Genomic DNA, 56549 nt, shown 5'->3' on the forward strand with positions numbered 1-56549 from the left:
AACTTCTGATCTGCAGAAGTCCTGATAAAGCCGCCGCCATCTTCGGATGGCGGCGGTTTTTTTATGCCCTACGCAGAAAGGCCGGTAATGGCGGCGAACCCTGCCACCGCCGCCCTCCGGCCCAGCCGCCGCATGGCGGCCGCCGTCATGCCACCCAGCGCATAGACGCGCAGCCCCTCCCGGGCTGCCAGGCCTGCCAGCCGGGTAAAACCCATGACGCCCAGCAACGCACCCCCGGGATGACTGGCTGTGGCAAAGACCGGCGAGATCAGCACCACTCCCGCCCCCGCCCTTGCCGCCTGGCGAACAGCGCCAGCATCATGGGCCGCAGCGGTCACCAGCCCCATCCCGCCCATCCCGTATCGCCGCGCTGCCCGCACCAGTCCCTGCGGCAAATGCAGGCCGTCAGCGCCCAGCCGGCGCGCCAGCCGCACATCACCCGCGACCAGTAACAGCAGGCCACGCTGCCGGCAGAGCCGCGCCACTTGCAGCCCCAGCAGCAGCCGGCGGGCCGGAGGAAGCTCGTAATGGCGGAACAGCACGCCATCACCTGCCTTCAAACGCCGGATCGCGGGCAACGGATCCGCCAGCCGGATGGCATCGGTAACCAGCAGCCTCGGCGGCAGGCCGCAGGGCTTTCGTCCGCGCCTGCGGATTGGTAGCGTGCGGCCGGTTCCCGTTTTCGTTCCTTGCATCAATGCAGCCTGCCATGACCCAGCCGTCACCGGAAGCATCCGACAGCCTCCAGAGCCGCCTCGCAGGCGTGCGTGGACGCATCGCCGAAGCTGCCGCTGAGGCCAGCCGCAAGCCAGAAGCCGTGACCCTGATTGCCGTGGCCAAAACCTTCCCCGCGGAAGCCGTGGCCGAGGCGCTCGCTGCCAGCCAGCGCCATTTTGGCGAGAATCGTGTGCAGGAGGGCATGGCCAAATATACCGACCTGCGGAAGACCTATCCCGATCTGGTGCTGCATCTGATCGGCCCGCTGCAGACCAACAAGGTGAAGCAGGCGGTCGCGCATTTCGATGTCATCCATACTTTGGACCGCCAGAGCCTGGCCGAGGAACTGGCCAAGGAATTCGGGAAGAGCGGCCGCCACCTGCCCTGCTTCGTGCAGGTCAATACCGGTGAGGAACCGCAGAAGGCCGGCTGCACGCCACGCGATGCCGATGCCTTCATCGCCGCCTGTCGTGCGCTCGATCTTCCCGTCGTCGGCCTGATGTGCATTCCGCCGGCCGAAGAAGAGCCTGCGCCGCATTTCGCCCTGCTGAACAAGATCGCGAAGCGAAATGGCCTGGATCAGCTCAGCATGGGCATGAGCGGTGATTTTGAAACGGCAGTGATGCTCGGGGCGACCCATGTGCGGGTCGGCAGCGCCATCTTTGGCGGGCGAACCTACGCCACGCCCGCCGCCTAGTTTCCCGCTACCAGCTTCGGCAGTTCGGCCAGCAGGCCTTCGCGGGCGCGATAGCTGGGATAGGTCTCCATCCGGCCTTCATCCTTGATCAAACGCGCAAAGATCACGGTGCGCCCCTCTTTCATGCCCCAGCCGACGAACCAGCCGAACAGCCGGTCGGAATCCAGCCCCCTGCCATCCGCCTTGAGTTGGGAATCCGCACCCGTCTTGCCGCGGATTGCCCAGCCATCGCTGGTCGGGAAAGCCGGCATGCTGGCAATCGCCTTCTCCTGCGCTGCCTTCGATACCGGGAGACTGCGATCCAGCAGTCGGCGCAGGAAGGCGACTTCCTCGCGCGGGGATATCTGCAGCGAGGAAGCCAGCCAGGCGTGCGTCAGACCATTGTTGCGGCCGGGATCGCCGGTGAGGTCGCGGTTACCATAATCCAGGCTGTCCACATATTGCTGGAACCGCTGCATCCCCATCTGTCGGGCCAGTTGCTGGGAGTACCAGACGACAGATTGCTCCAGCCAGGAGGCAGGATCGGTTGGCTTTTTCACGGCCTCTCGTGAAGCGTTGTATTCTTCACGATACGGCCAGACCGGCGCATGAACATCCTGCAGGATGCCGGCATCGAATCCCATCACCGCCAAAGGTATCTTGAAGGTGGAGGCCGGACTGTTCCGCGTGACGCAGTCGCCGGTTTCGTACAGCGTCCGTCCGTCGGCGGCATCAATGACGAGGGTGCAGGTCACCGCAGCCAGTGCATGGCCAGCCATGAGCAGCAGGCCGCCGGCGGCCGCCAGACTTTTCAGCATCATGGAATCCCGATATGCGGAATCAGTTCTTCTTGGTAGTGCCGCCCGAGGCAAGGGTGACGCTGTCGCCAGTGATCACGAAGGTGACCGAGCCATCGCTGGTCTTGTAGGTCCACTGCTCCAGCGGCCCGAGCTTCTGCAGTTCGCTCGGCTTGCCCAGCACCTTCTCCAGCTCCGCCTTGGTCTTGACCGGCTCGGCCTTGCGCAACGCTTCTTCGGTGGTGGGCGGGCCGCAGGCGATCAGGGCCAGCGGCAATGCAAGTGTAAAAACAAACCGGGCCAGACGAGCCATTGATCCTGCTCCATGTTGCGGGGGCATGATCAGTTAAGCGGCTCGTCCGGCCCGGGTAAAGGCGGGAATCGAAGACTTAAGACTTGACTTAGAACTGCAGCGGGGTCGCCTGACGCACGCCGGGGATCGCCTGCACCTTCGCGGCCACATCGGCCGGGATGGCGCTGTCGACCTCAACGAGGCAGATCGCATCCTCGCCGCGCGACGCACGGCCCAGATGGAAAGTGGCGATGTTGATGCCGGCATCGCCCAGCACCGTGCCCAGACGGCCAATGAAGCCCGGCTTGTCGGCGTTGGTGACATAGAGCATGTGCGGGCCCAGCTCGGCGTCGATATCGATGCCCTTGATCTCGACCACGCGCGGGTTCTTGTTCGCAAACAGCGTGCCCGACAGATGACGCACCTTGTCGGCATGGATGGTAACGCGCATCAGGGTCTGGTAGTCGCCCTCGCGATCATGCTTGACCTCGGAGACCTCGATATTGCGCTCCTTGGCCACCAGCGGCGCATTGACCATGTTGACGCTGCTGAGCTGGCGGCGCAGCAGGCCTTCCAGCACGATGGCGGTCAACGGACGGGTGTTCAGCGTCGCGGCATGGCCTTCGTACTCGATCACGACCTTGGTCAGATTGGCTTCAGCCAGCTGACCGACGAAGCTGCCCAGCTGGGCGGCCAGGGTCATGTAGGGCTTCAGCTTCGGCGCATCCTCGGCCGAGACCGACGGCATGTTCAGCGCGTTGGTGACAGCGCCGTTCAGCAGATAGTCGGCGATCTGCTCGGCCACCTGGAGGGCGACGTTTTCCTGGGCTTCGTTGGTCGAAGCGCCCAGATGCGGGGTCGCGACAAAGCGTTCATGACCGAACAGCACATTTTCCTTGGCCGGTTCGGTGACAAACACGTCGAAGGCGGCACCGGCCACCTGGCCGCTATCCAAAGCGTCTTTCAGAGCCGCCTCGTCCACGAGACCGCCGCGGGCGCAATTGACGATGCGCACACCCTTCTTGGCCTTGGCCAGCGCCTTGGCGTCGAGGATGTTCTTGGTCTGCTCGGTCAGCGGGGTGTGCAGGCTGATGAAATCGGCGCGGGCCAGCAGATCGTCCAGATCGACCTTCTCGATACCGAGCGAAGTGGCGCGTTCCGGCGTGAGGAAAGGATCATAGCCGATCACCTTCATCTTCAGGCCCTGGGCACGGTCGGCCACAATGGAGCCGATATTGCCGCAGCCGATCAGGCCCAGCGTCTTGCCGTACATTTCGACGCCCATGAAGCGGTTCTTTTCCCATTTGCCGGCCTGTGTGGAGCGGTCGGCCAGCGGAATCTCGCGGGCAAGAGCCATCATCATGGCAACGGCGTGCTCGGCAGTGGTGATCGAATTGCCGAACGGGGTGTTCATGACGCAGACGCCGCGCGCAGTGGCAGCCGGAATGTCGACATTGTCGACGCCGATCCCGGCGCGACCAACAACCTTCAGCTTCTTGGCGGCCTCCAGCACCTTGGCGGTCACCTTGGTGGCTGAGCGGATGGCGAGGCCATCATAGTCGCCGATAATGGCGAGCAGCTCTTCCGGCTTCAGGCCGGTCTTGATGTCGACCTCGACGCCGCGGGTCTTGAAGATGTCGACGGCGGCGGGGCTCAGTTCGTCGGAGATCAGAACCTTGACCATGGGAAAGTCCTCGGATGTCAGAATGAAAATGGGGAAAGAAGAACGGGCGCAGCTCTCGCCGCGCCCGTGGATCGGTTGATCAGGCGGCCGCAGCCGGCTTGTAGGTGGCCTTCACGTCCGCGAAGGCCCAGTCCAGCCAGGGGCAGAGCGCCGCCACATCGGCGGTTTCCACCGTGGCACCGCCCCAGATGCGCAGGCCCGGAGGCGCGTCGCGATAGGCGGCGATGTCGAGGGCAACACCCTCCTTCTCCAGCACGGCAGCAATCTGCTTGGCAGCGGCTTCCTGGTCCTTCTCGCCAAGGGCGGTGAACCAGGGATCGACCACCTTGAGGCAGATCGAAGTGTTGGAGCGCACGGCAACATCGCCGGCGAGGAAATCGACCCAGGCGGTCTTGGCTGCCCAGTCGGTGATCGCCTGCAGGTTGGCTTCCGAACGGCTGATCATGCCCTTCAGGCCGCCAACGCTTTCGCCCCACTTCAGGGCGTCGATGATGTCTTCGACGCAGAGCATCGAGGGCGTGTTGATCGTCTCGCCTTTGAAGATGCCGTCGATCAGCTTGCCGTCCTTGGCCATGCGGAAAATCTTCGGCAGCGGCCAGGCCGGGGTATAGGTCTCCAGACGCTTCACAGCGCGCGGGCTCAGCACGATCATGCCGTGCGCAGCTTCGCCACCGGTTGCCTTCTGCCAGGACCAGGTGGTGACATCGAGCTTCGACCACGGCAGGTCCATGGCGAAGACAGCCGAGGTGGCGTCGCAGATGGCAAGGCCCTGACGGTTGTCGGCAATCCAGTCGCCGTTGGGAACCTTCACGCCCGAGGTGGTGCCGTTCCAGGTGAAGACGACGTCGCGGGCCCAGTCGACCTGCTTCAGGTCGGGGATCGCGCCGTAGCCGGCCTTCAGCGTGCGGACATCCTTGAGCTTCAGTTCCTTGGCGATATCCGAGCCCCAGCCGGCACCAAAGCTTTCCCAGGCCAGCACGTCGACGCCGCGTTCGCCCAGCAGCGACCACAACGCCATCTCGACGGCACCGGTATCGGAGGCTGGCACGATGCCGATCTTGTAGTCGGCGGGAATGCCGAGAATCTTGCGATGCAGCTCAATGGCCTCGACCAGGCGCGCCTTGCCCTCTTTGGAGCGATGCGAGCGGCCCAGCAGGGCATTCTTGAGGATTTCGGGGGTCCAGCCGGGGCGCTTGGCGCAGGGGCCGGAAGAGAAATGCGCGGATTTGGGGCGCAGGGCAGGCTTCGTCATGTGTCTATCCTTCCAGATAGTAAGCGCCCCGTTGGGGGGGCGTGTCCCGCGGCCCTTCTACCCGGAGTCGGGGGCCGGGCGCAACCGCCAATGTGATGGAGATCGCAACTTGCGCATAAAATTGGAGTTTCTGACCGTCGCGGTCCGCACCGGTATGACGCAGACTGCCGGCCATGCCGAAACGTTTACAATTCTGGTTCACCTGCATCGCCATCTTTGTCGGACTGGCTGCCCTGGTTCGTCTGGCCCTGACGATCTGGGTGGCACTCGAAACGCCGGACTCCATCGGCGCCTTCACCGCCGCCTGGGTCGTGGGCCTGACCGACGATCTGGCCACGGGCCTGGTGCTGGGTCTGCCCTTCCTGATGGGACTGTATCTGTTTGCCCGGCCACTGCGCTGGCGTGCCGTCATGATCCCGGCGCATCTGTTACTGCTGTTGCTGCTCGGCCTTGTCGTGTTCAGCGCCGTCGCCGAACTGTTCTTCTGGGAAGAATACAACAGCCGCTTCAACGGCATCGCCATCTACTACCTGATCTTCCCCAAGGAAGTGATCGGCAATATCCGTGAGTCTTTTGACCTGCGCTATTATCTGCCGCCGATCGGAGCCGTCGTACTGCTGATCTACGCCTTACTCTGGCGCCGCCTTACGCAAGCCCTGAAGACGCCTTTCGTCAGAAGCGAGCGGCGGCGAGCGCTGGCCGCGGCGACTATCACTGTCGTCCTTGCGCTGCCCTTCGTGCTGCTCGGCCCCTGGGAGCCGGTCGCGACCCGCACCGTCAACGAACTGGCGGTGAACGGCATGCACAGCATCCTCAATGCCTATTTCACAAACGACAGCAAATACGATGGTGTCTATGCCGGCATCCCGGAAGAAGAAGCTTTGCCGTTGCTGCGGGATATGGTGAAACAGGATAATACCACCAATCTGGCCACTCCGAACGAACGCAGCATCCGCCGTCACGTTAATAACGGCCCGGCGCCCGCGAAAAAGCTGAACGTGGTGCTGATCCTGGAAGAGTCCTACGGCTCAGTCTATTTCGAGGATGTGTTCGACCCGAAGCAGAAAGACTACTGGCAGACGATGTCGCCGAACTGGCATCGCATCGCCGAAGACGGCCTGCTGTTCACCAATATCTACGCCACCGGCGACCGCACGGTGCGCGCGCTGGAGGCGGTGTTCACCTCATTCCCACCGATCCCCGGCATTTCGACCGCGCGCCGCGCCGGCTCGGAAGGCATGAACTCGCTGCCCTTCCTGCTGGAGAAATTCGGCTATCGCACCGCCTTCCTCTACGGCGGCCCGACCAGCTTCGACAACATGGGCTATTTCTGGAAGACCATCGGCTTCGACAAGGTGATGGGCCAGGCCGATATCGCCGACCAGAGCTTCAAGACCATCTGGGGCGTGGCCGACGAATACATGTTCAAGGAAGCGCTCAACCGCATCGACCAGATGGCGGCCGAACCCGGGCCGTTCTTCTTCTCGGCGCTGACCGTAACCAACCATCGCCCGTTCATGTTCCCAGAGGGGCGTGTGCCGTTCAAACCGGCGCCGAATGCCCGCGACCACGCCGCCGCCTATGCCGACTGGGCACTGGGCCAGTTCATCGACGCGGCACGCAAGAAGCCGTGGTTCGAGGATACCGTCTTCGTCATGCTGGGCGATCACGGGCCGAAGGTCTGGGGCGCGGCGCAGATTCCGGTACAGGCATTCCGCGTGCCGATGATCGTGCTGGCACCGAAATACATCAAACCCGAACGCAATCCGGTGCTGGGCTCCAGTATGGATGTCGGCCCGACCCTGCTGGGCATCCTGGGCCTGAGCTATGACAGCCCGTTCTTCGGCATCGACCTGCGCCGCGCGCCGCGGGACGGCACCGGCCGCATCGCCATGGCGCATAATTTCGATGTGGCGGTAGGCGATGGCAACAATGCCGTGGTGCTGACCCCCAAAGGCGGGATGACGCCCTACAAGATGCGGACCGGCCCTTATCAGCTGGAACGGATAACCCCTGAAGCGCTACCCGAGTTGATCCGGAAGCAAGCGGCGGCCCAGACCCAGACGGCGCACCGCATGTTCTATGCCCGGCAGTATCACGAACTTTCGGCCCCCTGAGGGCAGGAAACCGCCGTCAGTTCCGATGGTCGGCCTGATGCGCTTCCTTCTGGGCCAACTCCATCAGGGTCGGCGCACGCTCGGAAACCTCACGCAGGATCGTCTCGGCCACCGTCAGGCGTTTGCGCGAGTCATCATCCAGAATGCCCTGGATCTTCTCGCGATCGATCCGCCCCACTGTTTCGTGTAGCTCCCAGATGGTCGACAGAAACACCTTCTGCGTACCCATAGGCAGTACTTCGGCATTCTCCAGCGCCGGAAAGACCCGCAGCACCACTTCGATCTTAAGGCGCAGAAGATCGATGATCAGCGTGCTGTGATAATCCTTCATCTGGGCCAGTGCATCGGTCTCCGCATTTTCCATACGGTCTTCGATCAACACCAGCACGCCCTCGATCTCGGTCAGCGCGGTGCGGTATTCATAATAAGGTTCATAGGCTGCCTTGCCGATACGGGCAATCGCATCTTCAGCGATCTTGCGGGCACGCTTGGTTTGGCGCTTGAGCGCATCGAGCAGAGTTTCGATCTCCGCTTTCTTGTAGCGTTTTCCGGCAATCTTGGTCATGAGCTCTCAGCTTGCCCCTCTGCGAGCAGTTTAACCAATTCACCCACGTTCCGGCCACAGACGATGCAGGCTGTCACATAAAAAACTGGATTCGTTCTTTAAAAAAAGCCGGCCGCCCGAAGGCGGCCGGCTCTGTGTTCCGGCAAGAATTAGTGAGGATCGACTCAGTCGATCCTGGCGCCTGAAGCTTTCGCCACTTCACCCCAGCGCTTGATCTCGGCGTTGAGGAACGTGCCAAAGGCCGCACCGGTGACGTTTGGCACTTCAGAGCCGTTGTTCTTCCAGATTTCCGTCAACTCCGGCGTAGCCATCGCGGCCAGCACTTCCTTGGTCATGCGCTCGACGATCGGTGCCGGTGTCCCCTTGGGCGCCCAGATGCCATACCAGGTCGAGACCTCGTAACCGGGCACGCCCGCTTCGGCAGCGGTCGGCACATCGGGGAAGGCCGGAGAACGCTTGGGCGCGGCAACCGCCAGTGCCTTGATGCGGCCGCCCTTGATCTGCGCAGCCGAGGAACCGAGACCGTCGAAGATCATCTCGATGGCCTGTCCACCGACCAGATCTTGCATGGCCGGACCCGCACCGCGATACGGCACATGCGCGATATCGGTCTTGGTCAGCATCTTGAACATTTCGCCCGCCAGGTGATGCGCGGTACCATTGCCGGCCGAACCATAGCTCAGCTTGCCCGGCTTCGCCTTGGCTTCGTCGATCAGCTGCTTCAGCGTGGTGGCCGACGTGCGGCTGGTATTGATCACCACCACCTGCGGCGGCTGCGCGATCAGGGCAACGGGGACGAAATCCTTCTCGATATCGTATTCGAGCTTGGGATAGACCGCCGGAGCAATCGCATGGTGGGCTGCGCCAACGAAATAGGTGTAGCCATCGGGTGCCGCGCGCGCCGCCACGGCTGCGCCGACCGTACCGCCAGCGCCGCCGCGGTTGTCGATGATGATCTGCTTGCCCAGCTTGTTGCCCAGATGGGCGGCGAGCGGACGGGCGAAGGCATCGGTGCCGCCGCCGGCCGGGAAGGGAACGATCATGGTGATCGGCTTGTCGGGCCAGGCCTGCGCCTGGGCCGCACCGCCGAAGGTAACTGCGGCAAGAACCGCTGTAGTGAGTGCCAGAATCCGCCGCATGTGATCTCTCCCTTCTAAACGCCCCAGTTGATCCGGTGACGCGTGTTTCCTCAGGATCAGGAGTCTTAAGGCAAAGCCGGCTGCAGACCAACGATTTCGTTGGACCTGCAACCTTTTTGTGCACCTGCGTTCATCCTGCGGGAATGAGCAGCGCCACCAGGGCCAGAATTGCGAAAGCCACCGCCGTGACATAGCGCACCGGGGCGAGCGGTAGACGGCGCATCAGCGTTTCGCCCAGCATCACCACCGGTACGTTCGCCAGCATCAGACCCAGCGTGCTGCCCAGAGTCACCAGCAGGATCGCGTCGAATCGCGCCGCCAGTGCCGTAGTGGCGAGCTGGGTCTTGTCGCCGATCTCGGCCACGAAAAAAGCAACCAGCGTCGTGAGGAACGCGCCCCAGCGTCCCGGCCTGGGCGCGGCATCGTCGTCCAGCTTGTCGGGGATAAGGGTCCAGATCGCCATGGCCGCAAAGCTTGCCGCCAGAATCCAGCGCAGGACACGGGCATCGAACTGGCCCTGCAGCCAGACGCCGATAGCGGCGGCGACCAGATGATTGGCGATGGTTGCAGCGAGAATGCCAGCCAGGATCGACCAGGGCTGGCGGAAGCGCGCCGCCAGCAACAAGGACAGGAGCTGCGTCTTGTCACCGATTTCGGCAATAGCAACGAGGCCGGTGGTGGTGAGAAAGGCTGTGAGCATGGGGCACGATGGGGACCGGGCGGCGAATGAGGCCATAGGCTGTCCCGTCGCCGCCCGGTCCGGGTGTCGACAGTACAAGCCTAAGGTCTCGCCATACCGGAATGCTCCGGTCCGAAAGCGCCAAGGTGAGAGGGCTGGTCTCCGCTCGCCTAGTCTGTTGACGCTCTCCCCGCTCGACCTTTTGCAAGGCGGCAGACGGCTACTCCCCAAAGGGTGCGGGGACTGTGTAACGCGGAACGATGAAAGCGCCAAGGCCCTCGCTGTCGCATACGTGGATATTCTATTTACGGGAGATATACTTGAAAGACTCAATCAGAGATGATTGAGTTGATGCGAACAAACGATAAACGGAAAGATCATGGTCGCTCGCTGCCGAACCGTCGCCTTCCACGGCATCGAGGTCATGCCAGTGGATGTGCAGGTCCAGCTCGCCAACGGCCTTCCGGCCTTCAGCGTGGTCGGTCTGGCCGACAAGGCCGTGGGGGAAAGCCGGGAGCGCGTGCGCGGGGCGCTGGGCGCCATCGGACTGGCGCTGCCACCCAAGCGCATCACGGTCAATCTGGCGCCGGCCGACCTACCCAAGGAAGGCAGTCACTACGATCTGCCGATCGCGCTTGCCCTGCTGGCCGCGATGAACGTGCTGCCGGGTGATGCGCTGGACGGCTATGTGGCCCTGGGCGAACTGGGGCTGGATGGCGCGGTTGGTTCCGTTACCGGGATCCTGCCCGCTGCACTGGCTGCGCATGCAGAGGATCGCGGCATGATCTGCCCGCATGCACAGGGCGGCGAAGCAGCCTGGGCCGGCGATGCAACGCGCGTACTGGCCGCACCGACACTATTAGCGCTGATCAATCACTTCAAAGGTACGCAAGTACTCGTCCCACCGGTCGCACGGATCGCCGAGGATAGCCGCACTGTGGCGGACCTGCGCGACATCAAGGGACAGGATAGCGCCAAGCGCGCTCTCGAAATCGCTGCCGCCGGCGCCCATAACCTTCTTATGCTGTGGTCAAAAGGACCAAATAGTAAATACGGCGGCTAGAACTGTATTGGGATATAAAGTGGTAGCCAACTTGGGGGAAAGAAATGACGGCGGCGCCTTGGACAGGTTTGCAGGCATTCCTTATGGACACTCCCCTCTACGAAGAGGTGGAAATCCTATCGCAGTGGAATGCTTCACCGCTGAGCGCCAGCCCGCGCGTGCTCTGCATGGCGCACAATGTCATGTTCGACGGCTTCTGCCCAAGATGCGGGAAGCTAAGCACCTTCCACCATAATTCAGACGGGTTGGGCCTCTCGACTGCCCCCGAAATTGATCGCGTGCGCGGCCATACGTACTACACCGTCCAGTGCGCCCGAGATAAGAATCACCAAATTCGATTCCAACTATTTATCGGCGCCAGCACAGTTAGGAAAATCGGCCAGTTTCCCTCGATCGCGGACATAGCAAGCGCCGAGGTGAGAGAGTATGCGAAGGTTTTAGACCAAACTGACCGCGTGGAACTGAATCGTGCCATCGGTCTTGCGGCCCACGGCGTCGGCATCGGCTCCTTCGTTTACTTGCGCCGCATCTTCGAGCGCATGATTGAGCGCCGCTTTCAGGAACATAAAACGGCAGAAAACTGGACTGATGCCGACTTCGCCCGCCTCCGGATGGAGGAGAAGATTGAGCAACTCAAGGTATATCTACCTGAGTTCCTCGTCAAAAATAGACGCACCTATTCCATATTGAGCATCGGTATCCACGCGCTAACCGAAGAGGCGTGCCTTGCAATGTTTAAAGTCCTCCGCAGCTCAATCTTGATCATGCTGGAAGAGGACGAAGAACGCCGTCGGAAGGACGCGATGAAGTCCGCAATGGAAATGGAGCTGCAGGCGCTCAACCAGTTCTTGGCGAAGCAGCCGACGCAAGAGGATGGCTAAACCCAAAGGGTCATTTCCCGGTCAGATATTCGATGCCGGCTTCCGCACCCCGGACGGGGCCAAGCGCGGCAAGGCAACGAACGCGGTTTTCGCTATCGGCCGGGTGGTCGGTGACCAGTGGGAGATTGTGGGTACCGGGTTCTACATTTCCCCTTATGGCCTGTTTATCACCGCGCGCCACTGCTTCGAGATCAATGGCGCCATCGCTATCGAACATCCGCATTTCATCCTACATCAGCCCGACGACACGCATGTCCTCGTTCGGCCGATCTTGCGCGCGTGGCACTCGGTAGCAGACGTGGCCGTCGGCGTCGCAGCCGCCATGCAGCACCGCACAACCGGCGCACCCCTTGTCAACCCGTCCATTACGTTGACGCTTGAGCGTCCTCCGGTCGGCGCGCAGATCACGACCTACGCATACCCCGGCACTCAAGTGACAAGAGAAGGCACCACCACCACAATCCGCCTTACCCCCGCGTTCTTCGCTGGTCAGCTTTTGGAATACTTCCCCCATGGGCGCGACGCGCATCTGATTAACTGGCCCACTTACGAAACCGATATGCACATCCATGGTGGCGCCAGCGGCGGCCCTGTATTCAGTGAGCGCGGCACGGCCTTCGCGGTGAACACCTCCAGCCACACGCCGCATACCGATGTCTCCTACATCACCCCAATTGACCTAATTCTCGACGCAGAGATCGAGGGGCTCGACATGTCCGACGGGCGCGGTCCTCGTCCAGTCGGAATCCGCGAGCTCGCCAGACTTGGATGGGTTACATTCAACCCAACACCGCCAGAGCGACGCGCTCAACAAGAAACCTGAACGCTGAAAGGCGCTGCATGGTCGATGATGAAGTAGCCCTGCGCCTGATGATCGCCGCGCAGCATATGCACAATGCGCGATATGCCGGATCACCGCGTCAAGCGACGGTCGAGGGATACTCTGCCATCGATGCGCTATTCTCTGCGCTGCTTCTATCGATTAAGGAAACCCCACCGCGCAATCACAAGCACAAGCTCGAACTAGTCCAAAAGCGCCTGCCCGCTGCCTTCGATCACCACGTCGAAATACTACGCAACAATGGCAGACTCATTCACGGTTGCGTACCTTGGAATCGTCTTACTTCTTTCTACGAAAGTTGGCTCTCTGCCCGATATGACAGCTTTCAAGCAACAACAGACGAGGCCGTGACCCGGGTCGGCGAGGCATCTCGCGTCTACAACCACACCCTCCGTCACATAGGCATGGCGGCGGGTATTCCAGCGTTGGACCTCCGTGCCCACGTCCACCGTCTCGCGTTCGGCCACCACTTCTCAGCCGCTGACACGGCGGTCGGGCTGGTGCATGAGCGGCGATTTGCAGAAGCCGAACGGTTCGGCGAGGCTCGGGGTACCCGCCTAGCAACAAAGATGCTGGAGATATCCAACTACTGTGAGCTGTCCATTATCGCTGCCGATCCCCTCACTCAAAACATTATCGAGCTAGATCAGGAGCTGGCGAGTGAATGCGCCGAGCTGTACGAACGCTTCGTTTCCCTAATAACGCAAATACAGGTCAAACGGCACGATACACTGTCAGCCGGCGGGCACACTCCCGAACAGGCAGCCAATGGCATGAATGACTACATGCTGTCATTGAATATGCGCTTCCACGGCGGCACGTTGTCGGATATCGCAGACAGGTGGGGCAGAATGCTCTCGGCTTCTCTTAGCAGCCTATCCGACCACAAGGGTTAGGGGACCTCTATTGCGTCGGCTTCGCGGGCGGCTTCGTGCTTTCGTCCCACGCCTGCTTAATGAGACGCACCAGCCACCGAGAAAGGAAGCCGCCCCGAGGCGTACCTGCCAAATCACTGGTTGCTTGTTCCCGCGGATTAAACAGAAGGCGCTCGAAGGCCGCAGCCGTCATAGCCTTAACATGGGCATCCGCATCCTTTGCGGCTGCCATATCTTTAAAGCCGGGCAACGCCGCCGCGACTGTCTTCTTGAAAATGTACAGCTCACGAACGGCGTACAGTGTGCTGTAGCGACGGGCAAAGAAAAGCACTAGCACCAGTACTGGCGCAATAATCGCAATACGCACCGCGACTGCGCCGAGGATGTAGGCCCCTGCAGATGGGCCAGTAAGCCCATTCGGCACCGTGAAGACGGTGAATTCCGGAACGAAGTATGGAATGCCGAAGAACACAAGCGCGATCACCAGAGCCAAGGCGATAACAGACTTCACGTAGCGGCCCATGGCGTCGCTTAGCGGTGTATCCAGTTCCTTCGCAGACGTGGCGAAGCTGGACGATAAGCCCTCCGCCGTACCCCACTGCAGAGCATCCTTAGCATTGGCAATGATGGCGTCGGCGGTCGCGTTGTGGGTTTGTAGTGAAGCCACCAGCACCGCCAACTCCTCGGAACGCGTCTTAATCAAAGTATCGAGCGCCTGCTTACCCTCTGCAAACTGCTTGTTGCGTTCCGCGAGCTGAGCTTCAAAGTCAGTAAATTTCTTTTGGTATGCCTCGACCTGCGACTGCAGCGCCTGCGCCTGTGCGGCCACCGCCTCGATATCCCGCTGGAGTTTGTTTGCCTGCTCTAGGTTCGCATTGATCTTGACCACTGTCTCGTCGGTGGCCTGCTTGCTCGCCGCAGTACTCGCTACGTGCTCTGCCGCTCGCCGCACGTCATCACCTGCAGCGTTCGCGGCGGCCTTGATTTTCTTAAGGTGGTCAGCGGCTTCCTGTCGGGCCTTCGCTAGAGCCCCAAGCGCCTCCTCCACCCCCAACACAGCGCCCGTGAACGCGTCGTAACTCGCTGGCGACATGATCGACAGGATACGGTGGGCGCGATCAATGGCTGCATCAGCCGCTGTACGGATGTTCTGATAAACGTCTGCGAGGTTGGTGGGAATTTGGCCATTCTGCGATTGGACCGTGAAGCCGCTCGCATCTATGGACCCGAAGCCGCCATGGTCCTTTGTCACTGTCGCTAGGTGCGTCAGGAGATTGGTTAGTGTCTCCGCAACCCGGCCGACCTCCTTAGGCAGGCCAGTGAGATGATTGGCCGGCACAAGACTGAGCGCCGCTTCGGTGGCTGAGGCGATGCCCTCCACCATGCCGATCAAGGCGTGAATCTTGGCGTGGACGCCTGCAATGGACGGACTATCAATGCCCGTCGGGGCTTCCATATCAATTTTTGCGCCGCCAGCCGCCTCGATGCCATTGACGGCTTCAAAGGTCTTGCCATTCTGCTCTTTCAGCAACGCGAGTTGCGACGCAAGCTCGCCCGTGGTTCCAGCCGCCATGTTTTCTCTCCCCCGCGCCGCTGCCTACAGCGCCTCCCCATCTGAATACAGGGCGGCTGAGGGCGGCGCAATTATACGTGGTTCAGGTCGACTTATCGGTCAAAGCTGATTGCAATAGTATTCACAAGGCCAGCGCCGGCTCGATGGGCTAAGCCCCCGCTGCTGTCTTCTTGGCGGCGTTCGGATTGAGTGCGGCCTCAACGTCAACGACCTCTCGCACCTCATACCCAATAGGGCTCAAAAGGTACGCCGGGCCAGCCACGAGCTGCAGCGGCAGTATTAGCCCAGATCGCTGAGCACGGACCGCCACAGCCGTAGCATAGTCGCTGTTGGGGAACGGTAGTCCCTCACCCGCTACCCTATAGAGGGCGTCGCTCCAAATGCTTTGTTCCTTCGGCTTGGGCTGCGGCGCCGCGTGATACTTCCTATCCGCCGCCATAATTGCGCCGATCACAATGATTTCGTCGCGACTAAGCGTTGCCAGAGTATCGGCATACCTGAGGAAATCGCTCGCCCACAGGCGCTCTCTCCGAGCAAGCCCCACCATAGCCTGCACCAAAAGCCTGAGGTTCTCTGCTGTTGCTTGGTCACGGACCGCATGAGTGTAGCGGACAGCGCCGACAGCGAACTCGTTCACATTGGCAAGGTCCTCGGCCGTGGCACCCAACCGCTCCAGCTCGCTGTAGAATATTCGGCGACCCTCGGCGTGCTTTGCTGCGTAATACTCTCCGATTACCTTTGCGCCCAAACCGGCCACCGGACCAATCGGGTCGTATGCGTATGTGACCGCCGCCTCGATTACCGCGCTCAACGCCTCAGGAAGTTTCACGGCCGCTCAGCCCGTATGGCGGCGCGCGTTTCGACAATGCGTAACAGATGGGACGCCAAGACCAACATCTCCTGCACCTCTGCAGGGTCCGTTAGGGCCACCGTGCGGTGTGAGTGGGGGTTCTTGTAGGAGCCGATTGCGGCCGCGAACAGGTGCGCCAATGCCTCCCGCTCCGCTCGGGGCTGACGCATATCGGTCAGCGGGCCCTGCTCGGGATTGAAGGCGTTACGCATCAGTACTGTCCCAATGTCTTCCGGGGCATAACCGCCAGCATCACGCACGGCCACCTCGACCGCCTTGAAGGCGGCAAAAACGGCCACTTCAAACTCGCCACGCGCAAACAACAGCCACACTTGATCCGCAATTTGAGGATGAAGCATGTTTTTCGGGAAGGCGGCGGCTACTCGGAAATTGTCAAAGTCTTGACGGTCAGCCAGTCGGGCGCCCCTGCGGCTCATGCGGTGCCAGCCGTTGTTGCCGTTGAGGCCGCCTTGGGGGACCATCAGGCCCGTGACGGTTATCCAGTTCCACGCCTCGGCAATAGCCAACTCAACGTCCCGCTCCCGGTTCCTCGGGTACCGGGGCACATGATCGTTCCGCCCCTGATCAAAGATGTCGTGCGTTAAGCTTTGCGGATGAAAATTTCCGGGCCCGCCGTGCTCACCGCCACGGACGACGCGCATGATTGCAAAGGCGATCTCCTCGGGTTCGAGCCCGAGCAGAATCTCAACGTCAGGAATCTCTCGCGGTAGCGTCGTCACGGATCGTCTGCCTCGGTCCCTATGGTGCATCCGGGACCGCAGCGTGGCGAGTCAAAAAAACAGATAGTCCGTAACACGGGTAGGACTTGGGCGCGCCGCCTCTGACCGGTAAAACACCGATCGGTCCAACCTCACCAAGCCTTTTCCATGCAGGCGGTAAAAGATGGATCGAGCCAAACACGCCTAACCTTTTCGGAAGCGCGGCCTCAACGGTAAAAGATAAATAGGACCAGCAGGCTCGGACATTCGGGCCACCTGTAAAAGATGGATAGCCAAGTACAGGCCCGGCCATTTCACGCCGCCGGCAGCCGCTCCAAGAGGCGCTGCACCTGTGATGGCCCCCATTGCCCGCCACGCCGGCTAGGAACGCCTCGGGCGTTTAGGGCATCAGCGAGCGCCCGCACCGTCGAGGCCCCCTCAGCGCGTATCTGGGCGACCATAGGGGCAAGGTTCGAGGCGAACGCTGCTGCCTTCGCTGTCCGGGCCGCGATGCTCTGCGGCACCCCGAGGCGGTGGATGGTGTGGGAGTTCTTACGGCGCCCGCCGATTGGCTTCCGGGCTTTCCCGGTGCGGGCCTTGGCTGCCGCGAGGGCGGCCTTGGTGCGGGCGGAGATCATCTCGCGCTCATGCTCGGCGACGGCGGCGAGGACATGGACCGTCAGGCGGTTGGCCTGCGGGAAGTCCACAGCCACGAACTCCACCCCGCTCTCCATGAGGTTCGACACGAAGGCCACGTTGCGGGCCAGCCGGTCCAGCTTGGCGATCACGAGGGTGGCGCCGTAGACTCGGCAGGCGGCGAGAGCCTCGGCCAGCTTGGGCCGGTCATTGCGTTTGCCGCTCTCGATCTCCGTGAACTCGGCGACCATCTTCCAGCGACCGCCGTTGAGGTAGTCGGTGACGGCCTGCCGCTGCGCCTCCAGTCCCAGACCGGAGCGGCCCTGCCTGTCGGTGGAGACGCGATAGTAGGCGATGAAGCGGCCGGTGGTCATGGTCGTGAGCCCTGTTCCGTTAAGTGCAACGCTGGTTGCTATAAACGGAACAGACTGGTAAAGCAAGGGTGGGAGGCATCCGAGATGGTGGAACCAGTCAACTTGAAAGCCGTGGTAGCGGCGATTGCTGCCGCCTCGGACCGACTGATGGTTCCCCGAGCCAGTCCCGTCGGGGGACGAGGCGAGCCGCGCCGGTGTCACGTCAACGTGGCCCGGTGGGAGGAACGGCACCCCGAAGATACCGCTGTTTATGGGTGGCTCTTGATCGATATGAAGGAGATTGGCGAGGCCCATTTGCTCGCCCATTCCGTGATCCGCCTCAGTAATGGGGACCTCATCGACGTGACGCCGATGGATGGTGCGGCGGAGTATTGTTTCATTCCCCATCCGGGCGGCGACATTGAGTTCGCCTCAATGATCTCCGGGATGGGCATAACAACGATTGTCTTCAACAGCACCACCACTCCATGGTCTGTGATGCACGTCGAAACGTCCCCAATCCAATAACCCCATCCCCCGAGGCCCGGCTGTAGCCCGGCCCGCCGCTGTGTTCCGGCAACGACAGAAGCAGCGTGCGAGGTGCCGGCGCACGCCGCCTATGGGCTGCAACCGGGCCTCGGAGGGGACCGCGCGGCGCTCGTAGCGCGCTGCTGCGGTGGGGATCGGTCACGGCAGTAGGCATACCCCGGACCGATGAAAGGGCGGCCGGCTTGGTGACCGACCGCCTCGTTACTTACAGAGCCGCCCCCGCTGCGGCGTCGTCATTGGCGACATTGGCGCTCGGCGCCGGGAGGGGTGACGCCGTGAGCTGCCACGGGCCGAGCAGGATGTAGAGCCCGAACTCATCCGACCAGCAGTCGGCGAGTTTATGACCGGGCAGTCGTTGCCGATCCTCGACGAACAGCTCAAAGCGGGGGCCGGCGATGTAAAGGCCGGCACTGGTATCGAAAGAGAAGGCACCAATTTGAATACGCACAGCATGTCTCCTGTTTGGAACAACGGGAGCTCTTTAATGAGTCATACGGAGTCTGTGCGGCAAGAAGTATATTTTCGCGTCTGCGCCCCATCGGACTCTTGAGGGCGCAAGAGGTCGCTGGCATGATTCAATCATCGCCGAACGCATCGTGCCGCAAGAGTGATAATCACCCAAGCGTTACGATGCCTCTGCATAGCGCCGCTCCGCAAAGGCTCGGCCGCGCGACCCATCCAGATACAGGTTCGACATCAGGCAGTTCAGCACGTCGCCGTCACGGTGTTGCGGGAACTGATCTGGCTTTGCCCGCGTGATTAGCCGGGCCAACCGGATCGGAGGCTCTCCTCGGCCAGCCCGCACTGGCGGATATAGAATGGGCCGGCACAGTCCGCAGCGACCACGGCGCAGCCGCCAACCCCACCGGAAGTAAGGCAGCAGTACCTCCGCAACAGCATCATCGACAAGGACGCTCTCGATCTCGCTTGGGTGGATGGGGAGTCGGGTGGGCATGATGATACCGGGGGCTAGGTCTGGACGTTGCTGTGGGGGTGGGGTGGCGGGGCCATGGGGGGAAAGTGCGATCACGCACCGAGCGGCAAGGCTCTGAGATTTTCCCATCAGACATTTCGATGTCTGGTCAGTCTGGCCGGGAGTGTGGCGGGGGAACTCTGGGCTCCTCTAGGAAACCTACAGGGGACCCTTATAGTCGCCTCTATAGATAACCCCCTCATCATCCCTTCCTTCTAAGGGGCAGGTTAATTGGTTGGGCCTGATCAGCCATGCCCCACCAACACCTTGCTAGAGATTCCGTAAGGTGACCCTAAGGGGACCTTTAGGGTAATACTCTAATAGATACTCTATTCATCCCTAGTCTAAGGGGGGCCCTAATCGAATTGCCCCTTCCAGAGCCCCCCACCAGAGCGTCGGTCACGGCAGCCCCCGCCAATGGCCATCAGGGCGCCGCAGAGAGTCGCCACAGAGCGGGCCGCTAGGGTGGTAGCTGAAATCCCCGATGCCTCTCCAGAGTCAGCAGAACGACTCCCAAAGGCATCTCTCGCGGGGCGCTGTCTCGCCTCTTGTGACGCAAAATCCCGCTGCCGTGCTCTGGGGATTCGAGAAGGGATCGGGCGGGCTTTCCTCGTCCGATCCCCATTAGAGCGGGCCGTGCTTGGACGCTCAGGCTGACGCTCGTTCTCTCGATCTAAGAGGCGGGTGAGGACCGCCACCGCCGACACTACGCAGCCCGTGCGGCGCCCGCAAGGATGAAGAGTTGGCTGTACGGTTTCCAAATCGTGGCGTAGGATTTTGCGTCACAAGCTACATGACCCGACCGCAGCAAAAGCAACACGAACTTGAGATGGTCCATGCCTACATGGGCCTTGTCTCGCTTGCGGGCGAAGTGCGGGACGGCGACGAGCCTCCCGACTTCGTCATTGAAACTCCAGCCGGTCCGGTGGCAATCGAAGTGCTGGAGTATCATCGCCCACACGTGACGGCAGCCGGCCACACGAGGCGCGAAGTCGAGGGCTCTTGGGAAGCCCTCAGGGACTTCATCGCCAACTACCGAGAAAGCCACCCCGAGTTAGATGGCCTACATGTCAGGTTGGAGTTCTCTGGCCTGCTCGTCCCGCCGAAGAAGGACCACGCCGCTTTTGTAGGAGCAGTCCGTGAGGCGATCCTCCCCGCCGCCGATCAGGCGCGGACAGCGAAAGATCGTTCTCGCAGAGCGATCAAGGTCAACGACACCCATCCTGAAGTCCTGCGTCGGTATTTGACCGCAATCGAAATTCGCCTCAGCAAGGTGGCCTATTTGGAATGGGACTGGAATCGAGATTTCGCGGGGGTTGGCACGAACGACGCTGAGATGTCTCAAATCGTGGGCCGTAAGATCGCGTCGTACCGTCCTGTAGGGGGTGCCGTCGAGAACACCCTGCTAGTCGTGGGTTGGCGGGGGCGCCTCTCTGAGGCAATGGCTCCGCTCGGTGCATGGCAGTTTGAGGGCTTTGCGCGGCTAAATGCCCTGCTGTCGGCCGGGCCTTTTGATCGCGTTGCGATACTTTGCATGCGCGACCTGATTTGGGAACGGGGAAGAGGCTGGCGGGACATACCGTCTACTGGTGGGAAGATATGACGCACGGCTGTGACAATAGAGGCAAACACAACCTCCGACCTGACTATCGAGCTCTGTGGGTCGCAGCCGACTATTCGGGCGAGATGGGCAGCGCCGTCACGTCGAAGCCACCTGGCCCAGACTTCCGACGCCTCTATCACATAACCAGCGCCGAATTTGCAGTTAGCAACCTTTGGCTAGGCCGCCTCAAGGTGGCGCGCATAAACGATCTCAATGACCCTTTCGAGTTCCTGCCGCATAAGAACACCAAAAGAGGAGGTTGGCATGAGGAGTCCCTCACTGCGAAGGAAGCGGCGCATAACGAGTACGGCCTGCTCTCTTTCAGTGAAGATTGGACAAGCCCCGCGCTTTGGGGGCATTACGGCGACAAGCACAGGGGCGTATGCCTCGGCTTCAATGTGCATTGCTCTTTGATCTTCAAGGTGGCTTATCAGCCTAATCGAGTTGAGGCCGCGCGTGCGAATCCCGGCTCACCGGAAACACCCCTAAATATCCAAGAGCGGCTCAGTGTGAAGAGCGCCGATTGGAGCTTTGAACGGGAATGGAGACGGCTCATTGAGCTATCCCAAGCTGAACAACACGGGGGGCTTCATTTCTTGCCTTTCAGCAAAGACATGGAACTGGCTGAGGTAATCCTCGGGGAACGGTGTAGCCTTCCGATCCAAGCCATGTGTATCAGAACGCGTGAGCGATACCCGCGCGCCTGCGTCATCAAGAGCAGGAGCGCCCGCCAACACTTCTCCGTAGTTCCAGACGAAGACACAGTTCCCGCCCTCATAGACTAGGGCAAGTCGTCGGGGCCCTGCGGGCGCGATAATCACGCTTGCCGTCCTTCGCCAAGGCAATCGCATCGAGCCGCTCAGCGAGCCTGATGCTGCCCCGAGGGTGCATCCGCTCCAGCACATCCAGTACGCCGTACTGGCTGGTGACGATGCGAATGTCGGTGGCGCGAGCTAATCGTCCTAGGATCGGACTGCCGCTATATCAAGTGGCCCGCTTGCTACCTTTGGCTTGTCGCTTGGGCTGCTCTTTCGGAAAATCCTCAACCCAAGCGTACACCACGCTGGTGACGCCGCCGTGGCGCCAATCAAAATCCAGTCGCCCACGCAGATAGTCAATCGTCACACCATTGAGTAACTGGCGCAGCACCGCATTGGTCGCCCGCCGGTCTGCGGCAGTAACCGCCCCACCTTCCCCCGGGTCGGGGAGGAGGCCGCCGAGTTCGGCCGCCCTGCGTCGCACGATGGTGGGGTCCAATGTTTCAAGACGCGCCGCACCGGCCTTAATGGTAATGGAGAGCTGCTCAAGTTCACCCTCAATCACCTCCATGCGGCGCGTGATTGTCGCCGGCCGCGCCTTGCCTCGCCGAAGGGCATTCATAAGCGACTGCAGCTCGTCGGTCAGCTCGGCGGAGACATGCCGAGCCGCCTCCACTTCCGCCTCAAGCGCGGTCGCTTCTTCACTGCCGGCCGGGCACTCCTCTATCAGCTTAGTCCATTGCTGTAAGAAGGCTCCCTCAACGACATCATAGGGGACCGTCTTATAAGTGCAGCCCGCCCCCATCTTCGCCTTCGCGCAAACAAAATACCGAAACGGTCGCTTGTCTTTCTTGCCTGTCTTGTTCGTGAGCGTCATCGTCTGCTCACAACGGGGGCAGCGTCCCAAACCGCCGAAGATATTTACTAGCGTCTCCTTCCCCTCCGCCACCGCTCGCGCCAACCTTCCGCGCGTCGGGTTCGCAACTGCCTGCCGCAAACTCTGGATGTTGTCGAAGTCCTCTTGGGAAATGATGGCAGGATAATAGCCGGGCACAGGCTCCAGCATCACCCGCCGCTTCTTGCCCCCTGAGAACTCCATCCTTCCCGGCACATAAATACCGACGACCGCCGGGTTGGTGAGAATCTTGTAAACGTATGAGCGGTGCCAGTGCTTGCCGAGGCGCCCCATGTGACCAAACACAGGAACACCGCCTTTATTCAGCCCGGCCGCAATGGGAATTAGGCCCGATCCCCGGAGGGCTTCTCGGAAGATACGCCGCACCACGGCGACGCGCTCTCGTACCTGCTTAAACTTGCCAGTGGTTTTATCGAGTGTCAGCCATGCGGGGCAGACCGAGGTCAGCGGCTTTGTTTGAGAGTTGGTGCGCTTCGCTTCCCAAGCCGCTGCGAGGCGTCGGGACTTAGTGGCACTCTCTTCATGGGCCCGAATAGCAACCATCATGGCCCACATGAGGGCCATAGGGTCGCGGTCGATGCCCTCCTCGTCGAACACCTTTCCGTCAGCCAGAGTGACCACCTTAACCTTCGCCTCGCAAATGCGCTCTAGCAAGCGCACCGCCTTGCGGGGAATGTCGCGCGACAGGCGATCAAGGCTCTCGATCAGGAAATATGAACCGGGCTCGATGACACCGTGCTCGGCCGCATAAAGGAACTCCGAAAGGTGGCCGTCCTCTGCATTGCCGCCTCGGAATGCGGAAACGCCGAGGTCCTTGAAGGTGAGCTTATCGTCCAGCACGAGGCCATTGCGGGCAGCATACTCGGCCGCCATTGACCGCTGGCGCCGCTGGCTATCGCCGGCCGCTTGTTCGGGGGTGGAGAATCGCAGATAGGAATAAGCCTTTGGCATAGCAGCGACATACCATTTGGTCCTTATGTCCGCAACCTGCTGCTGATCGGCCCGCCGGGTGCAGGCAAGTCGATGCTGGCACAACGCCTGCCTGGCATCCTGCCGCCATTGGACTCAGCCGAGATTCTGGAGGTCAGCATGATTGCCTCGCTAGCGGGCCAGATCGCCGACGGCCGCCTCACCCGTCGCCGTCCCTACCGCGCGCCGCACCATTCTGCCTCGATGGCCGCCCTTATCGGCGGTGGCCTGCGTGCCAAGCCCGGCGAAGTGAGCCTCGCGCATCTGGGGGTGCTGTTCCTGGATGAACTGCCCGAGTTCAACCGTCAGACACTCGACAGCCTGCGCCAGCCGTTGGAAACCGGACAGGCGGTAGTGGCGCGCGCCAATGCTCATGTCAGCTATCCAGCCCGCGTGCAGCTGGTGGCGGCCATGAATCCCTGCCGCTGCGGTCATCTGGACGATGCGGCACTCGCCTGTGCACGTGCGCCCAAATGCGCCGGCGAATATCAGGCGCGTCTGAGCGGCCCCCTGCTCGACCGTATCGATCTCTCGCTGGATGTGCCCGCAGTGGCAGTCTCCGATCTGACCGCGCCGCCGCCAGGTGAAGATTCCGCCACCGTCGCCGCCCGGGTGGCCGCGGCGCGCAATATCCAGCGAGAGCGTTATGCGGCGCTGGCGAAGCCGGGCGCGCCTCGCGTACGCACCAATGCCGAAGCGGATGGCGAGCTGCTGGAACAGGTGGCCGCGCCCGATACCGCCGGCCGCGACCTGCTGGCCAAAGCAGCCGAGGCCATGCATCTGACAGCACGCGGCTATCACCGTGTGCTACGGGTCGCCCGCACCCTGGCCGATCTGGATGGCGCAGACAGCGTGACGCGCAACCATGTGGCGGAAGCGCTCAGCTACCGCCGAATGGCCTTCGTGCGCTGACTGGTTACCTGCCGGTAAAGCGCCGCATACCGAAGGCGAACAGCAGACCGCCTGCATACATCAGAACGCCGTAAAGACCGCCCGGGATGGCGAGCGCGTCGTCCTGCAGCACCGTGCTGGCGATCACGATAGCCAGCGTGGCGTTCTGCACCGCCGTTTCGATGCCGAGGGTCACCGCCTGCGGTCGCGACAGTTTCGCCAGCCAGGCGACCACAAAGCCGACCGCCAGCATCAGCAGGTTGAGCCCGATGGCAAAGCCCGCCAGGCTACCGGCATTATCGCGCAGCAAAGTCCAGTTCTTCGCCACAGCGCCCAGCACGATCACGACGAACAGCACGGCCGCCAGCCGCGTTGCTCGCGGCTCCCAGCGCAGCGCCGCCGCCGACCAGCGATGACGCACCAGCATGCCCAGTCCCACCGGCACGCCCAGCATCAGGAAGATTTGCCCCATCATCAGGCCGACCGGGACCGTCACCGCCTGCGTGGCACTGCCGGCGAAATGCTGCATCGACCAGATCACGATCGGCGGCAGGGTGAAGATGGTCGCCACGCTGGCCACGGCCGTGAAGCTGACCGCGAGCGCCACATCGCCCCGTGCAATATAGGTCAGCAGGTTCGAGGTCGTACCGGTGGGACAGGCAGCCAGAATCATGAAACCGATGGCAAAGGTACCGGTCATGCCGACCAGTTTGAGCAGCGCGAAACAGATCACCGGCAACAACACGAAATGGCAGATGACGCCAACTAGCAGGGCGCGCGGCTGACGCACGATCCGGGAAAAATCGGCCAGTGTCAGACCCAACCCCAGAGAAAACATGATGAAGGCCAGAATGGCCGGCAGCAATATGCTGGTAACGATATCGCCTTCCATGAACATCTCCTCCTGCCGTCTCAAGCGGCATTGCCCAAACAATCTGACCGTATGTTCACGATAAGGGATGCCACATCCCGGTGCCATCGCCCAAACAGGCGTATTGTCAGGCCGCTATCGCAACCGCGATACTACGGCCACGACCGTAGCATCAGGGGCTGACCGGATCGCGCCGTCATGGCATGGTGACGCCCTGCATCACCCCCCAGAGTCGAATGATGGCCACCCAGACAACCGCCGTTACGCCTATCCGCTCATTCACCTTCGAGCTTCTGCTGCTGGCAATACTGGCGACACTCTGGGGTGCGTCCTACACCTTCATAAAACTGGGCGTAGCCACTATTCCGCCAATCACCCTGATCGCGGCCCGCACAGTGATCGCCGGCAGCGTGCTGCTGGTCATCATGCGCATGCGCGGCATCCGCATGCCACGGGATATTGCGACCTGGCGACATCTCGCCGTCCAGGCCTGCCTCAACTCCGTGATGCCCTTCACGCTGATCGCCTGGGCCGAAACCCGCATTGATGCGGGGTTGGCCGCAATCCTGAACTCTACCACGCCGATCTTCGCCTTCCTGATCACCTGGGCCATCACCCGCCATGAAGCCGTGACGGGACGAAAGCTGTTCGGCACGATATCGGGGCTGGGCGGCATCTGCCTGATCATCGGCATCGGCGCGCTGAGCGAGCTGGGCCAGGATTTGTGGGGCCAGTTGGCACTAGTCGCGTCTTCACTGTCCTATGGCGCGGCCGCCATCTACGGCCATAACTTCAAGCATCTGGATTCCATGGTGCCGGCGACCGGCTCGCTGCTCTGCGGCGCCGTGATCCTGGTGCCGGCAAGTCTGATCTTCGATCAGCCCTGGACCCTCTCGCCCTCCGACAGTTCAATCATGGCGCTGCTCGCCCTTTCAGTGCTGTCGACTGCACTTGCTTTCACCATCTATTTTCGGCTGGTGCGCACCCTGGGTTCGGTCGGTACGACCTCACAGGCTTACTTGCGCATTCCGATCGGCGTCGGCATCGGCGTGATTTTCCTGGGCGAACGCCTGTCATCAACGCTGTGGCTGGGCCTGATCTTTGTGGTGATCGGCGTCGCCGCGATGTCGATCCCGACGCGCAAGAAGGCCTGAAGGCCTAGCTGCTGAAGAATTCCTGGCAGACGATGATCATGGTCGGCGTCTTGCCGTCCGTGCCAAGCGGCAGCCAGAGCGCCTCATAGTCGAACCAGCGCCCATCCATCATCCGCCTGACCCGCGAGCAGACCGACTCGCCCCGCGTCGCCACAGCCTCGGCGCGCGGCAGAACCAGGGCGCGATAATCGGGCGGCAATTCATCGAGCCACTTGTTGGTGAAGTCGATGCCGCGCCGCCGGGCCTGGCCGCTGCCAACCAGTCGCGTCCGGAAGCGCAGCGGTTCACGGTGGATTTCCATCATGATCATCTGGCCGAGCGCACGGCGCATTTCCAGTGGATCGAGATCGGCGCGGGCCGGCATCTGCCGTCCGCGACACTTGTACCGCCAGTATTCGAGGATTTCGCGGGCGATTTCGCCTTGGCAATCAGCTGCGCGCGGATTCCAGATCACACTTTCCTGCGGCACTGGCTGTGCGGTGTCTTCCGGCTTAGGCGGGCCGCCTGACTCTTCGTCTGTGCGCTCGCCCGCCATCATTGATCAGGATGCTTCTTCAGACGGATAGATCGCGCCGAGGATACGGGTGACTTCGCCACCTTCCATCAGCGGCAGGGCGAGCTTATCGACTTGCAAGAATTCACGCGCCGAGGGGCTGGTGCGCGAGGCGTGCACCGGTGCGCCGATACGGCAAACCTGACGGTATTCCCGCAGGGGCTTGTCGCCGATAAAAATCATAGCCTCGCCGACAAGCTGATTGGTCAGGTCGAAACCGAACAGCTGCACAAGTTCGGTGCCATACAGGCGATAACGGAACTCATCTCCGGGAAGACAGTCGATCATCATCAGATGCCCGAACCAGGGACGGAGTTCTTCGGGCGAGAAGTCACTGCGTGGCGGCGCCTGCCGGGTGCCACGCTTGGCATTCCACAGTTCATAGAGGGCGCGCAGCTTAGGATGCGCAATCGCGGCAGCACCGCTGTCGTCCTCATAGGTGAACACCCGCTGTTTCAACTGCATCATCATGGCCGGCCTCGTGTTCCCGCCTCCGGCTCGGTGACCCCTTGGTCCGGCTCGAAGGCCCGTTTCATCAGGCCCGGCTTCCCACCCTATTACCCAGTGATTTTCCGGTAAGTCGCCGGAGGCGGAAGCGAAAGAATCGGTAACCTCTCGTCCTGCGCGTCTTCTGTCCCTTAAAAACGGGACAAAAACGTGATGAACGGGCTGAATCCGCTGTCCAGGGGCCGGTTGGTGTAGCCGAAGGGGCCCGAAATCGGTAAAAAAACCCCGGTTTCAGTTCATCCGGGCCAACACGATTCGATGCTGCACAAGACTGATGTTGCCGTTATCGGCGCCGGCCCTGTCGGCCTGTTCGCTATCTTCGAGTGCGGCATGGTCGGTCTGCGTTGCCATGTGATCGACACGCTGGACGCGATCGGCGGGCAGTGCAGTGCGCTTTATCCGGACAAACCGATCTATGACATTCCGGGCTTCCCCAAAATCTCGGGCGCTGACCTGGTGTCTCAGCTTGAGCAGCAGGCCAAGCCCTTCCTGCCGGTATTCCATCTGGGCCAGCGTGTCGACGAACTGGAACGGCTGGAGCGTGGATTCCGCCTGACTACATCCAAGGGCAACGTAATCGAGGCTGGCGCGGTGATCATCGCAGCTGGTGCCGGCGCCTTTGGGCCGAACCGCCCGCCGCTGGCCGATATCGAGGCCTACGAAGGTCAGCCAGGTGGCAGTGGCGTGCATTATCTGGTGCGTCGGCCGGACGATTTCCGCGGCCGACGCCTCGTGATCGCCGGTGGCGGCGACAGCGCAGTGGACTGGGCTCTCGCCCTGCACGGTGTAGCCGCACAGATCTGGTTTGTGCATCGCCGCGACCAGTTCCGTGCCGCCCCCGACAGCGTGGCCAAGCTGCGCGCACTCAACGGCCACGGCCTCGACATCGTGGTGCCCTATCAGCTGGATGCCCTGGAAGGCAGCAACAACGTACTGACCGGGGTGCGGATCAAATCGCTGGACGGCGCGGAAAAGCGTCTCCCCGCCGATGCGATGCTGGCCTTCTTCGGCCTGAAAAGTGATCTCGGGCCCATCGCGGCCTGGGGCATCGAACTGGAACGCCACCACCTACCGGTCGACCCGGCCACCTGCCAGACCTCGGTACCCGGCGTCTTCGCCATCGGGGATGTCGCCAGCTATCGCGGCAAGCTCAAGCTCATCCTGACTGGATTCTCAGAAGCGGCGTCGGCAGCACATGCGATCTATCCGCTGCTGCATGGCGGCAAGCCGCTGCATTTCGAGTATTCCACCTCGAAAGGCACACCCGGCCTGCCGAAGGCCTGATGCTCAAACGATCCGGCTGGTGCGGTTGCCCCAGTAGCGATCCTTGATCAGTCGCTTGTAAAGCTTGCCGGTCGGATGACGCGGCAAGGCCGCCTCAAAATCGATCGAGCGCGGGCATTTGATCGAGGCCAGATGCTGGCGGCAATAAGCAATCAGTTCTTCAGCCAGTGCCGGACCCGCCGAAGCCATATCGACCGGCTGCACGACCGCCTTCACTTCTTCACCGAAATCTTCGTTGGGAACACCGATGACCGCTACATCGGCAACCTTCGGATGTTCGATCAGTACATTCTCGGCTTCCTGCGGATAGATGTTCACGCCGCCGGAAATGATCATGAAAGCCTTGCGGTCGGTGAGGTAGAGGTAGCCTTCGGCGTCGATATAGCCAACATCGCCCAGCGTGCTCCAACCCTTGTCGTTGAAGGCTTGCTGCGTCTTGCCATCGTCGTTGTGATAGGCAAATGGCTGCCCTTTGCCGAAATAGACCAGTCCCGACTGGCCGACAGGTAGTTCTTCGCCAGATTCATCGTCAACGATGTGCAGTTCACCGATGGTGGCACGCCCGACCGAACCTTTATGCGTCAGCCATTCCTGGCTGGTGATGAAGGTCATGCCATTACCTTCCGAGGCCGCGTAATACTCAAACAGGATCGGACCCCACCAATCGATGATCTGCTGTTTGGTTGCCTGCGAGACGGGTCCCGCGCCGTGAATGGCGACGCGATGCGACGACAGGTCGTACCGACTACGAATCTCGACCGGCAACTTCAGCATGCGCACGAACATAGTCGGCACCCAGTTGGAGTGCGTGACTTTGTATCTCTGGATCAGCTTCAGCGATTCTTCTGCATCGAAGCCTTCCATGATCACCAGCGTGCCGCCAACCTTGGAAACCAGCATGCAATACCGCAACGGCGCAGCATGATAGAGCGGTGCTGGCGACAGGTAGACCATGTCCGGACCGTAGCGATAAAGACTATAGCCGTTATCGACGAAATAGCTGCGCGCCCCAACCGGATCGCCGTTGATCGGCCGCTTGATGCCTTTCGGCTTGCCCGTCGTGCCGGAGGAATAGAGCATGTCACGGCCCTGCAGCTCGTCGGCTATAGGCGTCCCCGGCATGCCGGCAGTCGCGACTTCCCATCTTTCGTATCCGTCGGCGGTGCCACCGATCATAAAGAAGCGTTCGACCTTCGGGCAGAACTCGCGCAGTTCGACTGCCATGTCACGGAACTCATCCGTGATCACCAGCACGCGAGCACCGGCATCGCCGGCGATATGCGCGATTTCGGCGGCACTCAGCCGCGTGCTGATCGGCGTGTAATACAGCCCGGCGCGATCAGCACCAAAGCTGACCTCGAAGAATTCCGGCCGGTTTTCGATCACAAAGGCCATATGGCTGCGCGCAGTCAGTCCCAGCTTACGGAACAGATGAGCAGCACGATTAGACGCCGCTTCCAACTGTCCGAAGGTGGTAACCTTGCCGGTTTCGGCCACAATGATAGCCGGCTTGTCCGGCGTCTTCTTCGCATGTTCGGTGATGTAAACCAGATCGGACAACTCAGCTTTCCTCCTGCAAGGTAGCGCGCAGTTCGGTCTTCAGAACTTTGCCGTAATTGTTCTTCGGCAACGCATCAACAAACCGGTATTGCTTGGGCCGCTTGAACCGCGCGATATGGTCAAGACAAAGTTGATCCAGGCTCTCAGACGACACCCTGACACCCTCACGCGCCACCACAAAGGCGATCACCTCTTCGCCCCAGTCGGCGTGTGGCTTGCCCACCACCGACACCTCGCTGACATCGGCATGTTGCAGCAGCACCTCCTCCACTTCGCGCGGATAGATGTTGCTGCCGCCAGAAATGATCATGTCCTTGGAGCGGTCCTTGAGGGTCAGATAGCCGTCTTCGTCGAAGCTGCCGACGTCGCCGGTATACAGCCAGCCGTTCCGCAATGCCTGCGCAGTGGCTTCGGGATTGTGCCAGTAGCCCGCCATCACCACCGGGCCGCGGCAGATAATCTCACCCACCTCGCCTGCCGGCAGGGGTCGATCGTCGGCATCGACCACACGCACCTCCACGTCGGTTCGCGCCACGCCGGCCGAGCCCAGGCGCTGCAAGTAGCACGGATGACCGTCATCCAGGTGCATCCGCTTATCCATGCCGGTGATGGTCATCGGCGCTTCGCCCTGACCGTAGATCTGCGCCAGCTTCGGCCCTAGCGCCGCCATGGCAGCCTGCAGGTCGGCCACATACATCGGGCCGCCGCCATAGACGATGGTCTTCAGGTTATCCGTGTTCGCGCTGCCGATCCGGGGGGCATGAATCAAGCGGTGCACCATAGTGGGCGCAAAGAAAAGGCTGGCGCCGGGCCAGCGCGCAATCAGGTCCAGCGTCTCGGCCGGATCGAAACCGCCCGAGGCCGGCACGATCTGGTTGGCACCACGCGCCACATGGGGCAGACCGTAAAGCCCGGAACCATGGCTGATCGGTGCACAGTGAATCATGCAGTCTTGCGGATCTATACGGTCGACATCGGTGAAGTAGTTCATGGTTGCCGACCACATGTTGGCATGGGTCAGCATCGCGCCCTTGGGCCAGCCGGTGGTGCCCGAGGTGTAGAACAGCCAGGCGAGATCATGGGGCGAAACCTCAGCCAGCGGCATCGGATCGGCCGCATAGAGCTTCGTGTACTCGGCATCCTCCGTGATGATAAGGCGCTGCAGCGTGGGAAGCTCATTCGCCAGCGGGATCAGGTCTTCAGCCAAAACTGTAGAGACCACGGCCAGCTTCGCCTGGCTGTTTTCCAGAATCCAGGCGACTTCCCGGGCATGCAGCTTGGCATTCACCGGCACCGCGGCCAGACCAGCATGCCAGAGCGCGAACAGCAACTCCCAGTACTCAGGGGAGTTCTTCAGCAGCAGGGCGACGCGATCGCCGGGCTTCAGGTTGCCGGCGCGAACCAGCCCGGCGGCCAGACGCGGCACACGACTGCCCATCTCGCCATAGCGAAGCCGAACCTCGTCGCCGACCGACAGCGCCGGCCGGTCGCTCCAGACCTTGGCTGCACGATGCAGCAGATACGCCAGGTTCATGGTCGTCCCGGGATGGTTTCCTCGGAACCGATGTTACGCAAACAAAAACGGCGCCCGCAATGGGCGCCGTTTGGACTGCCGTGCGGTTTCCCGCAATCAGGCGTGATATTCGGTTTCCACTAGGCCTTCGTCGGCCGAAAAGCGGTTCTGGTATTTCGGCGCGATCCGCTCCACCGGCAGCAGGATGAACACATCCGTGGTGCCGAACTGGTGGTCGATCACGGCACCATCGCCGATATAGGCGCCCAACCGCAGATAACCCTTGATCAGCGGCGGCAACGCATGCAGCGCCATGCGCGGATTGACCTGATCGGGCGGCAGCAGATTCATCGGCACGAACCGCGAGGGCAGCGCGCGAACGCGCCATTCCGGCGGCGGCAGGTGATTAGCATGCAGGTAGCTCAGCGCCATCGCATGCTGTTGCGGGTCGATGCCAGGGAAGGATGCGCAACCGAACATGAAGCTGATGCCATGATCGGCCACATAGGTGGAGATACCGCGCCAGAGCAGCTGGATGGTCGCATTGGTGCGATAATCCCGGTGCACGCAGGATCGGCCCAGCTCGAGCAGGCCGCCGCCGGCACCGACGAAGTCCAGCATCGGCTGCAGGTCGTATTCGGACTCTGAATAGAAACCGCCATGCAGTTCGGCCATCGAGCGGCGCAGCAGGCGATAGGTGCCAACCACGCGCTGCCCTTCGGGGCGGCTACGATCGAAGACCATGAGGTGATCGCAGAGGCGATCGAACTGATCGAAATCCATCCCCAGACGCGCCATTTCGGCGGACGGCTGGGCAGCCATCTCCTCGTAGAAAACCTGGTACCGCAACCGCTGGGCGGCGGTGATGTCTTCCGGGCTGCGCGTCAAGCGAACCTCGAAGCGGCCATCTGCGGAAACGCAATGCCAACCGCTACGGGGGGCGCGAGACGTGGGTACAGCCGACGGAACGGAGAGAGGCAGTTGCATGTTCATGCTCCGACTATCGCTATACACTGTGACGCTAACATGTCAAATATATGACACATAAAGGAAATGGGACAGCCGTACAATAATATCTAGCAGGTCCCCGGGGGCCTGAACGGCTACATGTAGAGGATCAGGGGATGGCGTGTCCGGTATGCCGGAAGCCGAATCATCAGGCTTTTATTGATTACAACGATTGTCATCTCGAACGATGCGAGTCCTGCGGGCTGATCTTTATGGATCCGCCCCCGACCTCTGAAACACTGCACGCCCTGTATGACGACACCTATTCCGGCACGCCACATTATCTGGCGAAAGCCGACAAGAAAATGCGCCGTATGCGCCACCGGGCGGCACAGTTCGCCCGTGTCGCCGGTGTGAAAACGGCCGACCGGCCGCTTCAGTTCCTGGATATCGGTTGCAGTGGTGGCTTCATGGTCGAGGCCTGCCGGGAACACGGTTTTACGGCTGCCGGCGTGGAACCCGATCGCATGGCTGTTGCTTATGCGCGAAAAACCTTCCCGCAGAATCAATTCTATGAAGGCCTGCTGGAAGAAGCCAATCTTGATGGCCGCCGATTCGATGCCGTTTACTGTTCGGAAGTGATCGAGCATGCACCCGATCCGCATGCCTTCATGGGGCACATCGCCGCGGTCATGAACGAAGGCGGCATTCTCTACCTGACCACGCCGGACATCACGCATTGGCGTCGGCCACGAAAGCTAGCCGAATGGGATGGTTTCCGCCCGCCCGGACACTGCATCTTCTTCAGCCCGAGCAACCTGCAGCTGCTGCTCGCCCAGCACGGCCTGAAAGTGATCCGCCGGTCCTTCGCCTGGAAACCCGGCATCAAGCTTTATGCGCAGAAGATGCCGGTCGGTTCAGTCATCTGAGACCAACGCTCCGTTGCCGGTCCGCCGTGCATCCAGACGGGTTTCGGCACCGCGCCGTGTCAGCCAGGCCAGCAGCGCCAAGCCCGGCAGCGCAGCCAGCGTGGTGAGTACGAAGAAGGTCGGCCAGCCCAGCGCTGCCGCCATGAAGCCCGCATAGGAGGACAGCACCGTCCGCGCCACGGCAGTCAGCGATGACAGCAGCGCATATTGCGTGGCCGTGTAGGCGACGTCACAGAGCGCCGAGAGATAGGCCACCAGTGCGGCCGTACCCATGCCACTGGCCAGATTTTCGATGCCGACCGTGAGTGCCAGGAACCACAGGTCATGTCCCTGCAGGGCCAGCAGGGCGAACATCAGATTGGAGCCCATCTGCAGGATGCCGCAGACCCAGAGCGCGCGATACAGGCCGACCGCCTGCATCAGCCAGCCACCAAGGAACAATCCGAGCATGGTGGCGCCGAAGCCATAGAGCTTGCTGATCTCGGCAATCTCGGATTTCGAAAAACCGATATCGAGATAAAAACTGGTGGCCAGCACACCGGCTAGGCTGTCACCCAGCTTGAACAGCATGACGAACAGCAGAATCCCGACCCACCCGCGGCGTGAAATGAATTGCAGGAAAGGGCCCGCGACGCTGGCATAGAGCCAGGCCATGGCTCCGGCCAGCGGACCCGACAGATGCGGGCGCGAAGCCAACCAGGCCTGCGCTTCGGCGAAGCGGCGGTCGGCATCACCACGCGGCTGCGCTTCGGGCTCACCGACCAGCAGAACCGTGACGGCGCCAATCACCAAAATTGCCGCCATGGCGATATAGACCAGCGGCCAGGCGAAACGATCGGCGAGATACAGTGCACCAGCCGACGACACCAGCATGCCGATGCGATACCCGAAGACGATGGCAGCCGCGCCGGCAGCGAGCTGCCGTTGTTCGAGGATTTCGACACGCCAGGCATCGATCACGATATCCTGCGTGGCCGAGGCGAAAGCGACGGCCACCGCACAGACGGCCGTCACCACCAGTGCCTGACTGGGATTGCTGAGCGCCAAGGCGACGATCGCCGCCATCAGCAAACCCTGCGCGAAGATCAGCCAGCCCCGGCGACGGCCCAGCTGGCGTGTCAGCACAGGCAGTGGCATACGGTCGACCAGTGGCGCCCAGAGGAATTTCAGGGTGTAAGGCACGCCGACAAGCGCGAAGAGTCCGATGGATTGCAGGGAAACGCCTGAATCCTTTAGCCAGGCTTGCAGGGTCTGCCCAGTCAGCGCCAAGGGCAGGCCGGAAGCAAACCCAAGAATCGCAATGGCCATGACCCGGCGGTCGCGATAAACGGCAAAGGCCGCCAGCCAGTCACGCAACCCCCGCAAGTTCACTTGTCAGCTCCGCTTGGCATAGCCTAGCGGCTGCAGCACGTCCGTGATCTCACCCAGAATGGCGGGATCGTCGATGGTGGCGGGCATACGGAAGTCCTGGGCGTCGGCAATTTTCTGCATTGTGGCGCGCAGTATCTTGCCCGAGCGGGTTTTCGGCAACCGTTTCACCACAGCCGCCTGCTTGAAGGCCGCCACCGGACCGATGCGCTCGCGCACCAGTTGCACCAGCTCACGCAGGATCTGGTCTTCAGGCTTGCTGACGCCAGCCTTCAATACCACGAAACCGAGCGGCACCTGGCCCTTCAGCGCATCGGCGACGCCGACGACTGCGCATTCAGCCACATCGGGGTGCGAAGCCAGCACTTCCTCCATGCCGCCCGTCGACAGTCGATGGCCGGCGACATTGATGATGTCATCGGTGCGACTCATGATGTAGATGTAGCCATCCTCATTAATGAAGCCCGCATCGCCGGTGTTGTAATAACCCGGAAAGCGGGTGAGATAGCTCTTCTTGAAGCCATCGTCGTTCTGCCACAGCGTCGGCAGACAGCCTGGCGGCAGCGGCAGTTTGATCACGATGTTGCCGATATCGCCGGCCTTCACCGGCCTAGCATCGTCATCGATCACGCGCACGTCGTAGCCCGGCACAATGCGGGTGGGCGATCCATGCTTGACCGGCAGCACCTCGATGCCCATGCAGTTAGAGGCCACCGGCCAGCCGGTCTCCGTCTGCCACCAGTGATCGATCACCGGCTTGCCCAGCGCATCCTCGGCCCATTTCACCGTATCAGGATCAGCGCGCTCGCCAGCCAGGAACAGCGTGCGGAACTGGCTCAGGTCATATTTCTTCAGTAATTCTGCCTTCGGGTCTTCCTTCTTGATAGCCCGGAAAGCCGTGGGCGCGGTGAACAGCGCCGCAACCTTATGCTGCTCGATCACGCGCCAGTAGGCACCAGCATCGGGCGTGCCAACGGGCTTGCCTTCATACAACACCGTCGTGCAGCCATAGAGCAGCGGGCCATAGACGATGTAGGAATGGCCAACCACCCAGCCCACATCGGACGCCGCCCAGTACACATCGCCCGGATTCATGCCGTAGACATGCTTCATCGACCAGTGCAGCGCCACCATATGGCCGCCATTCTGCCGCACGACACCCTTCGGAATGCCAGTGGTGCCGGAGGTATAGAGCACATAGAGCGGATCGGTGGCTTTCACCGGTACGCAATCGGCGGGCTTTGCCTTCGTCACTTCCGTCTCGAAATCGAAGTCGCGGCCTTCGGTCAACTGCGCCTGATACATCGGACGCTGGAAGATCAGGCAGGCTTGCGGCTTATGCGCCGCCAGCTCGATCGCCTGATCTAGCAGTGGCTTGTACTCCACCACCCGGCCGGGCTCGAGGCCGCAAGATGACGCGATCACCAGCTTGGGCTTCGCATCGTCAAAACGCGTCGCCAGTTCGCGCGGCGCAAAACCGCCGAAGACCACGGAATGGATCGCACCGATACGGGCACAGGCCAGCATCGCCATCACAGCTTCCGGCGTCATCGCCATGTAGATGATGACGCGGTCGCCCTTCTGCACGCCATGCGCCTTCAGCACACCGGCCAGCTTCGCCACGCGATCACGCAATTCGGTGTTGGTATATTTACGCACCGTCTGGGTGACGGGCGAATCATGGATCAGGGCAATGCGGTCGCCGCGACCGGCCTCGATATGGCGGTCCAGTGCGTTATAGCAGGTGTTGCATTCGGCGCCGGAGAACCACTGGAAGAACGGCGGGTTGCTGGCATCCAGCACGCTGTCCCAGCGCTTGTACCAGTGCAGCGCATCGGCCGCCTTGGCCCAGAAGGCTTCCGGGTCGGCCATGGCCGCAGCATAGACTTCCTCGTAGCGCTTCATCCAGCTCTCCCGACGTCTTTTCTTATGACGTCGATCTATAGCAGACGAAGCCCGCTCACGAGAACCGTTTACTCGGCAGCGAGCGCCGCGCTGCCGCCCATTACCTGAGCTTTGGCCGCATCATATTCGCGCTTCAGGCGGGCGACCAGATCACCCACCGGAGGCGAGTCACTGATCAGGCCCACGCCCTGCCCCGCACCCCAGATATCGCGCCAGGCTTTCGACTTGGAACTGCCGCCCGAACCAAAGCTCATGGTGCTCTTATCGGCTTCGGGCAGGTTATCCGGGTCCATGCCGGCCTTGACGATGCTCTTTTTCAGGTAGTTGCCGTGCACGCCAGTGAACAGCGAGGAATAGACAATGTCGCCGGCGGCGGAATCGATCAGCATCTGCTTGTAGTCCGGCGCAGCATTGGCTTCCTGAGTGGCGATGAAACGCGTGCCCATATAGGCGAAATCGGCACCCATGGCCTGCGCCGCCAATACCTGGCTGCCATGGGTGATCGAGCCTGAGAGCGCAATCGGGCCATCGAAGAACTGGCGCACCTCTGAAACCAGTGCGAAGGGGCTGAGCGTGCCTGCATGGCCGCCAGCACCGGCGCAAACCAGGATCAGACCGTCGACGCCAGCCTCCAGCGCCTTCTTGGCGTGGCGGATATTGATCACGTCATGCAGCACGATGCCGCCGTAGGAATGGATGGCATCCACCACCTCATTCGGCGCGCGCAGCGAGGTGATGACAATCGGCACCTTGTATTTGACGCACATCTCCACGTCATGCTGCAGGCGGTCGTTCGACTGATGCACGATCTGGTTGACGGCGAAAGGCGCCACCGGCTTATCCGGATTCTTGGCCCGGTAATCATCCAGCTCGGTTGTGATGCGCTTGAGCCATTCTTCCAGCACTTCGGCCGGACGGGCATTCAGGGCCGGGAAGGAACCGACGATGCCGGCCTTGCACTGGGCCATCACCAACTCGGGGCCCGAGACGATGAACATCGGCGAACCGATCACTGGGAGCGACAGGCGCCCCTTCAGGATGGCAGGAACAGTCATGACTTCCTCCGTGAATTTCTTGGCACCAGATTAGGGCAGGCTTCGGCGGCAGCGCAATCGCGCTGGATTGACGTTGCGGCAGTCATCCGGGGACGCCGATTTCCCGTATAAGATGGTGAAAATCACAGCAGATCAGCCATGCTCACAACCCTCATCCTTGCCGGTATCGCCCTTTTCGGATTGGGCGCCACCACCCAGCATCTCAGCCAGAAAGCCGAACGGGACTTTCCGCCCGCCGGCCACCTCATCGAGGCCGGCGGTATCCGCCAACATGTTATCGCAGTAGGACCCGCCACCGGTCAGCCACTAGTCATGATCCACGGCGCTTTCGGGGTGGCCCAGGATTTCGCGATCAGCATCATGCCGCAGACGGCACAGCGCTATCGCAGCATCGCGATCGACCGGCCCGGCCATGGCTATACCGAGCGCGGCGACGACACGCCGGTGACGCCCGACAAGCAGGCCCGCTATCTGCGCGCCGCGCTGCAGACGATGCAGGTGCAAAAACCGGTTCTGCTCGGTTTCTCCTTCGGTGGTGCCGTGGCACTCGCTTACGCCCTGCAATACCCCGACGAGGTTGGCGCCGTCGTGCTGATCAATACCGCCAGCCATCCCTGGCCGACGCCGGTCGAATGGTCATACCAGGCTGACGGCATGCCGGTGATCGGTCCGCTGCTGCGCTACACCATCGCGACGCCGGCAGGACATATGATTATCGACAAGGGCGTGGCCGGGGTATTCAGTCCGGCTCCCGTGCCGCCAGCCTTTGCGCAGGCACCTGTGAGCCTGAGCCTGCGTCCCGGCAGCTATCACGCCAATGCGGAGGACATCCGCACGCTGAAACCTTTCCTGGTTGAACAAGCGCCGCGCTATCCGCTGCTGACCGTGCCACTGATCGTGCTGGTCAGCGACGAGGACAACGCTACCTCGCCGATCATCCATAGCCGGCCGCTGGCAGCAGAGGTGCCGCAGGCGGAACTGGTCACCGTGGTGGGCGGCGGCCATCCGCTGCACTTCACCCGGCCAGAGGTCGTGCTGAACGCCATCGACCGCGCAGCGGCACGGGTGGTCAGATAAGCGAAATCTGCATCGCAGCGGCAGCCGGGACGGCCGCGAGCAAGGCCAGAAGATCGGCTTGTGCCAAGGCAATACAGCCTTCGGTGCCACTATAATCCGGCCGCGCCAGATGCAGGAAGATGGCGCTGCCCAGTCCCGGTACCGGCGGATCATCGTTATGCCCCAGCACTACGATGACGTCGTAGACATGATCATCGCGCCAGAGCGTCTCGTGGCTGGCGGTATAAGGCAGCATCACCGGACGATTGTAGGCTGCATCGGCAGGATCATCGCACCAGCCGCTCTGCGGCGTTAGTGCCGCGCAGGGTAGCCGCGTTTCCGGTGGGGCCAGGCGATCCGCGCGATAGAGCACATGCCGCAGCGGATAACGGCCAAGCGGCGTGGCGCCATCGCCTTCACGCTTGTCAGCCTCGGGGCGCACACCGCCCTTGCCGAGCGCACAGCGGAAATGAAGACCGCTGAATTTCAGAATGCCATTGCTGGTGACGAGAATATCGCTCATGCCGCGATCAAGCGGCATTCATACGGTTGTTGCAAGTATCAGAAGGGCTGGATGCCGCCACGAGTGATGCCGGCACGCAGGTTCTTCTGCTCCTGCATCTCGAAATACTTCTGATAGGCCTCGCTGGCGCGATTGTTCCACTCATTCTGCTGTGGGTTGGCGTTGCCCTGGATGGCGGCCGCAGCTGCAGCCGTAGCCGACTGCGGAGATGAAGGAATGCCGCCACCGGCACGGGTCGCACCATAGCGGGCGGCCACGGTCTGCTGCCCTACCGGCTGGGCACCGACACCGCGTGTCGGCACGGCACCGCCACCAAGCGGGTGCGCCGGGAACCAGGTGCGGCCATCTGCCGCCTGGATGGCGGTGTTCGGCGTGGAGTTGGTCTGCATCGGCGCCGCGGCGCGCTGCTGTGCCGGCATTGCATTGCCCGTGGCCACCGGAATGGCGCTGGCCGAATTGGCCGACGTCGATTTGGCATCAGCCTGCTGAGCCGCCGCCGTCTGCTTCAGGGCCTGGAACAGATCGGACGGCAGTTCAATCGGACCATCCGTCTTCGCAGCCTCTGCCTTCGTATCTTTCTCGTCACCCTTGCGTGCCGGTCCGGCTGGACGCTGTTCATCCACAATCCTTGCGCCAACCTGCAGAGGCGGCGCTTTGACGGCAGCCTGGGCCTGCGCGGCCTGAATCTGGGCAGCCTGAGCCTGCGCAGCCTGGGTCTGGGCTGCCAACTCGGGCGGGGAGGTGCCATTCGAGGAGGAGGACGCAACCATGGTCTGAGGCGCGTCCTTGTTGTTCGGCCCCATATTGATACCGAGCGCAGCCATGGCATGTTCGCCCGGGTCTTTGCCGGTGGCTTCCTCGACCATGCCACTGACCATGGAAAGGACGGCACCGATCGGACCGCCGAACAGACCGCCGCCGGCAATGCGCGCGCCGGGATCGATCTTGTCGCCTGTGATGGCACGATAGATGGTCGAGACGACCGGGATGTGCTGCAGTGGATTGATGATGTCGAGGAAGTCGCCGAAGGTGAACCCGTCCTTGCCGAAAAGCGGATTGCCGCTCTTGGCTTCGGATGCGCCCTCTGGAGCCGTGGCGCTGGCCGCACTCGTCCCTGCCGCACTGGCCCTCTGGGCCATCAGCGGATGGGTCGGATAAGCGGTTGCTGGTATCGGGTTCGGCATTGCAGTCCTCTGTCAGGACCAGCTTTGCAAGCCGCAGGCCAGAATTCAGGCCAAGGAAATCAACGCATTAACCATACCCGGGGGCAGAACCGGCAATTTCTGCCGGGAGCGGGCGCACAGGCCTTACAAATAATGCCCCGAGCGTTTCCGCTTGGCAGCCAGATAAGCCTCGTTATGGGCATTGGAGGGGAATTTGTGCGGGACCCGTTCGGCCACCGTGATCCCGCAGGCCTCCAGCCCCTTCACCTTCTCGGGGTTGTTGGTCAGCAGCCGCACACTGTCATAGCCCAGCCGCTGCAACATGCGGGCGGCCGGCAGAAACCAGCGTTCGTCGGCATCGAAGCCCAGCCGCTGGTTGGCATCGACAGTGTCAAAGCCCTGATCCTGCAACTGATAGGCCCGCAGCTTGTTGACCAGGCCAATGCCGCGGCCTTCCTGCGCCAGATACAGCAGAATCCCGCCGCCAGCCTCGGCGATGGTGCGTACCGAGCCACGCAGCTGTTCGCCGCAGTCGCAGCGCAAGCTGCCCAGCAGGTCGCCGGTGAAACATTCCGAATGCAGACGGGTCAGCACGGGTTTGGCCGGATCGGGCGCGCCAATCACGAGGGCAAAATGCTCCTGCCGGCCATCGGCGGGCCGGAAGGCATAAAGCTGCGCATCTTCAGCATCGATCACCGGGAGCCGCGCTTGGCTGACTGGCGCTAGCGTTTCGGCCGCAGCCAGATCGTAGGCAGCGACGGCTTCTGCCAGCACGGACAGGATATCGGCAGGCAGGGCCACAGCAGCCGATACCGGCACATGTACGGCAGCCGGCAGCAGATACGCGGTCTTGGCCAGCTTGACGGCCAAAGCCGCGCTCGGCGGCGGCGCAGTCTTGATGCGGGTGAACGGTCCGCGCAGCGGTGCAGCCAGATCGCGGCTGGCATCGGCCAGATCGCGGATCAGCGCCGCGCGGCCTGCACCATCGGTCGGCAGGTCATGCAGCGGTAACAGAATCATGTCATGCCCCGTGGGGCCAATATGCAGCACGGCAGCGCGCGATGCGGTCAGCACCAGCGCGGCCTCGCTGCCCGGCGACAGGGTCGCGTCCAGCATGGCCTCGGTCAGGGTTTCGGCGGCCAGCACCAGAACGCGGCTGCCATCGGCCATGGCCAGCAGCACGGGACGGCCGCGACGAAGTTCATGGCCGGCGCGATCGACGGCAATGGCGGCGGCAGAGTGGGAAAGACCGGTCATGACTGATCCGATGTACGACTCTGGACGCAGCCCGGCAAGCCGTCAGCCCCTTTACGACGCCAGTTGTGACGCCGCTTACCCCGGCCATGACCTTCGGGAAAGCCGGCTACCCCCGGCCCTGCCCAGCCTGCAGGCCCGGCTGATCGCCCGGGCCCTGCGGCGGCTGATCAAGCCGCGCCAGGTGGGGCCGGGTGATATCGTCCTGATCCGCGGCCTGATGACCGCCCTCACCCGCAGCCGCCTGCCGCCCGGCATCCGGGTCGAGCAATTGCGTGGCCCCATGTGCGGCGAATGGCTGCATCCATCGCAGCCCCGGCACGGCCGGGCGCTGCTTTACCTGCATGGCGGCGGCTATCTGGCCGGCAGTCCGCGCACCCACCGGGCGATCACGGCGCGGCTTGCCGCCGGCCTGGGCATCAGCGTGTTCGTCCCCGATTACCGTCTGGCGCCGGAGCATCCCTTCCCCGCCGCCCTGCTGGATGCACAGGCCACCTGGCGGGGCCTGCTGGCGCGCGGCTATCGCGCAGATCGCCTGTGGCTGGCCGGCGATTCCGCCGGCGGCGGACTGGCGCTGGCGCTGATGCAGGCCTGCCGGGAGCAGGGCCAGCCGCTGCCGCGCGCCGCCGCCCTCTTCTCACCATGGACCGACCTGACCTGCAGCAGCCCGGGGCTAGCCGAGAATGCCGAGCAATGCGCCTGGTTCCGGCCACAGCAGTTGCGCTTCGCCGCCCGGCTTTATGCGGCAGGTCGAATCGATCTGGCCGATCCACGCCTGTCGCCGCTCCATGGCGACCTGACCGGCCTCCCGCCTCTGATCCTGCATGCCAGCGACACGGAACTGCTGCGCGACGACTCGCGCCTGCTGGCCGCCCGGGCCCGGGCGGCGGGAACCGACGTGCACCTGAAGCTCTGGCATGGCCTGCCCCATGCATGGCCCAATTTCGCCGGGCTGATGCCGGAGGCGGATGCCTGTCTGCGAGAGACTGTGGCCATGCTGGCCGCGGCTGCCGCTTGAGCCAACCCGCCACACAGGTCAGACTCAGCACCTAGAATGCGAATCGCGCCCCGCTTGATTCGCATCGGCGGGAGATTTCCTTGCAGGAAAAAGAACTACGCCTTGCCCTGGTGTGTTTTGGCGGCGTCTCGCTTGCCATCTACATGCATGGCGTCACCAAGGAAATCCTGAAACTGGTGCGCGCCTCGCGTACCTATCACTCCTTGCCCAAGGGATCGGCGCGTGAGACCGCGCGCTTCGCCGATCACGTCCACCCCAGCGACACCGAATACGACAGCGAGCATGCCTATTTCGAATTGCTGCAGGAGATCGGCCGCCATGTCGACCTACGCATCGTCGTCGATGTAATCGCCGGTGCCTCTGCCGGCGCCATCAACGGTATCATTCTCGGACGAGCACTGGCGCATGATCTGCGCATCGACCATTTCCGGAACCTCTGGCTCCATGAGGCCGACGTCTCGCGCCTGCTCGATCCCGACAAGCGGGCCGGTCGCTGGAGCAAGATGTACATGCGACCGCTGTTGTGGCTGGCAGCGCGCTCGCGCTTCGGCCGCCTGCTGCTGGGCGATGGCGAGATCCGCGACAAGATTTCGCTGTTCACACGTTCGCGCTGGTTCCAACCGCCCTTCGATGACCAGCATCTGCTGCGACAGCTGCTGGCCGGCCTGGAGGGCATGGGCGACCCAGCCAAGCCCGGCGACAGCCTGATGCCGACACAATTGGGGCTCGAACTGTCGGTTACCATGACCGACTTCTACGGTTTCCTGCAGCATATTCCGATCCATGATCCGCCCTATGTGCAGGATCGCGAGCATCGCCATGTACTGCATTTCGGCTATCGTCGCTGGCCCAATGGCGTCGAGCAATCGGACTTCACCACGAAAGACGCGCCCGCACTGGCCTTCGCCGGCCGTGCCACTTCAGCATTCCCCGGCGCTTTCCCACCGGCACAGCTGGGCGAGGTTGATCGCCTGCTGACACAGCAGAACCGCAAATGGGAAAGCAAGCCGGCCTTCGTACAGGCCAACTTCCAGGATTACCTGAAAGCCGGCATAGATCCGGAACTGACCTCCTTCGTCGATGGCGGCGTGCTGGCCAACAAGCCCTTTGCCGCCGCCATGAAAGCGATCCGCGGACGCCCGGCCTATCGCCAGGTCGACCGCCGGCTGGTCTATATCGATCCGCAGCCGTTGCGGCCCGCACCGCCACAGACCGGCCGCCTGCCCGGATTCTTCCGCGTGCTGAAAGGCTCACTCAGTGACATCCCGCGCAATGAACCGATTGCCGACGAACTGATCTGGGCCAGCCAGTTTAACGAGCAGGTCAGGCATCTGCGCGGCGTGATCGACGCCACCCAGCCGCAGATCACAAGACTGGTCGAGGAAAGTGCACCGCAAAACCTGGATGCGCCCTTAAGCGAAATGGAAATCCGGCTCTGGCGCATGCAGGCCAGCGAACGCGCCGTGCGTGAAGCAGGCTTTGCCTATGAAGGTTACGTGCGACTGAAGCTGGGCGCGGTGCTGTATTTCGTCACACGCCTGATCTGCACTGCCTGCGGATACGGCGAACGTTCGACCGAGGCGCTGTGGACTCGTGAAGTGTTGCTGCGCTGGGCCGAGGATCGCGGCGTCTGCCACACTGTCGCCAATTTCCCCAAGGCGCCGTCCGGCGCCACCATTGATACGCTGCCTGGCTGGGTGCGGTTCCTGCTGCGCTTCGATGTCGCCTTCCGCCAGCGTCGCGTCAGCTTCCTGATCCAGCGCCTGAACCAGCTCTACGGCAAGCTGGGCGAGGCCGAGCATCGCGGCCTGAAGGCCGAGCAACTCGACGCCCTGAAGCGCGCACTCTACGAGGCGCAGGAAAGCCTGCGGCATCTGGACAACATCAGCTGTCTGAGCACGGCGACTGTCGACGCCATCAAGACCTTGCTGTTCCGCCGTGTGGATCGCCAGCGCGCCGATCAAATGGCGGACAATGCGCTTGGATTTGCGCGCCAGAACCTGGCCGCCATCGATGCCATTGTGGATGCCATGGGCGTGGACATAGATCTCAACAGCCGTACCGACCAATTGGATGCCCTGCTGGCCGATCTGGCACCCGAAGACTGGAGCAGCGCCGCACGCACCGATCTGCTGGTTGGCTATATCGGCTTCCCCTTCTGGGATGTACTGACCTTCACCATCACCAACTGGCGCGATCTGGGTGAGTTCAACGAAATCCGCATCGATCGCATCAGCCCGGAAGACGCTGTGGCGATTCGACGTGGCAATACACTGAAGGGCGTCAATCTCGGTCGCTTCGGCGGCTTCTTCAGCCGCGCCCATCGCGAAAACGATTATCTCTGGGGACGCCTGCATGCCGTCGATCGTCTGATCGACATTGTCTGCGATGCAGGATTGGGCAATGCGCCGGATATCCCGTTCGACCGCATGGCAATCAAGCTCAAGGCCTTCCGGCTGGTGCTGGATCGTGAGGCCGCCAACCTTGCCGTCAGCCGGACGCTGATTGCCGACCTGCGTCACGAACTTGATACCATCGCAGCTGGAAATGCCGCCTGAATCGCGGTTTCCGCGCCTTGTCCGGATACGGAAAAGCGTTATGCTCGGCGGCCTCTTTCAGCCAAGCGAGCTTGACCGTGACCCGTTCGATCCGTTCCGCCTTTCTCATCTCTGCCGCCCTCCTGGCCTTGAGCCCTGCGGTGCTGGCCCAGACGGCAACCAAGAAAGCACCAGCCGACGATCCGGTCGTGGCAAGCGTCAATGGCAAACCGATCCATCGCTCGGCCGTGATCGACTTCTACAGCCAGCTGCCGCCGCAAATGGCGCAGATTCCGCTGGAGCAGATTCTGCCCGGTATCATCAATGAGCTCGCCGCCCGCAAGCTGCTGGGCGAAGCTGCCGAGAAATCCAAGCTGGCTGATACTCCTGCCGTAAAGGCACAGTTGCAGGCCACACGCGAGCAGGTGCTGCAGCAGGCCTATCTGGATCGCCAGGTGAAGGCGGAAGTGACCGACGCCAAGCTGCGCGCCCGCTATGCCGAACTGATCAAGCAGCAGCCCCCACAGGAAGAGGTGCATGCCCGCCACATCCTCGCCGCCAGCGAAGCCGATGCGAATGCTGCACTGGCTGAAGTGAAGAAGGGTGCCGATTTCACGGAAGTGTCGAAGAAGCGCTCAACCGGCCCGACAGCCGCGACTGGCGGTGATCTCGGCTTCTTCACCAAGGACAAGATGGTGCCGGAATTCGCCGAGGCTGCCTTCAAGCTGCAGCCCGGCCAGGTCACCGAGACACCGGTGAAGACCCAGTTCGGCTGGCACATCATCAAGGTGGAAGCCCGTCGCAAGGCGGAAGCGCCGAAGTTCGAGGATGTCCGCGCCCAAGTCTACGAGATCATGTCCGGCGAAGTCGTGGAGAAGCTGGTGACCGATCTGCGCAAGAACGCCAAGATCGAGCAGTACGACTGGGTGCCGCAAGGCAACAAGCTGCCCGCCATCGCGCCGGCCGAACCTAAGAAGAAGCCGTAAGAAGACTCAGGGGACGACATCATGGCCGCGCATCCGGTTTCACCGCTGGCACCGCAGAAGCAGCCCACCTTGCCCACCATTGCCGGCGCGCAACTCGCCACGGCGCTTTCGGGCATGCGCTACAAGGGCCGCGACGATCTTCTGCTGATCGAATTCGTGCCGGGCACCAAGGCCGCTGGCCTGTTCACCCGTTCGTCCATGCCGGGCGCGCCAGTGGAATGGTGCCGCAAGATACTGCCCAATGGAGCGGCGCGGGCCCTGGTAGTCAATGCCGGCATCGCCAATGTCTTCACCGGCAAGGCTGGGGCGCAGGCGGTGAAAGCCACCGCCGATGGAGCCGCCAAGGCTGTCGACTGCAAGGCCAATGAAGTCTATCTCGCCTCCACCGGTGTGATCGGTCAGATTCTGCCGGCCGAGAAAATCGTGGCGCAGATGTCGAAGCTGAAAGCCGGCCTGAAGGGCGATGCCTGGATGATTGCCGCCAAGGCGATCATGACCACGGATACTTTTCCCAAGCTCGCCACTGCGACCTGCAAGATCGACGGCAAGACCGTGACGATCAACGGCTTCTGCAAGGGCTCCGGGATGATCGCGCCGGACATGGCGACGATGCTGGCCTTTGTGGTCACCGATGCCAAGCTGCCGGCTGAAACCCTGCAGGCGCTACTGAAGGGCGCCAACAACCAGAGCTTTAACTGCCTGACTGTCGACGGCGACACCTCGACGTCCGACACCGTGCTGCTGTTCGCCACCGGCAAGGCCGGCAACACGCCGCATGCCAAGGCCTCCGACAAGCGGCTGGCCGATTTCCGCCGCGCGCTGGCCCAGGTGATGAGCGAGTTGGCGCAGCTGATCGCCCGGGATGGGGAAGGCGCACAGAAGCTGGTCACTATCGACGTGACCGGCGCCAAGAACGACACTTCCGCGCGCATCATTGCCCGCGCGATCGCCAATTCCCCGCTGGTGAAGACCGCGATCGCCGGCGCCGACGCTAACTGGGGTCGCATCATCATGGCCGTCGGCAAATCGGCCGAGCCCGCCAATCGCGACAAGCTGGTGATCAAGATCGGCGGCAAGGCGGTGACCAAGAACGGCATGGTCCGTCCCGATCATGATGATGCCGCCGCAACCAGCCATTTCCAGAGCCGCGATGTGCGGATCGAAGTGGATGTGGCGGTCGCCAAGGGCGTGGCGCGGGTCTGGACCTGCGACCTGACGCACGGCTACATCGACATCAATGCCGACTATCGCAGCTGACGATCCGCTCTGCCCCGGCGATGCCGCCGCCCTGCTGGCGCCCAAGCCGGTAGTGCTGGTGGTGGCCGTGGCGCTGGTCGATCTTGACGGCCGCGTGCTGCTGACCCAGCGTCCGCCCGGTAAGAAGCTGGCCGGCATGTGGGAGTTTCCCGGTGGCAAGGTCGAAAAGAACGAGACGCCGGAAGCCGCCCTCGTGCGCGAACTGCACGAGGAACTGCATCTGGATATCAGCGCCGCCTGCTTGGCGCCGTTCGCCTTTGCCAGCCATGCCTATGACGACTTCCACCTGCTGATGCCGCTCTACGTCTGCCGCCGTTGGGCCGGGCAGCCCGATCCCCGCGAAGGTCAGGCGATGAAGTGGGTCAAGCCGATCAAGATGCGCGAGCTGGAGATGCCGCCGGCCGACATCCCCCTCGTCGCCATGCTGCGCGACCTGCTGGGTTAGGTCGGCAGCGCCTCCGGCGCATATTGCGCGGTGAATTCCTCGGATGGCGGGATAGGCTTGATCACGTCGACCAGCACGCCGTTCGGGTCGGCGATGATGAAATGCCGCTGGCCGAATGCCTCATCCCTGATCGTCAACCGGATATCCAGCCCGGCCGCCTCGGCCTGATGATAAACCGCATCGACATCCTCAACCTCGAAATTGAGCAGCATGCCCTGCACGGGCTTGCGGAAACCTTCGGGAATGGTCGGATGCGTATGGTCCAGTATGGCAAGATGGACCCGTGAATCACTCTGGCTGCTCAGATGCACATACCAGTCGCTCTCGAAGGCCGGGGCAAAATCGAAATGGGTTTCATAGAAGGCGCGGGTCTGGGCCAGCTTGGCGGTGCAGATCACGGGGTAATAGCTCGTCAGTTTCATGATGGGCTCCTGGGGTAGCGGTTCGGGGCTTGACGGGTCTGAATTGAAATTGATATAAACATACAGGTTGTATGTATGCAAGAGAAGCGGCAGAGCAAAGCTGAAAAACACGCGGCGACCCGGGCGGCCCTGCTGGCCACCGCGCGCGCGTTGTTTGCCGAAAAAGGCTATGCCGCTACCGGCACCGAAGAGGTGGTGGCGCAGGCGGCCGTCACGCGCGGCGCGCTCTACTATCATTTCAAGGACAAGCAGGCGCTGTTCGCCGCTGTGGTCGAGCAGATGGCGCAGGACATTCTGACCGAGATCGAGGTCGCCGCAGGCAAGGCCAAAAGTCCGGTCGATGCGATGGTGAAAGGCAGCCAGGCTTTTCTCGATGCCTGCCTGGAGCCGGCAACACGACAGATTTACCTGATCGATGCGCCATCGGTGATCGGCTGGTCGCAATGGCGCGAGATCGATGCGCGCTATGGCACCGGCTCGCTGCGACAGGGAATCGATGCAGCCCTGGCCGAGATGCCGCGCGGCCAGCGACTGTCGGCCGATGCCCTGACTTATCTGCTGACCGGTGCGATGAACGAGGCCGCACTCTGGCTGGCCGCAGCGGGGAATGAGGCTTCGGCACGCAAGGCCGCCGATGCAGCGCTGAAGCGGATTCTGGAGCTGCTTTTTACGCCGGAGCGTTAAGGCTTGGGCGGACCGCCGACAGGATATTCCGCAGCATCAAGTGCCACCGCCAGGCGCGTGGTCGCCTGACCCGGGCGCAGCGGCTTCTGCTGGCTTTCATGCGGCGACCAGCCAGTGAGCGCGATCATTTCAAAACTGGCGGGGATGCGACCTTCGGCATCCGCGAATTTCTGCTGATAGAGCTCCACCATGCGCAGCAGGGTGGCCCGTCGCGTGAAATGCTTGCGCCGGCCCAGGGCAGCGTTGGCCTCGCCCATGCCGCGCAGGTCCTGCATCAGACGAAAGGCATTCCCATAGGTCACCGGGATGACCTCGCTGTCGGCGACTGGCAGCGCGAAGCCTGCCCGCTGCAGCAGTGCTGCGGCATCGAGCGTTTCGGCCATCGGCGAAACACGCGGGCTGGCGCCACCCTCTAGCTCGGCCTCGGCGGCAAGCCAGGACTGGCGCAGTTCGTTGAGCGTCGCACCACCCAGCATGGCGCCCAGAAATAATCCATCGGGCTTCAACACATGCCGGATCTGGATCAGGGCGCCGGGTAGGTCGTTGATCCAATGGAGATTGAGCAACGCGATCACCAGATCGAACTTCTGCTCGGCGAACGGCAGGAACTCCTCGTCACCCACCACATGCAGACCGGTGGCCGGAATGCCGTCCATGCCGACCAGCATCTCGATGCCGCCCCGCCCGTGCAAACGCTGCTGTAGCCAGCCGGCGTCGCAGCCCTGAACCAGCGCCAGCGGGAAGCTGCGACGAATATCGTCCAGGCGGTCGAGCAGGCGTTCGGCCACGGCGGCGCGAAGGAAATCGTATTCCCCGGCCCGGGAAGCCATCCGCTGGCGCTGACGCCGCTTGGCGCTACGATCGAAGACCTGCATAGTGTCGGACATAACCGCATTTTGACACGGGCAATGCGACCTCGCCATGGTGGCACCGAAAAAATCCACGGCGAAGCGCAAGCCCCTCAACCTCGCCCTGCAGGGCGGCGGTACCCACGGTGCATTCACCTGGGGTGTGCTGGATCGCCTGCTGGAAGAAGACTGCTTCGATTTCGAGGGTATCAGCGGCACATCAGCCGGCGCCATGAATGCTGCCGTGATGGCCAGCGGACTGACCAAGGGCGGACCGGCTGCAGCGCGTCAGGCCCTGCATGATTTCTGGCGCAGCGTGGCCGATACCGCCGCTCTCTCGCCGTTCCGCCCCACCCTGCTGGATCACTGGTTCAAGTTCGGCGGGATCGATTACTCGCCCAGCTACGAGCTGATGGAACTGAGCACCAAGCTGGCTTCACCCTATCAAAGCAATCCGAGCAACAAGAATCCCCTGCGCGACATCCTGAAAAAGATCCTGGATGACAAGACCCTGCAGGACTGCTCGGAAGTGAAGCTGTTCGTCTGCGCCACCGATGTGCTGGAAAGCAAGATCAAGGTCTTCCAGAATCAGGAGCTCAGCATCGACGCCCTGATGGCCTCGGCCTGCCTGCCGCAACTGTTCCAGGCGGTGAAGATCGGCCGCAGCTATTACTGGGATGGCGGCTTCATGGGTAATCCGCCGATCTATCCGATCATCTATCACTGCGACTGCCGCGACGTGCTGATCGTACAGATCAATCCGATGCGCATTCCAGCTGTGCCAAAGACCCCGCAGGCAATCCTGGATCGCGCCAATACCCTGAGCTTCAATTCCAGCCTGGTGCGCGAGATGCGTGCCATCGCCTTTGTCAGCAAACTGATCGATTCAGGCTTCGACGACGGCGGCCGCCTCAAGCGCATGCTGATTCACACGGTGGATGCCGAGGAGCAGCTGGCGCGTTACGGCGCTGTCAGCAAATACAATGTCGACTGGGATTTCCTGCAAAGCCTGTTCACGCTCGGCCGCCGTCAAGGCGCGACCTTCCTGCGCAAACATTTGGATGGCGTCGGGAGAACCTCAACCACCGATATCGCCGAAAAGTTTCTCTAGTTTCTCTAGACTGCCTAGGCGGCCCTGGCCGGCTGCAGCACCCGCATGACGGCGCGGGCACGCTTGGCCACTTTCTGCACCGTGAAGCCCGGCTTGTAGAGCGAGCCACCGAGACCGAAACCGGCAGCGCCCGCCTCGAACCACGGCTCCATGTTGTCGGCGTTGATACTGCCAACCGGCAGGATCGGCATGGTCGAAGGCAGCACAGACCGCAGGCTTTTCAGCACAGCGGGGGAGAATGCCTCGGCCGGGAATAGCTTCAGCCCGTCGGCACCGGCCTGGATCATGGAAAAAGCTTCGGTCGGTGTGGCAAAACCCGGTACTGCCACCATGTCCAGCACCTTGGCCTTGTGCACCACATCGGCACAGGCATGCGGCGCAACGATCAATTGACCGCCAGCCTGACAGATGCGCTTCACATTGGCCGGATCGACCACGGTACCGGCACCGATCAATGCCTTGTCACCAAATTGCTTGGCCAGTGCCTTGATACTGACCAATGGGTCGGGGGAATTCATCGGCACTTCGATGATGCGAATCCCGGTCTCGATCAGCGCCGCACCGATCTCAAGTACTTCATCGGGTTTGACGCCACGCAGGATGGCGATGAAAGGACAGGCGCGCAGCCAGGCATTGAGGTCAATCATGGCGTTCTCCCTTTCAGCAGCTGGCCCAGACGATAAAGTCCGTGGGCCGCCGCATTGTCCGGCGCGATATCGGCGGCGATGCCGAGCATGGCAAAAGCCTTCCGGTAACGCGACGCCAGAGCGCCGGTTCCGACAATGATCACACGTCCGGCCCAATCTGTCGCGCGCAATTCATGGCCAATCAGAATGCCGGAGAGATAGTCACTCCCTGCTGCAGCGCACACTTCTTCGAACAGTCGTCGCGTCCGCACTCCGAACAGATGATGCAGCAGACCGCCGGTTTGGCCCGACCGCGCGATCCCGTCAGCGAAGGCCTTTTCGGCGGTATCGGGGTGCGCGACCTCGTCGGGTTTCAGCATGGCGGCAATCAGGCCCTGGCTTCTCAGCAGGGCGAAGAGTTCACCTGTCATTGCCGTCGCGAAGTCTGTGATGCGGCCAGCCCGCAGATGCGCGTGCTTGGAATGTGTACCGGGCAGGCAGATGGTGGCATCGACCGCAGTGTCGAGACCAAATATCTGCATCTCTTCACCGCGCATAACATCAGGAACCCCATCAACATTGCGGCAAGAGAGACCGGGAACGATATGCGCCATCCGCCCCTGCCCCAATTCCACCGGACAGAGTTTATCGGCCAAGTCGTCGAGGCTGGCCGGGCATGCGGCATAGGGTGCCTCACGCCAGCCCTGGCGACTGCCGACCATGCCGGACAGCAGGACGGAGGCATCGGGAGATGCATCCAGCCAGTCGCCGATCTGGCCGCGCAAAACAGCGGGGTAGTCGGTCGGCGTCAGGCTGGCTATGCCGGATGCCCCGGTCCGTGTCTCAAGGACGATGCCATCCGGCCCGAGGCGGTATGCCCGGAAACCGCTGCTACCCCAGTCGATCCCGAGCACGGTTGTTACGCCGCGAGACGCTTGCCTGTGCCAGCGTCGAACAGATGCACGCGGTCCACGCGCGGCATCAGGTGCACCATGCCGCCGGGCTGGAAGCCGTGATGTTCGGCGAAGACGCCGCAGATCTGCGCACCGCTCAGGTCGGCATAGACGAAGGTGCTGGCGCCCGTGGGCTCCACCACATTCACCTTCACCGGCAGGCCATTGCCCTCAGTCGGCGACAGGTGTTCCGGCCGGATGCCATAAACCACCGCCTGCCCGTCCTGGCCAGCAATATTGCTGCCCAGCGGCAGATCAATGCCAGCTTCGGTCGCCACCCAGTTGCGGCTGCCGTCGCGACGCAGCACGCCCTTGATCAGATTAATGGCCGGCGAACCGATAAAGCCCGCCACAAACAGGTTGTTGGGGCGCTCGTAAAGTTCGAGGGGGGTGCCGATCTGCTCGACGATGCCGTCATGCATGACGACGATGCGGTCAGCCATGGTCATGGCTTCGATCTGGTCATGGGTAACGTAGATCGATGTGGTCTTGAGCTGCTGATGCAGCGCCTTGATTTCCGTGCGCATCTGCACGCGCAGCTTGGCATCTAGATTGCTGAGCGGCTCATCGAACAGGAAGACCTGCGGATTGCGCACGATGGCGCGGCCCATGGCCACACGCTGGCGCTGGCCGCCCGAAAGCTGCTTGGGGTAGCGGTCGAGATACTGGCCCAGACTGAGAATCTGCGCAGCGCGCTCGACGCGCTCGGCGATCATCGCCTTTTCGGCTTTCCGCAGTCTCAGCGAAAACCCCATATTCTCGCGCACCGTCATATGCGGATAGAGCGCGTAATTCTGGAAGACCATAGCGATGTCGCGGTCTTTCGAGGGCACCTCGTTGACGATTTTTTCTCCAATCCGGATGTGGCCGCCAGAGATTTCTTCCAGGCCGGCAATCATGCGCAGCAAGGTCGACTTGCCACAGCCCGACGGACCCACCAGAACGACGAATTCGCCGTCCGGAATCTTGACGTCGATGCCATGAATGACTTCCAGCGCGCCGTATTTCTTGCGCACGGCCTCAACACTCACACTCGCCATGTCAAACTCCCTGTCACTCTTTTTTTGTTACTGCCCCGCCTCAGGACTTCACTGCCCCCGCAGTAAGCCCCGCCACCATGTAACGGCGGAACGCGTAATAGATTGCTGCCGGCGGCAGCGAATAAATGATGCCGGTCGCCATCAACAGGTTCCACGGCGCGTCGTCGGTGCTGAGGAAATGCCCCAATGCCACCGACAGCGTGATGTCCGTATCAGACGACAACAGCAGGAAGGCGTAGAGATACTCGTTCCAGGCCAGTAGCAGCGCGTATGTGCCTATCGCGACCATCGACGGCATCATCAGCGGCAGGTAGATCAGCCAGAAAATCTGGATCGGACTAGCGCCGTCGATACGGGCGGCCTCATCCAGTTCATAGGGCAGTTTGTCGGCATACTGCCGCAGCATCCAGATCGCATAGGGGCTGGCGAAGGTAACCATGGTCAAGATCAACGACCACTTGCTGCCCAGCAAGCCATACTGCCCCATTGCGGTATACATCGGGATTGCCAAGAAGGCGGCCGGGATCAGGTACGTGAGCAGCGCCAGATTCGATACTGTCTCGCCGAAGCGAACCTTGAGGCGACTGATCGCAAAACTGGCGCAGGTGCCGATCGTCAGCGTCAGTACCGCCACCGCCACGGCGACCAGAGCCGAGTTGAACAGCTGGGTCCAGAAATGACCGAGGAAGTAATGCCCCTGCGTCAAGACGGTCTTGTAGTTGTCGATGGTCGGCGACTTCGGCCAGATCGCGCCGGCAAAGGCCTCGGCCTGCGGCGTGATCGACATGACGAACAGATGGTAGATCGGAATCAGGGTCCAGATCAGGACAAGAATCCCCACCAGGATCAGGCGCGCCTCGCCGAATGCCCTCTGGACGTTCACTGGTTCTCTCCGCGCAGGCGCTTCAGCATCAGGATTGTGATCGGGATCATGAAAGGCAAAGCCACAATCACGGTGGCAACACCGGCGCGGATTTCACTCATGCCGAAGGCATAGCGAATGCCGAGCGTGGCCAGCACCTGGGTTGAATCGGCCGGACCACCGCCGGTCAGGAGGTAGATCGAATTGAAGTCGCCCAGCGTCCATATAGTCGAGAGCAGCGTGGAGGTGATGTACATGTTCCGCACGCCGGGGAAGGTGATGTAGAGGAATTTCTGCAGGCCGCTGGCACCGTCAACATCGGCCGATTCATACAGATCCTTCGAGATGGTCAGTCGCGCCGCGACCAGGATCAGCGTCCAGAACGGCAGGTATTTCCAGATATGGATGGTGACGATAGACCCCAGGCCATAGACGCGGTCGAGCAGCCAGCCCGGCCCATCCTGCATGGTGAACTGGAAGATCAAGGAGTTCACCATGCCCCATTCCGCATTCAGCATCCAACGGAAGGACAGGATGGTGGGGATGGAGGGAATCGCCCAAGGCAGGATGAAGATGAAGCTGACCCAGCGGATCCAGCGCCGCTCATGCACGAAGAACCCTGACAGCAGCAGCGCGAGGAACATTTTCATGTTCACGCCGAGGCCGAGGAAGATGACGGTGTTGATCAGCGTGCGAATGAAGATCGGGTCATCGAAAATCCGGCGATAGGCCTTCACCTCGGTGCCGAGATAAAGCCCGTAGCCGACCGGATAGAGCACGAAGACAAAGAAGATAGCGATATAGGGGATCAGCATGATGAGCCCCCAGGTCGCTTCGGCCGACATGCGGCCGGAGCGGTGGGAGGGCGCGACGTCTTGCGCGATAGATACCATCGTCGCGACCCTCCCGTTACGCGTCAGCTCTTAACCAGAACCTTGATACGGGCGATCATTTCATCAACCGCCTGCTCCGGGCTGATCTTGTCGCCGGCGACGCGCGCAATGGCACGGCCCCAGACGTTCTCAGCGTTGATCGTAGTGAAGTGGTAGTCATAGACGAACTGGAAGGGGATCGTGCCTTCCGTGATGAACTGCTGATAGACCTGCTTGCGATGCGGGTCCTTGCCGTCCTTCCAGAACGGACGCTCGGCGCCCGCCTTGGTGACAGTGAACCAGCGACCCAGCGCGCCTTCGACGAACGGATTCAGGTTCTCGTCTTCCAGCAGCATGGCCAGGAACTGCTTGCCCAATATCTTCTGTTTGGCATCGGCGAACACCACAGCGGTCTTCACCGCGGCGAGGTTCGGCAGCGTGCCGCCATCGGGCTTCTTGGGCCAGCCGGCGGTCTGGATCAGCGTCTCATAGTTGATCTTGGCCTGAGCATCGCCCTTGTTGGCGTTGTCCAGGTGCGACGACGGGATCGAGATGGTCGCGTTATGCGTCATCACGGTCGTCTTGTTGTGGAAATTGACGTTGTTGTCAGTGTCGGTCCAGGTCACCGAGGACGGTGGCGTGCAACCCTTGAGGTTGACGTCGGCATAGTCCTTCAGCGCGTTGACCAGGCCCTGCTTAACCTTCGGGTTGTCGACCGTCAAGTTGCCGTCCTTGTCCACCGGAGACGCGTCATAGGCGTTCACGAAGGTCAGGAAGCTGTAGAAGGTGTCGCTGGCAGCGATCGAGCTGGGATGACCGACGCCATATACGCGCTTGCCCTTGGCGCGCAGCGCGGGCTGCACCTTGTCGCACCAGA

At 62.0% G+C, this 56549-nt stretch carries 55 protein-coding genes and 1 pseudogene (2 of these 56 only partly in view); 22 read left to right on the plus strand and 34 right to left on the minus strand.

The window, feature by feature from the left end:
* A protein-coding gene (locus tag AC1RRE_RS15080; RefSeq protein ID WP_492982010.1) for a TorF family putative porin crosses the window boundary here: on the plus strand, positions 1–9 show its 3' portion. The gene continues 756 nt to the left of window position 1, outside the view; 9 of the gene's 765 nt are visible here — the last part of the coding sequence; its start codon lies beyond the left edge, outside the window; its stop codon occupies positions 7–9.
* 59 nt (positions 10–68) lie between these two features.
* On the opposite strand, the gene AC1RRE_RS15085 is transcribed toward AC1RRE_RS15080, so the two are convergent.
* A complete protein-coding gene (locus AC1RRE_RS15085; RefSeq protein ID WP_492982011.1) occupies positions 69–695 on the minus strand; it encodes a thiamine phosphate synthase in 627 nt (208 codons plus the stop codon).
* Between the two features lie 14 nt (positions 696–709).
* Here AC1RRE_RS15085 and AC1RRE_RS15090 point away from each other — a divergent pair, with 14 nt between their 5' ends.
* Positions 710–1414 (plus strand): YggS family pyridoxal phosphate-dependent enzyme, encoded by a 705-nt coding sequence (locus AC1RRE_RS15090; protein WP_492982012.1) that lies wholly within the window; start codon positions 710–712, stop codon positions 1412–1414.
* Here the strand turns inward: AC1RRE_RS15090 and blaOXA are convergent.
* The 4 genes from blaOXA to AC1RRE_RS15110 all read right to left on the minus strand — a co-directional run bounded on the left by blaOXA (position 1411) and on the right by AC1RRE_RS15110 (position 5418).
* Positions 1411–2214 carry a class D beta-lactamase gene (blaOXA, locus tag AC1RRE_RS15095; RefSeq protein ID WP_492982013.1) on the minus strand — a complete coding sequence of 268 codons (804 nt, stop codon included), beginning with the start codon at positions 2212–2214 and terminating at the stop codon, positions 1411–1413. The genes AC1RRE_RS15090 and blaOXA overlap by 4 nt on opposite strands.
* A 19-nt stretch (positions 2215–2233) precedes the next feature.
* A complete protein-coding gene (locus tag AC1RRE_RS15100) occupies positions 2234–2503 on the minus strand; it encodes a hypothetical protein (protein WP_492982014.1) in 270 nt (89 codons plus the stop codon).
* Positions 2504–2591: 88 nt separating this feature from the next.
* Positions 2592–4166 carry a phosphoglycerate dehydrogenase gene (gene serA / locus AC1RRE_RS15105; protein ID WP_492982015.1) on the minus strand — a complete coding sequence of 525 codons (1575 nt, stop codon included), beginning with the start codon at positions 4164–4166 and terminating at the stop codon, positions 2592–2594.
* Positions 4167–4245: 79 nt separating this feature from the next.
* Positions 4246–5418, minus strand: coding sequence for a phosphoserine transaminase (locus AC1RRE_RS15110; protein WP_492982016.1), 1173 nt, complete (start codon positions 5416–5418; stop codon positions 4246–4248).
* A 173-nt stretch (positions 5419–5591) separates the two neighbouring features.
* Here AC1RRE_RS15110 and AC1RRE_RS15115 point away from each other — a divergent pair, with 173 nt between their 5' ends.
* Positions 5592–7535 (plus strand): LTA synthase family protein, encoded by a 1944-nt coding sequence (locus AC1RRE_RS15115; RefSeq protein WP_492982017.1) that lies wholly within the window; start codon positions 5592–5594, stop codon positions 7533–7535.
* A 16-nt stretch (positions 7536–7551) separates the two neighbouring features.
* Here AC1RRE_RS15115 and AC1RRE_RS15120 read toward each other — a convergent pair whose 3' ends face one another.
* The 3 genes from AC1RRE_RS15120 to AC1RRE_RS15130 form a co-directional block, all read right to left on the minus strand.
* Positions 7552–8100, minus strand: a complete 549-nt coding sequence (locus tag AC1RRE_RS15120) for a hypothetical protein (RefSeq protein WP_492982018.1) — start codon at positions 8098–8100, stop codon at positions 7552–7554.
* A gap of 164 nt (positions 8101–8264) precedes the next feature.
* Positions 8265–9239, minus strand: a complete 975-nt coding sequence (locus AC1RRE_RS15125; RefSeq protein ID WP_492982019.1) for a Bug family tripartite tricarboxylate transporter substrate binding protein — start codon at positions 9237–9239, stop codon at positions 8265–8267.
* A 130-nt stretch (positions 9240–9369) separates the two neighbouring features.
* A complete protein-coding gene (locus tag AC1RRE_RS15130) occupies positions 9370–9939 on the minus strand; it encodes a TMEM165/GDT1 family protein (protein WP_492982020.1) in 570 nt (189 codons plus the stop codon).
* Between the two features lie 358 nt (positions 9940–10297).
* On the opposite strand from AC1RRE_RS15130, the gene AC1RRE_RS15135 reads away from it, so the two are divergent.
* The 4 genes from AC1RRE_RS15135 to AC1RRE_RS15150 are packed head-to-tail and all read left to right on the plus strand — an operon-like array spanning position 10298 to position 13599.
* On the plus strand, positions 10298–10981 hold the full coding sequence (locus tag AC1RRE_RS15135) for a magnesium chelatase domain-containing protein (RefSeq protein WP_492982021.1): 684 nt from the start codon (positions 10298–10300) through the stop codon (positions 10979–10981).
* A 44-nt stretch (positions 10982–11025) separates the two neighbouring features.
* Positions 11026–11862, plus strand: coding sequence for a hypothetical protein (locus tag AC1RRE_RS15140; protein WP_492982022.1), 837 nt, complete (start codon positions 11026–11028; stop codon positions 11860–11862).
* A complete protein-coding gene (locus tag AC1RRE_RS15145; protein ID WP_492982023.1) occupies positions 11855–12685 on the plus strand; it encodes a trypsin-like peptidase domain-containing protein in 831 nt (276 codons plus the stop codon). Before AC1RRE_RS15140 ends, AC1RRE_RS15145 begins: the two co-directional genes overlap by 8 nt.
* Positions 12686–12702: 17 nt before the next feature.
* A complete protein-coding gene (locus AC1RRE_RS15150) occupies positions 12703–13599 on the plus strand; it encodes a hypothetical protein (RefSeq protein WP_492982024.1) in 897 nt (298 codons plus the stop codon).
* Positions 13600–13606: 7 nt separating this feature from the next.
* Here AC1RRE_RS15150 and AC1RRE_RS15155 read toward each other — a convergent pair whose 3' ends face one another.
* The 4 genes from AC1RRE_RS15155 to AC1RRE_RS15170 form a co-directional block, all read right to left on the minus strand.
* Positions 13607–15151, minus strand: a complete 1545-nt coding sequence (locus AC1RRE_RS15155; RefSeq protein WP_492982025.1) for an Asp23/Gls24 family envelope stress response protein — start codon at positions 15149–15151, stop codon at positions 13607–13609.
* 148 nt (positions 15152–15299) lie between these two features.
* On the minus strand, positions 15300–15980 hold the full coding sequence (locus AC1RRE_RS15160; RefSeq protein ID WP_492982026.1) for a hypothetical protein: 681 nt from the start codon (positions 15978–15980) through the stop codon (positions 15300–15302).
* A complete protein-coding gene (locus AC1RRE_RS15165) occupies positions 15977–16741 on the minus strand; it encodes a TIGR02391 family protein (protein WP_492982027.1) in 765 nt (254 codons plus the stop codon). Before AC1RRE_RS15165 ends, AC1RRE_RS15160 begins: the two co-directional genes overlap by 4 nt.
* A 293-nt stretch (positions 16742–17034) precedes the next feature.
* Positions 17035–17730 carry a recombinase family protein gene (locus tag AC1RRE_RS15170; protein ID WP_492982028.1) on the minus strand — a complete coding sequence of 232 codons (696 nt, stop codon included), beginning with the start codon at positions 17728–17730 and terminating at the stop codon, positions 17035–17037.
* A gap of 84 nt (positions 17731–17814) precedes the next feature.
* Between AC1RRE_RS15170 and AC1RRE_RS15175 the strand changes: the two genes are divergently transcribed.
* On the plus strand, positions 17815–18237 hold the full coding sequence (locus AC1RRE_RS15175; protein ID WP_492982029.1) for a hypothetical protein: 423 nt from the start codon (positions 17815–17817) through the stop codon (positions 18235–18237).
* A 226-nt stretch (positions 18238–18463) separates the two neighbouring features.
* Here AC1RRE_RS15175 and AC1RRE_RS15180 read toward each other — a convergent pair whose 3' ends face one another.
* The gene (locus AC1RRE_RS15180) at positions 18464–18706 is read right to left on the minus strand and encodes a hypothetical protein (protein ID WP_492982030.1); all 243 of its coding nucleotides are present in this window, start codon (positions 18704–18706) and stop codon (positions 18464–18466) included.
* Between the two features lie 1318 nt (positions 18707–20024).
* On the opposite strand from AC1RRE_RS15180, the gene AC1RRE_RS15185 reads away from it, so the two are divergent.
* Both AC1RRE_RS15185 and AC1RRE_RS15190 read left to right on the plus strand, forming a co-directional pair.
* Positions 20025–20834 (plus strand): hypothetical protein, encoded by an 810-nt coding sequence (locus tag AC1RRE_RS15185; RefSeq protein ID WP_492982031.1) that lies wholly within the window; start codon positions 20025–20027, stop codon positions 20832–20834.
* A gap of 83 nt (positions 20835–20917) precedes the next feature.
* Positions 20918–21619: a DUF2971 domain-containing protein gene (locus AC1RRE_RS15190; RefSeq protein WP_492982032.1), complete on the plus strand. Its 702-nt coding sequence runs from the start codon at positions 20918–20920 to the stop codon at positions 21617–21619.
* Positions 21620–21818: 199 nt separating this feature from the next.
* On the opposite strand, the gene AC1RRE_RS15195 is transcribed toward AC1RRE_RS15190, so the two are convergent.
* Entirely contained in the window at positions 21819–23459 is a 1641-nt protein-coding gene (locus AC1RRE_RS15195; RefSeq protein WP_492982033.1) for a recombinase family protein, read from the minus strand.
* Between the two features lie 33 nt (positions 23460–23492).
* On the opposite strand from AC1RRE_RS15195, the pseudogene AC1RRE_RS15200 reads away from it, so the two are divergent.
* A pseudogene (locus tag AC1RRE_RS15200) lies at positions 23493–24389 on the plus strand (YifB family Mg chelatase-like AAA ATPase); the annotation flags it as partial.
* 4 nt (positions 24390–24393) lie between these two features.
* On the opposite strand, the gene AC1RRE_RS15205 reads toward AC1RRE_RS15200, so the two are convergent.
* Positions 24394–25260, minus strand: a complete 867-nt coding sequence (locus AC1RRE_RS15205; protein WP_492982034.1) for a bile acid:sodium symporter family protein — start codon at positions 25258–25260, stop codon at positions 24394–24396.
* A 218-nt stretch (positions 25261–25478) separates the two neighbouring features.
* Between AC1RRE_RS15205 and AC1RRE_RS15210 the strand changes: the two genes are divergently transcribed.
* Positions 25479–26393 carry a DMT family transporter gene (locus AC1RRE_RS15210; protein ID WP_492982035.1) on the plus strand — a complete coding sequence of 305 codons (915 nt, stop codon included), beginning with the start codon at positions 25479–25481 and terminating at the stop codon, positions 26391–26393.
* 4 nt (positions 26394–26397) lie between these two features.
* Here AC1RRE_RS15210 and AC1RRE_RS15215 read toward each other — a convergent pair whose 3' ends face one another.
* Positions 26398–26847, minus strand: a complete 450-nt coding sequence (locus AC1RRE_RS15215; RefSeq protein WP_492982036.1) for a PAS domain-containing protein — start codon at positions 26845–26847, stop codon at positions 26398–26400.
* 87 nt (positions 26848–26934) lie between these two features.
* Entirely contained in the window at positions 26935–27417 is a 483-nt protein-coding gene (locus AC1RRE_RS15220) for a PAS domain-containing protein (protein WP_492982037.1), read from the minus strand.
* Between the two features lie 294 nt (positions 27418–27711).
* On the opposite strand from AC1RRE_RS15220, the gene AC1RRE_RS15225 reads away from it, so the two are divergent.
* Positions 27712–28737, plus strand: a complete 1026-nt coding sequence (locus tag AC1RRE_RS15225; protein ID WP_492982038.1) for an NAD(P)/FAD-dependent oxidoreductase — start codon at positions 27712–27714, stop codon at positions 28735–28737.
* 3 nt (positions 28738–28740) lie between these two features.
* On the opposite strand, the gene AC1RRE_RS15230 is transcribed toward AC1RRE_RS15225, so the two are convergent.
* From AC1RRE_RS15230 to olsB, 3 genes are all read right to left on the minus strand, one after another.
* Positions 28741–30297: an acyl-CoA synthetase gene (locus tag AC1RRE_RS15230; RefSeq protein WP_492982039.1), complete on the minus strand. Its 1557-nt coding sequence runs from the start codon at positions 30295–30297 to the stop codon at positions 28741–28743.
* 1 nt (position 30298) lies between these two features.
* Positions 30299–31831 (minus strand): acyl-CoA synthetase, encoded by a 1533-nt coding sequence (locus AC1RRE_RS15235; RefSeq protein WP_492982040.1) that lies wholly within the window; start codon positions 31829–31831, stop codon positions 30299–30301.
* A 96-nt stretch (positions 31832–31927) separates the two neighbouring features.
* Positions 31928–32803: a l-ornithine N(alpha)-acyltransferase gene (olsB, locus tag AC1RRE_RS15240; protein ID WP_492982041.1), complete on the minus strand. Its 876-nt coding sequence runs from the start codon at positions 32801–32803 to the stop codon at positions 31928–31930.
* A gap of 131 nt (positions 32804–32934) precedes the next feature.
* Between olsB and AC1RRE_RS15245 the strand changes: the two genes are divergently transcribed.
* Positions 32935–33687 carry a class I SAM-dependent methyltransferase gene (locus AC1RRE_RS15245; protein WP_492982042.1) on the plus strand — a complete coding sequence of 251 codons (753 nt, stop codon included), beginning with the start codon at positions 32935–32937 and terminating at the stop codon, positions 33685–33687.
* Here the strand turns inward: AC1RRE_RS15245 and AC1RRE_RS15250 are convergent.
* The 3 genes from AC1RRE_RS15250 to AC1RRE_RS15260 all read right to left on the minus strand — a co-directional run bounded on the left by AC1RRE_RS15250 (position 33676) and on the right by AC1RRE_RS15260 (position 38015).
* A complete protein-coding gene (locus tag AC1RRE_RS15250; protein ID WP_492982043.1) occupies positions 33676–35058 on the minus strand; it encodes an AmpG family muropeptide MFS transporter in 1383 nt (460 codons plus the stop codon). The two genes, AC1RRE_RS15245 and AC1RRE_RS15250, sit on opposite strands and share 12 nt — an antisense overlap.
* 3 nt (positions 35059–35061) lie before the next feature.
* The gene (locus tag AC1RRE_RS15255) at positions 35062–36960 is read right to left on the minus strand and encodes a propionyl-CoA synthetase (protein WP_492982044.1); all 1899 of its coding nucleotides are present in this window, start codon (positions 36958–36960) and stop codon (positions 35062–35064) included.
* A 68-nt stretch (positions 36961–37028) separates the two neighbouring features.
* A complete protein-coding gene (locus tag AC1RRE_RS15260; RefSeq protein WP_492982045.1) occupies positions 37029–38015 on the minus strand; it encodes an NAD(P)H-dependent flavin oxidoreductase in 987 nt (328 codons plus the stop codon).
* Positions 38016–38153: 138 nt separating this feature from the next.
* Here AC1RRE_RS15260 and AC1RRE_RS15265 point away from each other — a divergent pair, with 138 nt between their 5' ends.
* Positions 38154–39092: an alpha/beta fold hydrolase gene (locus AC1RRE_RS15265; protein WP_492982046.1), complete on the plus strand. Its 939-nt coding sequence runs from the start codon at positions 38154–38156 to the stop codon at positions 39090–39092.
* Here AC1RRE_RS15265 and AC1RRE_RS15270 read toward each other — a convergent pair.
* From AC1RRE_RS15270 to ribA, 3 genes are all read right to left on the minus strand, one after another.
* Complete coding sequence (locus tag AC1RRE_RS15270; protein WP_492982047.1) at positions 39085–39594, minus strand: L,D-transpeptidase family protein; 510 nt, start codon at positions 39592–39594, stop codon at positions 39085–39087. The two genes, AC1RRE_RS15265 and AC1RRE_RS15270, sit on opposite strands and share 8 nt — an antisense overlap.
* A gap of 38 nt (positions 39595–39632) precedes the next feature.
* Positions 39633–40778, minus strand: coding sequence for a hypothetical protein (locus tag AC1RRE_RS15275; RefSeq protein ID WP_492982048.1), 1146 nt, complete (start codon positions 40776–40778; stop codon positions 39633–39635).
* Between the two features lie 123 nt (positions 40779–40901).
* Positions 40902–42014: a GTP cyclohydrolase II gene (gene ribA / locus AC1RRE_RS15280; RefSeq protein ID WP_492982049.1), complete on the minus strand. Its 1113-nt coding sequence runs from the start codon at positions 42012–42014 to the stop codon at positions 40902–40904.
* Between ribA and AC1RRE_RS15285 the strand changes: the two genes are divergently transcribed.
* From AC1RRE_RS15285 to AC1RRE_RS15305, 5 genes are all read left to right on the plus strand, one after another.
* Positions 42013–43029 (plus strand): alpha/beta hydrolase, encoded by a 1017-nt coding sequence (locus AC1RRE_RS15285; RefSeq protein ID WP_492982050.1) that lies wholly within the window; start codon positions 42013–42015, stop codon positions 43027–43029. The genes ribA and AC1RRE_RS15285 overlap by 2 nt on opposite strands.
* An 80-nt stretch (positions 43030–43109) precedes the next feature.
* A complete protein-coding gene (locus AC1RRE_RS15290) occupies positions 43110–45587 on the plus strand; it encodes a patatin-like protein (RefSeq protein WP_492982051.1) in 2478 nt (825 codons plus the stop codon).
* A 77-nt stretch (positions 45588–45664) separates the two neighbouring features.
* Complete coding sequence (locus AC1RRE_RS15295; RefSeq protein ID WP_492982052.1) at positions 45665–46552, plus strand: peptidylprolyl isomerase; 888 nt, start codon at positions 45665–45667, stop codon at positions 46550–46552.
* 21 nt (positions 46553–46573) lie between these two features.
* Positions 46574–47809 (plus strand): bifunctional glutamate N-acetyltransferase/amino-acid acetyltransferase ArgJ, encoded by a 1236-nt coding sequence (argJ, locus tag AC1RRE_RS15300; protein WP_492982053.1) that lies wholly within the window; start codon positions 46574–46576, stop codon positions 47807–47809.
* Positions 47790–48254, plus strand: coding sequence for a (deoxy)nucleoside triphosphate pyrophosphohydrolase (locus tag AC1RRE_RS15305; protein WP_492982054.1), 465 nt, complete (start codon positions 47790–47792; stop codon positions 48252–48254). The genes argJ and AC1RRE_RS15305 overlap by 20 nt, the downstream gene beginning before the upstream one ends.
* Here the strand turns inward: AC1RRE_RS15305 and AC1RRE_RS15310 are convergent.
* The gene (locus AC1RRE_RS15310; protein ID WP_492982055.1) at positions 48251–48676 is read right to left on the minus strand and encodes a VOC family protein; all 426 of its coding nucleotides are present in this window, start codon (positions 48674–48676) and stop codon (positions 48251–48253) included. The two genes, AC1RRE_RS15305 and AC1RRE_RS15310, sit on opposite strands and share 4 nt — an antisense overlap.
* 75 nt (positions 48677–48751) lie before the next feature.
* On the opposite strand from AC1RRE_RS15310, the gene AC1RRE_RS15315 reads away from it, so the two are divergent.
* Complete coding sequence (locus tag AC1RRE_RS15315; protein WP_492982056.1) at positions 48752–49360, plus strand: TetR/AcrR family transcriptional regulator; 609 nt, start codon at positions 48752–48754, stop codon at positions 49358–49360.
* On the opposite strand, the gene AC1RRE_RS15320 is transcribed toward AC1RRE_RS15315, so the two are convergent.
* The gene (locus AC1RRE_RS15320; RefSeq protein ID WP_492982057.1) at positions 49357–50247 is read right to left on the minus strand and encodes a methyltransferase domain-containing protein; all 891 of its coding nucleotides are present in this window, start codon (positions 50245–50247) and stop codon (positions 49357–49359) included. The two genes, AC1RRE_RS15315 and AC1RRE_RS15320, sit on opposite strands and share 4 nt — an antisense overlap.
* A 34-nt stretch (positions 50248–50281) precedes the next feature.
* Between AC1RRE_RS15320 and AC1RRE_RS15325 the strand changes: the two genes are divergently transcribed.
* Positions 50282–51319, plus strand: coding sequence for a patatin-like phospholipase family protein (locus AC1RRE_RS15325; RefSeq protein ID WP_492982058.1), 1038 nt, complete (start codon positions 50282–50284; stop codon positions 51317–51319).
* Between the two features lie 14 nt (positions 51320–51333).
* Here the strand turns inward: AC1RRE_RS15325 and AC1RRE_RS15330 are convergent, their stop codons facing one another.
* The 6 genes from AC1RRE_RS15330 to AC1RRE_RS15355 form a co-directional block, all read right to left on the minus strand.
* Positions 51334–51966, minus strand: coding sequence for a 2-dehydro-3-deoxy-6-phosphogalactonate aldolase (locus tag AC1RRE_RS15330; RefSeq protein ID WP_492982059.1), 633 nt, complete (start codon positions 51964–51966; stop codon positions 51334–51336).
* Positions 51963–52859, minus strand: a complete 897-nt coding sequence (locus AC1RRE_RS15335; protein WP_492982060.1) for a 2-dehydro-3-deoxygalactonokinase — start codon at positions 52857–52859, stop codon at positions 51963–51965. The genes AC1RRE_RS15330 and AC1RRE_RS15335 overlap by 4 nt, the downstream gene beginning before the upstream one ends.
* 5 nt (positions 52860–52864) lie before the next feature.
* Complete coding sequence (locus AC1RRE_RS15340) at positions 52865–53938, minus strand: ABC transporter ATP-binding protein (RefSeq protein ID WP_492982061.1); 1074 nt, start codon at positions 53936–53938, stop codon at positions 52865–52867.
* 40 nt (positions 53939–53978) lie between these two features.
* Positions 53979–54821 (minus strand): carbohydrate ABC transporter permease, encoded by an 843-nt coding sequence (locus AC1RRE_RS15345; RefSeq protein WP_492982062.1) that lies wholly within the window; start codon positions 54819–54821, stop codon positions 53979–53981.
* Positions 54818–55615, minus strand: coding sequence for a carbohydrate ABC transporter permease (locus AC1RRE_RS15350; protein ID WP_492982063.1), 798 nt, complete (start codon positions 55613–55615; stop codon positions 54818–54820). The genes AC1RRE_RS15345 and AC1RRE_RS15350 overlap by 4 nt, the downstream gene beginning before the upstream one ends.
* Before the next feature lie 101 nt (positions 55616–55716).
* Positions 55717–56549 carry the 3' portion of an ABC transporter substrate-binding protein gene (locus AC1RRE_RS15355; protein WP_492982064.1) on the minus strand. Its footprint extends 538 nt past the window's final position, so the window shows 833 of its 1371 coding nt (coding positions 539–1371); its start codon lies off the right edge, out of view; it ends in the stop codon at positions 55717–55719.

The sequence above is a fragment of the Ferrovibrio sp. GW821-FHT12D07 genome (genome assembly GCF_058807275.1).

Coding starts and splice junctions, on each gene's coding strand:
- AC1RRE_RS15085 (WP_492982011.1), bottom strand. CDS start 695: ATGCAAGGAACGAAAACGGGAACCGGCCGCACGCTACCAATCCGCAGG.
- AC1RRE_RS15090 (WP_492982012.1), top strand. CDS start 710: ATGACCCAGCCGTCACCGGAAGCATCCGACAGCCTCCAGAGCCGCCTC.
- blaOXA (WP_492982013.1), bottom strand. CDS start 2,214: ATGATGCTGAAAAGTCTGGCGGCCGCCGGCGGCCTGCTGCTCATGGCT.
- AC1RRE_RS15100 (WP_492982014.1), bottom strand. CDS start 2,503: ATGGCTCGTCTGGCCCGGTTTGTTTTTACACTTGCATTGCCGCTGGCC.
- serA (WP_492982015.1), bottom strand. CDS start 4,166: ATGGTCAAGGTTCTGATCTCCGACGAACTGAGCCCCGCCGCCGTCGAC.
- AC1RRE_RS15110 (WP_492982016.1), bottom strand. CDS start 5,418: ATGACGAAGCCTGCCCTGCGCCCCAAATCCGCGCATTTCTCTTCCGGC.
- AC1RRE_RS15115 (WP_492982017.1), top strand. CDS start 5,592: ATGCCGAAACGTTTACAATTCTGGTTCACCTGCATCGCCATCTTTGTC.
- AC1RRE_RS15120 (WP_492982018.1), bottom strand. CDS start 8,100: ATGACCAAGATTGCCGGAAAACGCTACAAGAAAGCGGAGATCGAAACT.
- AC1RRE_RS15125 (WP_492982019.1), bottom strand. CDS start 9,239: ATGCGGCGGATTCTGGCACTCACTACAGCGGTTCTTGCCGCAGTTACC.
- AC1RRE_RS15130 (WP_492982020.1), bottom strand. CDS start 9,939: ATGCTCACAGCCTTTCTCACCACCACCGGCCTCGTTGCTATTGCCGAA.
- AC1RRE_RS15135 (WP_492982021.1), top strand. CDS start 10,298: ATGGTCGCTCGCTGCCGAACCGTCGCCTTCCACGGCATCGAGGTCATG.
- AC1RRE_RS15140 (WP_492982022.1), top strand. CDS start 11,026: ATGACGGCGGCGCCTTGGACAGGTTTGCAGGCATTCCTTATGGACACT.
- AC1RRE_RS15145 (WP_492982023.1), top strand. CDS start 11,855: ATGGCTAAACCCAAAGGGTCATTTCCCGGTCAGATATTCGATGCCGGC.
- AC1RRE_RS15150 (WP_492982024.1), top strand. CDS start 12,703: ATGGTCGATGATGAAGTAGCCCTGCGCCTGATGATCGCCGCGCAGCAT.
- AC1RRE_RS15155 (WP_492982025.1), bottom strand. CDS start 15,151: ATGGCGGCTGGAACCACGGGCGAGCTTGCGTCGCAACTCGCGTTGCTG.
- AC1RRE_RS15170 (WP_492982028.1), bottom strand. CDS start 17,730: ATGACCACCGGCCGCTTCATCGCCTACTATCGCGTCTCCACCGACAGG.
- AC1RRE_RS15175 (WP_492982029.1), top strand. CDS start 17,815: ATGGTGGAACCAGTCAACTTGAAAGCCGTGGTAGCGGCGATTGCTGCC.
- AC1RRE_RS15185 (WP_492982031.1), top strand. CDS start 20,025: ATGACCCGACCGCAGCAAAAGCAACACGAACTTGAGATGGTCCATGCC.
- AC1RRE_RS15190 (WP_492982032.1), top strand. CDS start 20,918: ATGGGCAGCGCCGTCACGTCGAAGCCACCTGGCCCAGACTTCCGACGC.
- AC1RRE_RS15195 (WP_492982033.1), bottom strand. CDS start 23,459: ATGCCAAAGGCTTATTCCTATCTGCGATTCTCCACCCCCGAACAAGCG.
- AC1RRE_RS15205 (WP_492982034.1), bottom strand. CDS start 25,260: ATGGAAGGCGATATCGTTACCAGCATATTGCTGCCGGCCATTCTGGCC.
- AC1RRE_RS15210 (WP_492982035.1), top strand. CDS start 25,479: ATGGCCACCCAGACAACCGCCGTTACGCCTATCCGCTCATTCACCTTC.
- AC1RRE_RS15220 (WP_492982037.1), bottom strand. CDS start 27,417: ATGATGATGCAGTTGAAACAGCGGGTGTTCACCTATGAGGACGACAGC.
- AC1RRE_RS15225 (WP_492982038.1), top strand. CDS start 27,712: ATGCTGCACAAGACTGATGTTGCCGTTATCGGCGCCGGCCCTGTCGGC.
- AC1RRE_RS15235 (WP_492982040.1), bottom strand. CDS start 31,831: ATGAACCTGGCGTATCTGCTGCATCGTGCAGCCAAGGTCTGGAGCGAC.
- olsB (WP_492982041.1), bottom strand. CDS start 32,803: ATGAACATGCAACTGCCTCTCTCCGTTCCGTCGGCTGTACCCACGTCT.
- AC1RRE_RS15245 (WP_492982042.1), top strand. CDS start 32,935: ATGGCGTGTCCGGTATGCCGGAAGCCGAATCATCAGGCTTTTATTGAT.
- AC1RRE_RS15255 (WP_492982044.1), bottom strand. CDS start 36,960: ATGAAGCGCTACGAGGAAGTCTATGCTGCGGCCATGGCCGACCCGGAA.
- AC1RRE_RS15260 (WP_492982045.1), bottom strand. CDS start 38,015: ATGACTGTTCCTGCCATCCTGAAGGGGCGCCTGTCGCTCCCAGTGATC.
- AC1RRE_RS15265 (WP_492982046.1), top strand. CDS start 38,154: ATGCTCACAACCCTCATCCTTGCCGGTATCGCCCTTTTCGGATTGGGC.
- AC1RRE_RS15270 (WP_492982047.1), bottom strand. CDS start 39,594: ATGAGCGATATTCTCGTCACCAGCAATGGCATTCTGAAATTCAGCGGT.
- AC1RRE_RS15275 (WP_492982048.1), bottom strand. CDS start 40,778: ATGCCGAACCCGATACCAGCAACCGCTTATCCGACCCATCCGCTGATG.
- AC1RRE_RS15285 (WP_492982050.1), top strand. CDS start 42,013: ATGACTGATCCGATGTACGACTCTGGACGCAGCCCGGCAAGCCGTCAG.
- ribA (WP_492982049.1), bottom strand. CDS start 42,014: ATGACCGGTCTTTCCCACTCTGCCGCCGCCATTGCCGTCGATCGCGCC.
- argJ (WP_492982053.1), top strand. CDS start 46,574: ATGGCCGCGCATCCGGTTTCACCGCTGGCACCGCAGAAGCAGCCCACC.
- AC1RRE_RS15305 (WP_492982054.1), top strand. CDS start 47,790: ATGCCGACTATCGCAGCTGACGATCCGCTCTGCCCCGGCGATGCCGCC.
- AC1RRE_RS15310 (WP_492982055.1), bottom strand. CDS start 48,676: ATGAAACTGACGAGCTATTACCCCGTGATCTGCACCGCCAAGCTGGCC.
- AC1RRE_RS15315 (WP_492982056.1), top strand. CDS start 48,752: ATGCAAGAGAAGCGGCAGAGCAAAGCTGAAAAACACGCGGCGACCCGG.
- AC1RRE_RS15320 (WP_492982057.1), bottom strand. CDS start 50,247: ATGTCCGACACTATGCAGGTCTTCGATCGTAGCGCCAAGCGGCGTCAG.
- AC1RRE_RS15325 (WP_492982058.1), top strand. CDS start 50,282: ATGGTGGCACCGAAAAAATCCACGGCGAAGCGCAAGCCCCTCAACCTC.
- AC1RRE_RS15330 (WP_492982059.1), bottom strand. CDS start 51,966: ATGATTGACCTCAATGCCTGGCTGCGCGCCTGTCCTTTCATCGCCATC.
- AC1RRE_RS15340 (WP_492982061.1), bottom strand. CDS start 53,938: ATGGCGAGTGTGAGTGTTGAGGCCGTGCGCAAGAAATACGGCGCGCTG.
- AC1RRE_RS15350 (WP_492982063.1), bottom strand. CDS start 55,615: ATGCTGATCCCCTATATCGCTATCTTCTTTGTCTTCGTGCTCTATCCG.